Origin of the sequence: Brevundimonas vesicularis (assembly GCF_014204545.1) — a bacterium.
Lineage (GTDB): Bacteria > Pseudomonadota > Alphaproteobacteria > Caulobacterales > Caulobacteraceae > Brevundimonas > Brevundimonas vesicularis_B.
In genome coordinates this window covers 392,008-445,224 of the sequence record NZ_JACHLJ010000002.1, presented here as the reverse complement: position 1 = coordinate 445,224, position 53,217 = coordinate 392,008, and the positions used below count along the sequence as shown (strand labels likewise).

64 protein-coding genes, 1 tRNA gene, 1 pseudogene and 1 riboswitch (2 of these 67 cut by a window edge) are annotated in these 53,217 nt (G+C 67.1%); of the genes and pseudogenes, 30 read left to right on the top strand and 36 right to left on the bottom strand.

Features of this window, described 5'->3' with window-relative positions:
* Positions 1-537 carry the 5' end (the start) of a DNA cytosine methyltransferase gene (locus HNP47_RS10410; RefSeq protein WP_184279498.1) on the bottom strand. It extends 627 nt beyond the left edge of the window, so only the first 537 of its 1,164 coding nucleotides appear in the window; its start codon is at positions 535-537; its stop codon lies beyond the left edge, outside the window.
* Between the two features lie 465 nt (positions 538-1,002).
* Here HNP47_RS10410 and HNP47_RS10405 point away from each other — a divergent pair, with 465 nt between their 5' ends.
* Genes HNP47_RS10405 through HNP47_RS10395 form a run of 3 tightly spaced genes read left to right on the top strand, consistent with a single transcriptional unit; the run spans position 1,003 to position 3,184 of the window.
* Positions 1,003-1,968 carry a PGN_0703 family putative restriction endonuclease gene (locus HNP47_RS10405; RefSeq protein ID WP_184279497.1) on the top strand — a complete coding sequence of 322 codons (966 nt, stop codon included), beginning with the start codon at positions 1,003-1,005 and terminating at the stop codon, positions 1,966-1,968.
* Positions 1,968-2,831 carry a hypothetical protein gene (locus tag HNP47_RS10400; protein WP_184279496.1) on the top strand — a complete coding sequence of 288 codons (864 nt, stop codon included), beginning with the start codon at positions 1,968-1,970 and terminating at the stop codon, positions 2,829-2,831. The genes HNP47_RS10405 and HNP47_RS10400 overlap by 1 nt, the downstream gene beginning before the upstream one ends.
* Entirely contained in the window at positions 2,828-3,184 is a 357-nt protein-coding gene (locus HNP47_RS10395) for a DUF2958 domain-containing protein (RefSeq protein ID WP_409360154.1), read from the top strand. The genes HNP47_RS10400 and HNP47_RS10395 overlap by 4 nt, the downstream gene beginning before the upstream one ends.
* Here HNP47_RS10395 and HNP47_RS10390 read toward each other — a convergent pair.
* Positions 3,181-3,414, bottom strand: a complete 234-nt coding sequence (locus HNP47_RS10390) for a helix-turn-helix domain-containing protein (protein ID WP_184279495.1) — start codon at positions 3,412-3,414, stop codon at positions 3,181-3,183. The genes HNP47_RS10395 and HNP47_RS10390 overlap by 4 nt on opposite strands.
* A 74-nt stretch (positions 3,415-3,488) precedes the next feature.
* Here HNP47_RS10390 and HNP47_RS10385 point away from each other — a divergent pair, with 74 nt between their 5' ends.
* Complete coding sequence (locus HNP47_RS10385; protein ID WP_184279494.1) at positions 3,489-4,142, top strand: hypothetical protein; 654 nt, start codon at positions 3,489-3,491, stop codon at positions 4,140-4,142.
* Between the two features lie 134 nt (positions 4,143-4,276).
* On the opposite strand, the gene HNP47_RS10380 is transcribed toward HNP47_RS10385, so the two are convergent.
* The 6 genes from HNP47_RS10380 to HNP47_RS10355 form a co-directional block, all read right to left on the bottom strand.
* A complete protein-coding gene (locus HNP47_RS10380; protein WP_184279493.1) occupies positions 4,277-5,284 on the bottom strand; it encodes a hypothetical protein in 1,008 nt (335 codons plus the stop codon).
* Positions 5,284-5,457, bottom strand: a complete 174-nt coding sequence (locus tag HNP47_RS10375) for a hypothetical protein (protein ID WP_184279492.1) — start codon at positions 5,455-5,457, stop codon at positions 5,284-5,286. The genes HNP47_RS10380 and HNP47_RS10375 overlap by 1 nt, the downstream gene beginning before the upstream one ends.
* Positions 5,457-5,810, bottom strand: a complete 354-nt coding sequence (locus HNP47_RS10370; protein ID WP_184279491.1) for a hypothetical protein — start codon at positions 5,808-5,810, stop codon at positions 5,457-5,459. The genes HNP47_RS10375 and HNP47_RS10370 overlap by 1 nt, the downstream gene beginning before the upstream one ends.
* Complete coding sequence (locus HNP47_RS10365; RefSeq protein ID WP_184279490.1) at positions 5,810-6,019, bottom strand: AlpA family transcriptional regulator; 210 nt, start codon at positions 6,017-6,019, stop codon at positions 5,810-5,812. The genes HNP47_RS10370 and HNP47_RS10365 overlap by 1 nt, the downstream gene beginning before the upstream one ends.
* A 97-nt stretch (positions 6,020-6,116) precedes the next feature.
* Entirely contained in the window at positions 6,117-6,941 is an 825-nt protein-coding gene (locus HNP47_RS10360) for a hypothetical protein (RefSeq protein ID WP_184279489.1), read from the bottom strand.
* Positions 6,928-8,250: a site-specific integrase gene (locus HNP47_RS10355; protein WP_184279488.1), complete on the bottom strand. Its 1,323-nt coding sequence runs from the start codon at positions 8,248-8,250 to the stop codon at positions 6,928-6,930. The genes HNP47_RS10360 and HNP47_RS10355 overlap by 14 nt, the downstream gene beginning before the upstream one ends.
* Positions 8,251-8,389: 139 nt before the next feature.
* Here HNP47_RS10355 and HNP47_RS10350 point away from each other — a divergent pair.
* A tRNA-OTHER gene (locus HNP47_RS10350) sits at positions 8,390-8,451 on the top strand.
* Between the two features lie 18 nt (positions 8,452-8,469).
* On the opposite strand, the gene HNP47_RS10345 is transcribed toward HNP47_RS10350, so the two are convergent.
* From HNP47_RS10345 to HNP47_RS10295, 11 genes are all read right to left on the bottom strand, one after another.
* The gene (locus HNP47_RS10345) at positions 8,470-9,000 is read right to left on the bottom strand and encodes a 2'-5' RNA ligase family protein (RefSeq protein ID WP_184279487.1); all 531 of its coding nucleotides are present in this window, start codon (positions 8,998-9,000) and stop codon (positions 8,470-8,472) included.
* A gap of 2 nt (positions 9,001-9,002) precedes the next feature.
* On the bottom strand, positions 9,003-9,944 hold the full coding sequence (locus HNP47_RS10340; RefSeq protein WP_184279486.1) for a histone deacetylase: 942 nt from the start codon (positions 9,942-9,944) through the stop codon (positions 9,003-9,005).
* A 74-nt stretch (positions 9,945-10,018) separates the two neighbouring features.
* Complete coding sequence (locus HNP47_RS10335) at positions 10,019-10,708, bottom strand: response regulator (protein ID WP_184279485.1); 690 nt, start codon at positions 10,706-10,708, stop codon at positions 10,019-10,021.
* A complete protein-coding gene (locus HNP47_RS10330; RefSeq protein ID WP_184279484.1) occupies positions 10,708-13,392 on the bottom strand; it encodes a sensor histidine kinase KdpD in 2,685 nt (894 codons plus the stop codon). Before HNP47_RS10330 ends, HNP47_RS10335 begins: the two co-directional genes overlap by 1 nt.
* On the bottom strand, positions 13,393-13,971 hold the full coding sequence (gene kdpC, locus HNP47_RS10325) for a K(+)-transporting ATPase subunit C (protein ID WP_184279483.1): 579 nt from the start codon (positions 13,969-13,971) through the stop codon (positions 13,393-13,395).
* A 10-nt stretch (positions 13,972-13,981) separates the two neighbouring features.
* Positions 13,982-14,698 carry a TorF family putative porin gene (locus HNP47_RS10320; protein WP_184279482.1) on the bottom strand — a complete coding sequence of 239 codons (717 nt, stop codon included), beginning with the start codon at positions 14,696-14,698 and terminating at the stop codon, positions 13,982-13,984.
* On the bottom strand, positions 14,691-14,846 hold the full coding sequence (locus HNP47_RS10315) for a hypothetical protein (protein ID WP_184279481.1): 156 nt from the start codon (positions 14,844-14,846) through the stop codon (positions 14,691-14,693). Before HNP47_RS10315 ends, HNP47_RS10320 begins: the two co-directional genes overlap by 8 nt.
* Positions 14,846-16,912 (bottom strand): potassium-transporting ATPase subunit KdpB, encoded by a 2,067-nt coding sequence (kdpB, locus tag HNP47_RS10310; RefSeq protein ID WP_184279480.1) that lies wholly within the window; start codon positions 16,910-16,912, stop codon positions 14,846-14,848. Before kdpB ends, HNP47_RS10315 begins: the two co-directional genes overlap by 1 nt.
* Before the next feature lie 18 nt (positions 16,913-16,930).
* Complete coding sequence (gene kdpA / locus HNP47_RS10305) at positions 16,931-18,640, bottom strand: potassium-transporting ATPase subunit KdpA (protein WP_184279479.1); 1,710 nt, start codon at positions 18,638-18,640, stop codon at positions 16,931-16,933.
* Positions 18,641-18,658: 18 nt separating this feature from the next.
* The gene (locus HNP47_RS10300) at positions 18,659-18,748 is read right to left on the bottom strand and encodes a potassium-transporting ATPase subunit F (protein WP_184279478.1); all 90 of its coding nucleotides are present in this window, start codon (positions 18,746-18,748) and stop codon (positions 18,659-18,661) included.
* A 350-nt stretch (positions 18,749-19,098) separates the two neighbouring features.
* Positions 19,099-19,464 (bottom strand): hypothetical protein, encoded by a 366-nt coding sequence (locus HNP47_RS10295; protein WP_184279477.1) that lies wholly within the window; start codon positions 19,462-19,464, stop codon positions 19,099-19,101.
* A 228-nt stretch (positions 19,465-19,692) separates the two neighbouring features.
* Here HNP47_RS10295 and HNP47_RS10290 point away from each other — a divergent pair, with 228 nt between their 5' ends.
* From HNP47_RS10290 to HNP47_RS10280, 3 genes are read left to right on the top strand one after another with little or no spacing between them, the layout of a single operon-like run.
* On the top strand, positions 19,693-20,028 hold the full coding sequence (locus tag HNP47_RS10290) for a hypothetical protein (RefSeq protein ID WP_184279476.1): 336 nt from the start codon (positions 19,693-19,695) through the stop codon (positions 20,026-20,028).
* Positions 20,028-20,708, top strand: a complete 681-nt coding sequence (locus HNP47_RS10285) for a response regulator transcription factor (RefSeq protein ID WP_017505887.1) — start codon at positions 20,028-20,030, stop codon at positions 20,706-20,708. Before HNP47_RS10290 ends, HNP47_RS10285 begins: the two co-directional genes overlap by 1 nt.
* Positions 20,705-22,162 (top strand): sensor histidine kinase, encoded by a 1,458-nt coding sequence (locus tag HNP47_RS10280; RefSeq protein ID WP_184279475.1) that lies wholly within the window; start codon positions 20,705-20,707, stop codon positions 22,160-22,162. Before HNP47_RS10285 ends, HNP47_RS10280 begins: the two co-directional genes overlap by 4 nt.
* On the opposite strand, the gene HNP47_RS10275 is transcribed toward HNP47_RS10280, so the two are convergent.
* Positions 22,159-22,857 carry a Crp/Fnr family transcriptional regulator gene (locus HNP47_RS10275; RefSeq protein WP_184279474.1) on the bottom strand — a complete coding sequence of 233 codons (699 nt, stop codon included), beginning with the start codon at positions 22,855-22,857 and terminating at the stop codon, positions 22,159-22,161. The genes HNP47_RS10280 and HNP47_RS10275 overlap by 4 nt on opposite strands.
* Before the next feature lie 122 nt (positions 22,858-22,979).
* The gene (locus tag HNP47_RS10270) at positions 22,980-23,162 is read right to left on the bottom strand and encodes a hypothetical protein (protein WP_184279473.1); all 183 of its coding nucleotides are present in this window, start codon (positions 23,160-23,162) and stop codon (positions 22,980-22,982) included.
* A gap of 130 nt (positions 23,163-23,292) precedes the next feature.
* Between HNP47_RS10270 and HNP47_RS10265 the strand changes: the two genes are divergently transcribed.
* Both HNP47_RS10265 and HNP47_RS10260 read left to right on the top strand, forming a co-directional pair.
* Entirely contained in the window at positions 23,293-24,150 is an 858-nt protein-coding gene (locus tag HNP47_RS10265; protein ID WP_184279472.1) for a DUF1206 domain-containing protein, read from the top strand.
* Between the two features lie 221 nt (positions 24,151-24,371).
* The gene (locus HNP47_RS10260) at positions 24,372-25,052 is read left to right on the top strand and encodes a DsbA family oxidoreductase (protein WP_184279471.1); all 681 of its coding nucleotides are present in this window, start codon (positions 24,372-24,374) and stop codon (positions 25,050-25,052) included.
* Between the two features lie 162 nt (positions 25,053-25,214).
* Here the strand turns inward: HNP47_RS10260 and HNP47_RS10255 are convergent, their stop codons facing one another.
* The 7 genes from HNP47_RS10255 to thiC all read right to left on the bottom strand — a co-directional run bounded on the left by HNP47_RS10255 (position 25,215) and on the right by thiC (position 30,603).
* Positions 25,215-26,078 carry a hypothetical protein gene (locus tag HNP47_RS10255; RefSeq protein ID WP_184279470.1) on the bottom strand — a complete coding sequence of 288 codons (864 nt, stop codon included), beginning with the start codon at positions 26,076-26,078 and terminating at the stop codon, positions 25,215-25,217.
* A 352-nt stretch (positions 26,079-26,430) separates the two neighbouring features.
* Positions 26,431-26,607 carry a hypothetical protein gene (locus tag HNP47_RS10250; protein WP_184279469.1) on the bottom strand — a complete coding sequence of 59 codons (177 nt, stop codon included), beginning with the start codon at positions 26,605-26,607 and terminating at the stop codon, positions 26,431-26,433.
* Positions 26,604-27,113 (bottom strand): AAA family ATPase, encoded by a 510-nt coding sequence (locus HNP47_RS10245; protein ID WP_184279468.1) that lies wholly within the window; start codon positions 27,111-27,113, stop codon positions 26,604-26,606. The genes HNP47_RS10250 and HNP47_RS10245 overlap by 4 nt, the downstream gene beginning before the upstream one ends.
* Complete coding sequence (locus HNP47_RS10240; RefSeq protein ID WP_184279467.1) at positions 27,113-27,448, bottom strand: hypothetical protein; 336 nt, start codon at positions 27,446-27,448, stop codon at positions 27,113-27,115. The genes HNP47_RS10245 and HNP47_RS10240 overlap by 1 nt, the downstream gene beginning before the upstream one ends.
* A gap of 79 nt (positions 27,449-27,527) precedes the next feature.
* Complete coding sequence (locus HNP47_RS10235; protein ID WP_184279466.1) at positions 27,528-28,109, bottom strand: Swt1 family HEPN domain-containing protein; 582 nt, start codon at positions 28,107-28,109, stop codon at positions 27,528-27,530.
* A gap of 137 nt (positions 28,110-28,246) precedes the next feature.
* Positions 28,247-28,726 carry a DUF5343 domain-containing protein gene (locus tag HNP47_RS16585; protein ID WP_409360157.1) on the bottom strand — a complete coding sequence of 160 codons (480 nt, stop codon included), beginning with the start codon at positions 28,724-28,726 and terminating at the stop codon, positions 28,247-28,249.
* Positions 28,727-28,764: 38 nt separating this feature from the next.
* A complete protein-coding gene (thiC, locus tag HNP47_RS10225) occupies positions 28,765-30,603 on the bottom strand; it encodes a phosphomethylpyrimidine synthase ThiC (RefSeq protein WP_184279737.1) in 1,839 nt (612 codons plus the stop codon).
* Between the two features lie 140 nt (positions 30,604-30,743).
* Positions 30,744-30,853: riboswitch (TPP riboswitch) on the bottom strand.
* Positions 30,854-30,986: 133 nt separating this feature from the next.
* Between thiC and HNP47_RS10220 the strand changes: the two genes are divergently transcribed.
* Positions 30,987-31,394 (top strand): BLUF domain-containing protein, encoded by a 408-nt coding sequence (locus HNP47_RS10220; RefSeq protein WP_184279464.1) that lies wholly within the window; start codon positions 30,987-30,989, stop codon positions 31,392-31,394.
* A 7-nt stretch (positions 31,395-31,401) separates the two neighbouring features.
* Here HNP47_RS10220 and HNP47_RS10215 read toward each other — a convergent pair whose 3' ends face one another.
* Positions 31,402-31,779, bottom strand: coding sequence for a hypothetical protein (locus HNP47_RS10215; RefSeq protein ID WP_184279463.1), 378 nt, complete (start codon positions 31,777-31,779; stop codon positions 31,402-31,404).
* A gap of 4 nt (positions 31,780-31,783) precedes the next feature.
* Positions 31,784-32,614 (bottom strand): TIGR02587 family membrane protein, encoded by an 831-nt coding sequence (locus tag HNP47_RS10210; protein WP_184279462.1) that lies wholly within the window; start codon positions 32,612-32,614, stop codon positions 31,784-31,786.
* A 111-nt stretch (positions 32,615-32,725) separates the two neighbouring features.
* Here HNP47_RS10210 and HNP47_RS10205 point away from each other — a divergent pair, with 111 nt between their 5' ends.
* From HNP47_RS10205 to HNP47_RS10175, 7 genes are all read left to right on the top strand, one after another.
* A complete protein-coding gene (locus HNP47_RS10205) occupies positions 32,726-33,256 on the top strand; it encodes a hypothetical protein (protein WP_184279461.1) in 531 nt (176 codons plus the stop codon).
* A 93-nt stretch (positions 33,257-33,349) separates the two neighbouring features.
* Complete coding sequence (locus HNP47_RS10200) at positions 33,350-34,348, top strand: D-cysteine desulfhydrase (RefSeq protein ID WP_184279460.1); 999 nt, start codon at positions 33,350-33,352, stop codon at positions 34,346-34,348.
* Between the two features lie 14 nt (positions 34,349-34,362).
* On the top strand, positions 34,363-34,623 hold the full coding sequence (locus HNP47_RS10195; RefSeq protein ID WP_184279459.1) for a DUF3253 domain-containing protein: 261 nt from the start codon (positions 34,363-34,365) through the stop codon (positions 34,621-34,623).
* A 2-nt stretch (positions 34,624-34,625) separates the two neighbouring features.
* Positions 34,626-35,822, top strand: a complete 1,197-nt coding sequence (gene chrA, locus HNP47_RS10190) for a chromate efflux transporter (RefSeq protein ID WP_311770068.1) — start codon at positions 34,626-34,628, stop codon at positions 35,820-35,822.
* Complete coding sequence (locus HNP47_RS10185; RefSeq protein WP_184279457.1) at positions 35,819-36,493, top strand: aspartate/glutamate racemase family protein; 675 nt, start codon at positions 35,819-35,821, stop codon at positions 36,491-36,493. The genes chrA and HNP47_RS10185 overlap by 4 nt, the downstream gene beginning before the upstream one ends.
* A 49-nt stretch (positions 36,494-36,542) precedes the next feature.
* A complete protein-coding gene (locus HNP47_RS10180; RefSeq protein WP_184279456.1) occupies positions 36,543-37,511 on the top strand; it encodes a nucleoside hydrolase in 969 nt (322 codons plus the stop codon).
* Positions 37,508-38,353: a ribokinase gene (locus HNP47_RS10175; RefSeq protein ID WP_184279455.1), complete on the top strand. Its 846-nt coding sequence runs from the start codon at positions 37,508-37,510 to the stop codon at positions 38,351-38,353. Before HNP47_RS10180 ends, HNP47_RS10175 begins: the two co-directional genes overlap by 4 nt.
* A gap of 28 nt (positions 38,354-38,381) precedes the next feature.
* On the opposite strand, the gene HNP47_RS10170 is transcribed toward HNP47_RS10175, so the two are convergent.
* The gene (locus tag HNP47_RS10170; protein WP_221415068.1) at positions 38,382-39,164 is read right to left on the bottom strand and encodes a hypothetical protein; all 783 of its coding nucleotides are present in this window, start codon (positions 39,162-39,164) and stop codon (positions 38,382-38,384) included.
* A 202-nt stretch (positions 39,165-39,366) separates the two neighbouring features.
* Between HNP47_RS10170 and HNP47_RS10165 the strand changes: the two genes are divergently transcribed.
* The gene (locus tag HNP47_RS10165) at positions 39,367-41,847 is read left to right on the top strand and encodes a prolyl oligopeptidase family serine peptidase (protein ID WP_184279454.1); all 2,481 of its coding nucleotides are present in this window, start codon (positions 39,367-39,369) and stop codon (positions 41,845-41,847) included.
* Positions 41,848-41,862: 15 nt separating this feature from the next.
* Here the strand turns inward: HNP47_RS10165 and HNP47_RS10160 are convergent, their stop codons facing one another.
* Entirely contained in the window at positions 41,863-42,993 is a 1,131-nt protein-coding gene (locus HNP47_RS10160; RefSeq protein ID WP_184279453.1) for a zinc-dependent alcohol dehydrogenase family protein, read from the bottom strand.
* A gap of 133 nt (positions 42,994-43,126) precedes the next feature.
* On the opposite strand from HNP47_RS10160, the gene HNP47_RS10155 reads away from it, so the two are divergent.
* Together HNP47_RS10155 and HNP47_RS10150 are read left to right on the top strand one after the other, a co-directional pair.
* Complete coding sequence (locus HNP47_RS10155; RefSeq protein WP_017506452.1) at positions 43,127-43,561, top strand: thioesterase family protein; 435 nt, start codon at positions 43,127-43,129, stop codon at positions 43,559-43,561.
* Between the two features lie 103 nt (positions 43,562-43,664).
* Complete coding sequence (locus HNP47_RS10150; RefSeq protein ID WP_184279452.1) at positions 43,665-44,138, top strand: MarR family transcriptional regulator; 474 nt, start codon at positions 43,665-43,667, stop codon at positions 44,136-44,138.
* Between the two features lie 22 nt (positions 44,139-44,160).
* On the opposite strand, the gene HNP47_RS10145 is transcribed toward HNP47_RS10150, so the two are convergent.
* The gene (locus HNP47_RS10145; protein ID WP_184279451.1) at positions 44,161-45,069 is read right to left on the bottom strand and encodes a retropepsin-like aspartic protease; all 909 of its coding nucleotides are present in this window, start codon (positions 45,067-45,069) and stop codon (positions 44,161-44,163) included.
* 57 nt (positions 45,070-45,126) lie between these two features.
* On the opposite strand from HNP47_RS10145, the gene HNP47_RS10140 reads away from it, so the two are divergent.
* The gene (locus tag HNP47_RS10140; protein ID WP_184279450.1) at positions 45,127-45,645 is read left to right on the top strand and encodes a PadR family transcriptional regulator; all 519 of its coding nucleotides are present in this window, start codon (positions 45,127-45,129) and stop codon (positions 45,643-45,645) included.
* Positions 45,646-45,660: 15 nt separating this feature from the next.
* On the opposite strand, the gene arsC is transcribed toward HNP47_RS10140, so the two are convergent.
* Positions 45,661-46,065, bottom strand: coding sequence for an arsenate reductase (glutaredoxin) (arsC, locus tag HNP47_RS10135; protein ID WP_184279449.1), 405 nt, complete (start codon positions 46,063-46,065; stop codon positions 45,661-45,663).
* Between the two features lie 5 nt (positions 46,066-46,070).
* Positions 46,071-46,406: a helix-turn-helix transcriptional regulator gene (locus tag HNP47_RS10130; RefSeq protein WP_017506449.1), complete on the bottom strand. Its 336-nt coding sequence runs from the start codon at positions 46,404-46,406 to the stop codon at positions 46,071-46,073.
* 80 nt (positions 46,407-46,486) lie between these two features.
* Between HNP47_RS10130 and HNP47_RS10125 the strand changes: the two genes are divergently transcribed.
* The gene (locus tag HNP47_RS10125; RefSeq protein WP_184279448.1) at positions 46,487-47,770 is read left to right on the top strand and encodes an arsenic transporter; all 1,284 of its coding nucleotides are present in this window, start codon (positions 46,487-46,489) and stop codon (positions 47,768-47,770) included.
* A 4-nt stretch (positions 47,771-47,774) separates the two neighbouring features.
* Here the strand turns inward: HNP47_RS10125 and HNP47_RS10120 are convergent, their stop codons facing one another.
* Positions 47,775-47,975 (bottom strand): hypothetical protein, encoded by a 201-nt coding sequence (locus tag HNP47_RS10120; RefSeq protein ID WP_055753936.1) that lies wholly within the window; start codon positions 47,973-47,975, stop codon positions 47,775-47,777.
* 148 nt (positions 47,976-48,123) lie between these two features.
* On the opposite strand from HNP47_RS10120, the gene HNP47_RS10115 reads away from it, so the two are divergent.
* The 7 genes and pseudogenes from HNP47_RS10115 to HNP47_RS10085 form a co-directional block, all read left to right on the top strand.
* The gene (locus tag HNP47_RS10115) at positions 48,124-48,897 is read left to right on the top strand and encodes a YebC/PmpR family DNA-binding transcriptional regulator (RefSeq protein WP_055753937.1); all 774 of its coding nucleotides are present in this window, start codon (positions 48,124-48,126) and stop codon (positions 48,895-48,897) included.
* Positions 48,898-48,981: 84 nt separating this feature from the next.
* A complete protein-coding gene (locus HNP47_RS10110; RefSeq protein ID WP_184279447.1) occupies positions 48,982-49,500 on the top strand; it encodes a hemerythrin domain-containing protein in 519 nt (172 codons plus the stop codon).
* A gap of 76 nt (positions 49,501-49,576) precedes the next feature.
* Positions 49,577-50,272, top strand: a complete 696-nt coding sequence (locus HNP47_RS10105; RefSeq protein WP_165118331.1) for an MgtC/SapB family protein — start codon at positions 49,577-49,579, stop codon at positions 50,270-50,272.
* A 46-nt stretch (positions 50,273-50,318) separates the two neighbouring features.
* Positions 50,319-50,810, top strand: a pseudogene (gene ruvC / locus HNP47_RS10100) (crossover junction endodeoxyribonuclease RuvC); the annotation flags it as partial.
* A gap of 143 nt (positions 50,811-50,953) precedes the next feature.
* On the top strand, positions 50,954-51,571 hold the full coding sequence (gene ruvA, locus HNP47_RS10095) for a Holliday junction branch migration protein RuvA (RefSeq protein ID WP_055753941.1): 618 nt from the start codon (positions 50,954-50,956) through the stop codon (positions 51,569-51,571).
* A gap of 13 nt (positions 51,572-51,584) precedes the next feature.
* Entirely contained in the window at positions 51,585-52,616 is a 1,032-nt protein-coding gene (gene ruvB, locus HNP47_RS10090) for a Holliday junction branch migration DNA helicase RuvB (protein WP_153923380.1), read from the top strand.
* A gap of 57 nt (positions 52,617-52,673) precedes the next feature.
* On the top strand, positions 52,674-53,217 hold the 5' end (the start) of the coding sequence (locus tag HNP47_RS10085; protein ID WP_184279446.1) for an alpha/beta hydrolase. 923 nt of this gene lie beyond the right edge of the window; only the first 544 of its 1,467 coding nucleotides appear in the window; its start codon is at positions 52,674-52,676; its stop codon lies off the right edge, out of view.

Sequence of the window (53,217 nt, the reverse complement as noted above, 5' to 3'; positions counted from 1 at the left end):
TTCCAAATCTGCGCGCACGCCGATGACAAAGAGCCGGGGGCGGGATTGCGGGACGAAGAGGTCCGCATTGATCACAAGGGCGCCGAACCGATAGCCGGCGTCAGCGTAAGTCTTACAGATCGCCTGGAAGTCCGCTCCGCCATGAGAGGTCAGGGCTCCGCAGACGTTCTCAACAGCGACCATGGCCGGTGCGCGTCCGTCAGCGGCCAGTCCGCGAACAATATCCCAAAAGGCATAGAAGGTGCCTGAACGTTCACCGGCCAGGCCCTTGCCAACGCCTGCTAGTGAAAGATCCTGGCAGGGGAAACTCCCCCAGACCAACCCTGGATACCCAGGGAGTTGCCTCGCTTCCAAGGCGCGAATGTCGCCGACGGTCAGCTCTCCGCCGGTGCCCCAGTTGGCTTGGTAGGCAAAACCCTTCTTCGCATCGAAGTCATTGGCGAATAGGCAGGTCCAGTTCTTGCCCAAGCCCGCACGCGCCATGCCGCCGCCCGCGAAGAATTCATAGAAGGACGGGGCGACGCCGGACGCGGCCATGAAGGTCTCCAACACTTACCAAATTTGAGCGCGCGCAATCGATTGGCGGGCGAGATTCGCACATTTGGGCACGTTGGCGGACTGGCGCCATATCGTCCAGTTCTTTGTTTGTTCGCCTCGGTGCGAGGCTTCGCATGCTGGGGATAGGGCAGGGACTTGGACTTACATCCAAACTTGGCGCCCAGACCCGCTTAAGGCTGGACCAGTCGGCGTCGATTGGACTGAAAAAGCGATGGGCGAAGGACTATTATATAAAAACCCCTTCCGTCTCCTCCTCCTCTTCCTCCTCCTTTCCAATCCTCCCTACCACCCTTTGCAAGGCGTGATGCCTTCCCTTCCCTCCTTCTCTGCCTTACCCTTCTAGGCTTGCCGGCGCGCCGGGGAATATTGGATTGGAAGTGACGGTCATCTAGTTCGCTAGACTAGTGAATCTCTCTGCATCATCCATGCAGCTGAGAGCCTTCCTTGGACCTCTTTCCCGCCGACCGTATCCCCCTGGTGCCTGAAGCGCTTCTCAAGGCGCACAAGGTTCACTTCCCCGCTGACAGCCGCTTCAGGGCCTGCGCCCGCCTCCTTCAGGCGCTTCATCGTGAGGCCGCAGGCTGGACGCTGGGCGCCTACACCTCGACCTCGGGCCGCAAACGAAAGATGGGCCACCTGGTGGGCAGCTACGACGGCGCTGCGGGCGCCAACTTCCTTTCGAAGGAGGTTCATCGTCTGGCGCGGCGAGAGCTCGCCTACCGCGAACCGGGCGCCATGTTCGAGGAGAAGCGCCTCTATGAAAACCTTCTGTCCTCCACGCCCCTGGCGCTGAACCTGCTCGGACCGTTGAAACTCGACCGGGACCTGGCCGAGGCCTTTATCCGCGAGATCGCCCCGGAATATGAAGGTCGCGTCTGCGCGGTGACGTTCGAGCACTCGCCGGGTCGCGGCGATCGGACCTTCACCGACGACGCCACCGCATTCGACGGGTTCATCGTTCTGCGCCTGGAAGACGGCCGCAAGGTCTTCATCGCCATCGAAATCAAATACTCCGAGACCGCCGGCGAGCCGGAGCCTCGCATGCGCGAGCGCTATGACGATCTGTCGGTCACCAGCGAGCTCTTCGTCGACCCGAACAATCCCGCCCTTCGCCGCAATCCTGTGCAGCAGATGTGGCGCCTTCATCTTCTGGCGCAGTCCATGATCGACGCTGGCCTCTATGACGAAGGCAAGGTCGTGGTCATCGCGCCGCGCCTGAACGACCAGGTGCAGCGGGCGCTCAGCCTCTACCAGAAGCAACTCGCGCCGCCGCAGACGGGCAAGGCCGACTTCATCAACCTTCCGCTGGAAGACGCCATCGCCGCCTTGGCGCTGGCCGGCGCCCCAGAGATGGCCCGGCTTCTGACCATCCGCTACGTCGACTTCTCGCCCATCCACGCACTCATCTGATGAGCACTGGCTTCCTGTTCGTCGCCCCCGATCCGATCCTGGATCGGGGTAAGGCGATGATGGTCTGCGCCGAGCTGGCCGCGCGTGAGGCGCGATGCCGCAAGGACGCTCAAAGGGCCTGGCCAACCGCTGAGGCCATCCTGGTTCATCTTGGACGCAGTCTGATCGACCTCGGTGAGTTTGACCGATCGGACCTTCTACGACGCCTGCTGGGCGACTGGGCAGCCCGCGTCGGTCGACCCCGACTGGCGGTGGTCGGCGGGCGCAATGGCGTGGCGCGCGCCATGGTCGAGGCGCCCGCCGAGTGGGTAGCGGGTCTTGCGCCCCTGGCCTTGCTTCATCGTACGGATCGCCGCGCCGCTCAGTTCGACGTCGCCCAAATGGCGCAGCTGTTCAACTGCCCAAGCGACCAGGCTGAAGCCCTAGAAGTCTTCAGCATCTTCCTGCGTCGCGCGCTATCAGGCGAAAGCCGCGATACCGTCTTGCAGCCGTTGGCCTGGGCGGGAGACGCGCGTGTCGCCGCCGTCTGCGACGGTCAGAGTCTGCCGATTGACGACCCACGCGACCTCGTCGCCGCGGTGGGTCAAGCCCGATCGCTTGCGCTGGCCGACATCGCCTTGCCAATCGCATTTGAGGCGCTAAGCGGGGTCCAGGCGAGCCGTCCGGCCTTCATTCTCACCGCCATGCTCATTGCCGCCTTCGACGGGAGCCTGCGACGGCCTGACGTCGGGGCGCAGGCGCAGGGCGCCGTGTGCGCCTCGAGCCCTACCGCCCTTCTGGAGCTGATCGCTCGCCGCCTGCTGCAGCGTCAGAACCAGCGTCACGTTCAGTCCGCCTCGCGACAACCCTCGGAGCCTGCGTGAGCTTGCGCTTCACTGTGCGCCAACTGGCGCGTCTTCATAAGAACTGGGCCGCCATGGAAGCGGCGCGAGAGACAGGCGGGGCGTTTGATCCAGAGCCGGTGGTCAAGGTGTTCACGCCTGACGCTGGGGCGACCTGGCTGATCGCTGCGGCCTGCCCTGAAGGACGGTTGGCTTTCGGCGTTGCGGACCTCGGACAGGGGTTCGTGGAGGTGGGCGACGTTGATCTGCACGAACTGGCGGCGGTTCGGGGACGGCTGGGGCTGCCGGTTGAAATAGACCGATGGTTCCGTGCGGATCGGTCCCTCTGGACCTACCAGCGCCAGGGCGCAGCGACCGGACGGTTGATCACCTAGGCGCCGCCGGCGCGCTCGCCGTCGGGGCGCAACAAGGTCAGCCAATCGCTAAGGCCAAGGGCGATCGCCAGGGCATGCACCGTCTCCACCGTCGGATTACGCCGACCGGCTTCCAGGCTGGAGATGTAGAACTGGCTGGTGTTGGCGCGGTCCGCCAACTCTTCCTGTGTGAGGCCTTGTTCGATCCGCGCGCGGCGGACGTTGCGGCCCACCAAAGCGCGAATATCCATTCGTTGAGCGTGGCGGTCTCGACGGCGGACGGTAACAAACTATAGTTGTTAATCGAGATGGAGGGAGAGCAGTCATGCAGAACGTAAAAGCAGCCGTAGTAAGTGCGCTGGGGGTCAGTCTCATGCTGATCGCGTGCGATGATGCAGCGCCTGCCGCCTATGCGTCTGAGAGCCTGGGTGCGGCCAGTGCAGCGGCTCAACCGCAGGGCGGCGCTTTGCAAATGCCCTCGCCTCAGCAGAAGAGGACCATGGTCGCGCAGTTCAATCCGTATCGTTCGATCCTGACGATGTTTCCAGCGCCGCCAGATGCGTCGGGGCGTGCGACACCGGTGCCTTGGACTCAAGCCGAGGAAATGGAGGCGAAGGGTTTCCTGATCCAGTATCTCGAAAGCCCTGTCGGCAGCGCGGCTGAGAGGCGCGCCTGGAACGGCGTCCAACGCTACTACGCGCTGTATCTTGAGCGGATCGCCGAAAGCCGGGAGGCCATGGACAATCAGGCCGAAGAGCAGGCCGCTGCGATTATGCGCGACGAGCCTGAAGCCCGTCAGATTTGCACGCGCTTTCGGCAGGCGGGCGACGCCTTGCAGCTTGAGGAGGCCCGCCAACTCCACGAGCGTATGGAGCAGCTGAAGATCGCCTATCCCGGTCAGCTGAGCATCTGCGCGACCGAACTTCGCTTCAAGTATCTCGAACTGACGCCGCAGCCTTGCTCAGCAGCGCCCTGCTAGGGTGGGGAAGTCGTTCGGTCAGCGTTCTGGTGGTCGTTGGCGTTAGCCTAAAGAGTTGTTTCCAGTCAGTTGAAAGCGCCTCGCGACGCCTGCCTTTTGAAAGACAGGCGTCGCAGTTTTAAGGCTGCTCGGTTTTAGCCGGCGAGACCAGCGAGGTGGTGAAGCTGGAGGGCCTCGGCATCAAACGTGAAGCCGCGCTGATCGAGCAGATTCTCAGCAGCGCTGCCGCCCAACCGATGTCCGATCCTATGCTTGGCGAAAGCCGAGCGGCCAAGGTTGTGAACCGAGTAGCCGCATCGTTTGCCGATGACGGAACCCTGATCGCGCGGGGAGATTTTCAATGCGCGGTGAAAGTGCTGGCCATGTTGGCGGCCGGCCGACGCAGGCACGACTCCCTGTGGGTCGACACCTTTCATCATGTATCGCATCAGACGGCGTTGAAACCGCAGGGCGGTGGCCTCGGAGGTCGAGCCTGAACGGCGGCTCGGTTCGATCGCCATGAACGTCCTTAAGGTTTCGCCGGAGCCCTTCGCTAACGACCGACCGCTGTAGCTTTCCAGGAATCTGCAGATGACCTTGCCGAGACGTGCGGTCTGAAGCGGGGGGACATGCATCAGAAAATGCGTGTGCAGTCCCAGGCGGGGCCCCCGCTCATGACACCAGATCCAAGCGATCGGCAACGGCGCCCTAGCGCCGGTACCGCCGTCACGTTTGCGCCTCGACCATTCACGGATGCGCGTCATCAAGGCCTGGGTGGCGGCCTGGATCTCGGCATCGTCCCGCAGGCCCAGGGTCGTCCAGGACACGGTGGCGAAATAGGTCAGCGGCATGCCTAGCAAGTTCGCGCGCAGCATCGCCAGGTAGAGTTTCACCGCGTCATCGGCGCTCAGCGCGTTGGTCTGGCGCGTTGCCCGACGGGGGCGGAGGTGACGGCTTCCGAAGCGGACCAGGCGGCAGGTTTCGATCGCCTGGAAGTAGGTCGGTTCCCCGTAGGCAATGACGTGTGCATGCGTCCAACAGCGAAGCCGGTCGCCAACAAAAATGTCGCCCCCGGGAAGGGTCCCGGGGGCGCGTTCGACCTCAATAATGCACCTGTCGAAGTCGACTTCGATGAACGGGGACTTCGTGGTCCGTTCGGCCATCAGTTCAAACCCTCGTCGAGTTCGCGGTGAGCCCAATCGGGCAGCTCGTCGAAGGTGCACTCGGACCAGACCGCATTGTAGCGACGCAGCTGACGATCAAGCTCACGTTCGGCTCGACGCTCGTCGTTACTGCTTTCGATCTGGGCGTCAGTTGCGATCATGCGCGTCTTCATCACCGGCCCTCCCTCGTCGGCGGCACAATCGGATCAGGCGGCGTCAGCCAGTTGGGCTTGAGCTTCCGGCGCGTGCGGCGGCGGGTCACCGGCGCCGGGGAGGTGACTGCAAAGCCCGCGTGCATGTGCCGGACGACAAACGCGGGCACCTTCGGCATGGCGAAGGTCGCCGCCAACCGCTCGTGTTCTTCCAGCGTCATCGGCGTCGACTTAACCAACGTCGACTGGTCCCCGGGGTGCGTGTCGAGCGTCGACTCCAGGGGCGAAGTGGGGGCGACAGCCTCCCTCGAAACGCCGTTGCTGTGTTCAGCCGAGTGGGCCGGCGGTATTTGTTTGGCGTCGATCGCGCGCATTAGCGGCCCTCCTGATCGAGGCCCAGCGCGTCGCTGACCGCGCGCGGATCGTACAGGGTGACGCCGCCGATGCGGACGCCTTGCGGCAGGCGTCCCTTCGCGATCCAGTCATAGGCGGTCGACCGCGAGATGCGCAGCCAGGCCGTCAGGTCCGCGATGCGGAGATAGGGCGTTACGCCCGGCGGGAGGGGGTGAGAGGGGGTAGCCATTGGCGTCTCCGGCTCGTGTTGAGGGGACGCCTAAGAGCCACACTGTCCGGGGGCGTGCGAAAAGTTAGGGCGCGAAATTCATGAGTTTGGGCACAGCCTAAACTCCTGGCTTCCGCCGCGCTTTTGTCAGCGGGTTCGCCTTGCTGGTGTAGAGCTGCTGGGCGTTGGCGATGATTTGGCGGAATTGACCGGGTGGTATTTGCAAGGCCTTCCGGATGACGCTCCTCTGGAACTCATCGCGACCATCGGTGGCGACCGCTTCTCTGAGCTCGAGGTGAATATCGTCTAGGTACGCATCGACAGCCTCGGCGGTGGTCAGGTCCGAACGGGCATAGCTCATCGCGAGGAACATCGTGAAAAGAGCGTTGGCGCTCTTAGATCGGAACTCACCTAAATCCTTACGCGGGACCGCGGCGACTTTCGCGGAGGCTCCAGACCCGCTGCCTGCGGCTAGGTTGCGCCCGATGGTTTCGATTGCATCGGGTAGATCAACAAGGTCGCGAGCCTCGGGCCCCAAAGCCCAGCTTAGCGTTCCGCGGGGATCCACACGAGGCCAGCGAGAGCCACTGATCGGCGGCGATGTCTCCAAGCGGGGGTCCAGAGAGGCCTCGAGAACGGCGGCCAGATTGCTGATACGTCGCCCTTCGATGCCTTCCGAACTTGGCAGGAACTCGCCGATCTTCTCGGAGGCCTGCTCATCCTTGGGACGCCAGCCGCGTAGCACGCAAGCGGCGAAGATAACCGACCAAGACTGATCGAGCGGCAGGTTAGGGCTTGTTACGCCGTTTAAGTCGGAGGCTAGTGAAAGCCTTGGGTCAGGATCGCCCCAGGATGCATAGCCAAGCGACCAGCTAAGATCGTCAGCCCTGCCAAGGTTGAGGTCGTCGCCGAGATCTGCCCAGCCTGCTTTATGCTGCGTCATTTAGGTGCGCCTCCCGATCGATGCCCACAATTTCGAGCAGTCGAGCTTCCCAGGCAGTCAACGCCTTACGTCGCTCGCTGAGATACTCGTTGGTGTCGTAGTGAACCATCGATACGGACGCCCCACCACCGGTGTCCGTCACGTGACCCAAGACTTTGGATCGAATGAACGGGCTCACCCCGAGCCTTTCGCTGGTCAGGGCTGTGGCGCCGGTTCTGCGCAGATCGTGCAGCGTGGCGCCCTGGACGCCGGAGCTCGCTGAAAGGCGGGCCAGGCCGCGTGACAGGCTCATAGGATCGATCGCCGTCTCCGTGTGGCGCGCGTTCGGAAAGACCAGCTTGGCATCCTTGCCGCCAACCTTGCGTGCAAGACCGATCGCCTCCTTGATCAGGATGATGGAGTAGGGCGGTAGAGGCACTGCGTGCGCGCGTCCCCCCTTCATGCGGGCGGCCGGTATGCGCCACACCGCATCTTCCAGATCCACTTCCGCTATCGCCATTCCCGCGATCTCCGAGCGGCGCTGTAGCAGCAGCGCGCACAACATGATCGCAATGCGCAGCTGGCGTCCGACAAAGGTCTTGCGGCCCTGCTGGTCCGTCAGCGCGCCTTCGACGTTGAGCGTTCGCCACAGAGCTTTCAGCTCGTCGTTTGACCAGATCCGTTGCCGGGGCTCCTGATCGGCAAACGGAGCGAACCCAGTAGCCGGATTGATCTGAACAAGGTCCTCCGAAATTCCATAGGCGAACACCTGCCTGATGAGCGCCTGGCATCGGTTGGTTTGCGCGCCGATGCCCTTGGCGATCATGTCCCGGAGCAAGCTCTTGACCATTTGACGGTTGACCGCGTCGAGCGGCAAGGCTCCTAGGATCGGCTTGATGTGGCGCGCCGCAAGCCTCTCTTCGTAATCGAAGGTGACCTCTCGCTTTCGCTTGCCCTTCGGCTTCCATTCGCCGGCGCGGCTGGCCTCGACGTACCGGTCATAAAGCTGCTCGAAGGTGAGCGGGCGTTCGGCTTGCTTCTGCTTAGCATTGCGCTTCGCCGCAGCGGGATCGTGACCACCTTCCACCTCGCTACGAATACGACCCGCTTCGATGCGCGCGGATCGTAATGACATCTGCGGGAAACGGCCGATCTTGAGGCGGGGCTGTCCGCCATCAGCGCTTCGGTATCTCAGGACGAAGGTCTTCAGGCCCCGTTCGGTCACACGCAGACAGAGGCCGGGCGTTTTGAGATCCCATAGCTCGAGACGCTCCCCGGGGCCGGCCTTCGCCCCGGCCACGAGTTTGTCAGTCAGGAGCAGTTTAGCCATCGAAGTCCTCTGTGCCCCACAGCATCTATGGGGCACAAATCGCTCGGGTGTGGCTGGATTCCGATGTAGCGCGCTGGACGGGATCGTCCAGTAAGTTTATGATATAAATAATCTAAATGGACGACCTTGGATCGCCTTGGACCCCGCCGGCAGTATTTCCTAAAGCCGAGGTCGCAGGTTGGAGTCCTGCCGGGGTCGCCATCGCACGGTTGGTGCATTTCAGTCGTCGAGGGTCAGCTTGCCCTCGAATGGAATCCGATCGATCGCCTCCCACGGGCCGCCCAGGTAGCGCCAGACGAGCAAGCCTTCAGCGAGAATGTCGAACGGCTCGAACTCAAGTTGAAGTTGCTCGAGCAGCTGTTTGGCGTCTGCGGGTTCGACCTTGTTCTGGATCGTGATGTGTGGCCGGAACGGGGCCTGATCCTGGCGGGTCAGCCAGGGCGAAAAGGCCTCCGCGAGTTGTCCACGCAGTCGGTCCAGATCGGCGGACGCCAGGCGGTAGGCCACGCCACGCCCCAGGGACCACGGGCCGCGTACATCGAGGCGGATGGGCGCTTGGCGCCGGCAGGCCGACTTCAGCGTCTCCAACACGACGCCTTCCTGCGCCCCGGGGAGTGCGTGGAACAGGGTCAGATGGGCCGAGATGAAGTTCCGGTGGCGGGGAAAGTGCGCCTGGCGCAAGGCGTCAAACCAGTCGAAAGCGCCGTCGTCCAAGGCTGCGGTGATGATGAGCGGCGGCGCGTCTGCCACGATCAAGCCTCCCGCCGGGCCATGCCCCGCCGCCAGGCCTGAGCGGCCGCGCGATGCAGCGTCGCATGGCGTCGCGCCAGACGATCGACATCGTGGTCGTATCCACCGCCGATGACGCCGACGAGCGGTGCGACCGCCAGACAGGTTTCAAGCACATAGGCGTCGCGTTCAGCCAATCCCTCGTCACTCAGCGACAGCCGCCCCAGCCGGTCGCTTTCGTGCGGATCGACGCCGGCGATGTAGAAGACGAGATCGGGCGCAACGCGTTGAAGCAGGTCAGGCAGAACGTCTTTGAGCCGGGCGACATAGGCTGCGTCGCCTGTTCCGTCGGGCAGGTCGATATCCAGATCGCTGGGCCCCCTGCGCACCGGAAAGTTCTTTTCGCCGTGCATTGAGAAGGTGAAGGCGCGGGGCTCGTGCTCGAAGATGAAGGCGGTTCCATCGCCCTGATGGACGTCCAGGTCGACCACCAGGACCTGTCCGACTTCGCCATTATCGATCAGGGCGCGCGCGGCCACGCCGATGTCGTTGAAGACGCAGAAGCCTGCGCCGCCCATCGGGCCGGCATGATGGCTGCCGCCGGCCGTGTTGCAGGCGAGGCCATGGCGAAGGGCGAGGCGGGCTGCGGTCACCGTGCCGCCGACGGCGGCCTGCGTGCGTTCGACGACGCTTCGCGTGATGGGCAGGCCGATGACCCGTTCGACCTTCGGCGGAACGCGGGCGTCCAGGACCTGGCGCACATAGTCGGGATCATGCACGGCGGCGAGCAGCGAGTAATCCGCAGGTTCGGGCTCCCACAGCCCCTCCGGTCCGATCAGCCCTTCCTCTCTCAGCACCTCGATCAGACGCGCATACTTCTGCATCGGAAAGCGATGACCCGATGGCAGTTCGGCGCTGTAGGCCGGGTGATAGACAATCGGGGGGAGGGGGCCTGGTTCAGACATGGGTTCCGAAGACAACGCGCCGACCTTTATGAGGCTGCATCCGGAAAGACAGCCGAACCCTCTTGTCAAAGGGCTCAGTCCGCCAACCGATATCCTACGCCCGGCTCGGTCACGAGCAGGATGGGCTGGGCCGGATCGGCCTCGAGCTTGTGCCGGAGTTGGCCGACGACGACGCGCAGATACTGTACGTCGTCGGCGTGGCCGGCGCCCCAGATGGTCTTGAGCAGGTCGGCGTGACCCAGAACCTTGCCGGCGTTGCGGGCGAGGTAGGCCAGGACGTCGTATTCCTTCGGACGAAGCTTCACCCGCTCGCCGGCGCGGGTGACGATGCGGCGGTCCAGGTCGATGATGACATCGCCGGCCGTGACCACTCCGCCCGCGACCGGCGTCAGCGCGCCCTGACGCAGACCCGCCCGGATGCGGGCCAGCAGCTCGCCGACGCCGAACGGCTTTTCCACATAGTCGTTGGCGCCCAGGTCCAGGGCCGTGATCTTTTCGGCCTCGCGGTCGCGGGCGGACAGGACGATGATCGGTCCCTGATAGAAGTCGCGCGCTCGCGTCAGAACGTCCTTGCCGTCCATGTCGGGCAGGCCGAGGTCCAAAACCACGGCGTCGGGGCTCCATAGGGCGATGGCGCGCAGGCCCTCCTGACCGCTGTCGGCGCGGCGCGGTTCATAGCCGGCGGCGTCCAGGGCGGGCGCCAGGAAGCGGTGGATTTGCGGCTCGTCGTCGATGACCAGAACCTGGGGGCGAACGGCGGACATCACAGCAGATCCGGGTGGGTGGCGATGGACTTGGGCAGGCTGATCAGGATGCGGGCGCCGCGTTTGCCGTCGGCGTCGTCCTGGATCGGGCTGGCGGCGGCGATGCGGCCGCGCATGGCCTCGACGAAGCCCTTGGCGATGGCGAGACCAAGACCTGCCCCCTTGGCGCGGTCGGTGGACTCCTCCATGCGGCGGAACTTGTCGAACACCCGTTCCAGCTCCGCGGTCGGGATGCCGCGTCCCTCGTCTTCGATGGAGATGACGACGGCGCCGCGATCCTCATAGGCGGCCAGTTCGATGGTCGTGCCGTCGGGACTGTAGGCGATGGCGTTTTCCAGGATGTTGACCACCGCCTGTTCCAGCAGGCCTGGATCGGCCTCGACCATACTGAGCTGAGCCGGAAAATCGCGCGTGACCTTGCGCTGGCCGAGGCGGCGCGACACCCGGTCGGCGGCGGTGTTCAGGATGTCGCGCACATCGGTCCAGTCGGTGCGCACGTTCAGGCCGCCGCCCTCCAGCCGGGTCATGTCCAGGAGGTCGCCGACATAGCGCGACAGGCGTTCGGCCTCTTCGCGGATGCTGAGCAGCAGGTCGTCGCGGACCTCGGGCTTCAGGGTCGCGCCATAGTCGATCAGGGTCGTCGCCGAACCCAGGACGGTGGACAAGGGCGTGCGCAGGTCGTGGCTGACCGAGTTCATCAAGGCGGCGCGGAAACGGTCGGCGCGGCGCAGGGTCTCGGTCTCCAGCGCCTGACCGGCCAGATCGGCGCGCTCCAGCGCCACGGCGCCTTGGTCCAGCAGGGCCATGGCTAGGCGTTCCTCGTCCGAGCCCGCCGCCACGGCCGAGGCGTCGATGCCTGCCACCCCGGCACGGCCGCGCACGCCCTGCAGGGGCTGAAACCGCCAGTGGGTCTGCGGCAGGGTGCCGGTGCCGTGGCCCGTCACCTCGCCGTGGGTCCAGGCCCAGCGGGCGGCGGCCATGGCGTCGGGGGCCAGGGTCACGCCCTCGGGACTGGCGGCGGTCAGGACGATATCCTCGCCGTCTGGCAGCAGGACGACGGCGCCCGCGCCGGCGGCGGCCGAGGCCTGTTCGGCCAAGCTGCGTGCCGTGGTCGCGCGATCCTGGCCCGCCGACAGGGTCTGGCTGGCGGCCAGCAGGGCCGAGACGGCGGCGGCGCGGCGCTGGGCGGCTCTGGCCTGTTCGCGCACCCGCCCCGCCAGGGCGCCTGTGCCCAGGGCCACGCCCCAAAACAGGAGCAGCGTCAGGAAATCGGTCGGCGAACCGATCAGAAAGCTGTAGCGCGGCTGCAGGAACAGGAAGTTGTAGGTCAGAAAGGCCAGGGTCGCCGCCGCCAGCGCAGGCCGCAGCCCGTTCAGCACCCCGGCCGCCACCACCGCCGCCAGATAGATGACGCCCAGATCGACGCGCTCGAACCGGGTGTCCAGCAACAGGGCCGCGCCCGTCGCCGCCAGCACGAACCCCGCCCCGGCCGGATAGCCGCGCCAGTCCAGCGCCGCCATGACGCCCGACTTCGACGACGGTTCGGGCGCGGCCAGGTCGCCCTCGGTCACGACGTGGACGGCGACGCCCTGGGCCTTTCGCAGCAGTTCGGTCGCCAGGGCTCGGCCGGTCCATTCGGCGAACCGCCCGCCGCGCGTCTTGCCGATGACGATCTGGGTGACGTTGTTGCGGTGGGCGTGGTCCAGCACGGCGCGCACAACGTCGTCGCCGCTGATCGTCACGGGCCGTCCGCCCAGCTGCTCGGCCAGTTTGAAGGCTTCCGACAGCCGACCTGCCGAGCGGGCGTCCGCGCGCGATCCGCTCGGCCGCTCGACGTGGGCCACCGACCAGGGGGCGTCCATCATCATGTCCGACATCCGCCGACCGGTCCGCACCAGAGAGGTGGTCATGGCGTCGCCGCCGACCAGAACCAGGATCCGCTCGTTCGCCGCCCACGGCCCCGAAACGCCCCGCTCGCGCAGGTGGGTCAGAAGCTGATCGTCCACCGTCTGGGCCGCGCGCCGTAGGGCCAGTTCGCGCAGCGCCGTCAGGTTTTCGATTTTGAAGAAGTTCTCGGACGCCACCCGCGCCGTTTCGGGCACATAGACCTTGCCCTCAGCCAGACGCGTCCTCAGGTCTTCGGGCGTGATGTCGATGACCTCGATGTCGTCGGCGCCGGTCAGGGCGCTGTCGGGCACCGCCTCGCGCTGGCGCACGCCGGTTATGCGCAAGATGACGTCGGACAGGCTTTCCAGATGCTGGATGTTCAGCGTCGTCCAGACGTCGATGCCGGCGTCGCGTAGTTCCTCCACATCCTGCCACCGCTTGGGATGGCGCGAGCCGGGCGCGTTGGAATGGGCATATTCGTCGACCAGCAGCAGTTCGGGCCGTCGCGCCAGGGCTCCGTCCAGGTCGAACTCCATCAGGGCGCGGTCGCGGTGTTCGATGGGCGCGCGCGGCATGACGTCCAGCCCGCGCAGCAGGCTCATCGTCTCCTTGCGCCCGTGGGTCTCGACCACGCCGACGACGACGTCCAGCCCCTCTGCCTTTCGACGGCGCGCGGCGCGCAGCATTTCATAGGTCTTGCCCACGCCGGGCGACATGCCCAGAAACACCTTCAGCCGCCCGCGCTTGCGGCGCGGAACGGCTGAAGTCGCGGGCGTTGCGGGCGCCGTTTCGGGCAATCAGCCCTCCGCCCCGAAGCGGGCGTCCAGCGCGCGGTTGGTCAGCAGGACATTGACGTGCGGCTGGCCTATGAAGCCCAGGAAGCCCCCCTCGATATGCGCGTCGATTATGCTCTGGACCTGTTGCACGCGAACGCCTCTGGCGCGGGCGATCCGCGCGGCCTGAAGCCGAGCGTAGGCCGGGGACACGTCCGGGTCGAGGCCCGAACCCGAGGTCGTCACCGCATCGGCCGGGATGACGCCGGGGCCGTCCTCGGCGCGGATCGTCTGGGCGCTTTCGGCGACGCGAGCGATCAGGTCCGGGTTCAGCGGCCCCATGTTGGAGCCGGACGAGGCGGCGGCGTCATAGCCGTCGCCCGCCGCCGACGGACGCGGATGCAGGTAGGTGGCGCCGACGAAAGGCTGGCCGATCAGGGACGAGCCGACGACCCGCCCGCCGGCGTCGCGCACCAGGCTGCCGTTGGCCTGGCCCGGGAAGGCGACCTGGGCGATGCCGGTGACGGCCAGCGGATAGGCCAGGCCCAGCAGCAGGGTGAACAGGGCCGTCATGACGAGGGCCGGGCGAAGTTGGTTGACCATGGTCGTCGCCTCAGAAGGTCGCCTTCAGCGTGGCTACGGCGCGTGCGCCGTAGATGTCGCCGAAGTCGTGTTGATCGGTGTCGTGATAACGCAGGTCCAGCGCCAGATTGTCGGTCAGCTGATAGGCCGCGCCCAGGTTCCAGGTGGTGTAGTCCAGGTCCGACGACACCCACTGACGCCCGACGGCGCCCGAGACGGTCCATTTGTCGGCAGGGCTGACCGCGCCGTTAACCTCGGCATAGGTCGCCTCGTCCTCGGCCGCGCCGAAGAAGTCGGGCGAATAATAGACGGCGGCGCCCAGGGTGGCCGGACCCACGGCGCGCGAAGCGGCGGCTTTGAGCTCGACATAGTCATAGTCGGCGCCGTCCGGCTGCCCGGCGTAGAGATAGCCGATAACGCCGAAGTCCAGCGCATAGCCGGCGACCTCGAGCCGATAGCCGGCATACAGATCGACCTCGGCGTCCGTGTCGTCGCCGAAATCGACACTGGAGGCCCAGCCGCCGGCGTAAAAGCCGTTTCTCGTCAGATCAACGCCGGCCGAGAGCGCGGGGTTTTCCTGTGTCTGGCTGACCCCGCGGAAGACGTAGTCGGAGGTGACGGCGACGTTCGCCGACACGTCCTGGGCCTTGGCCTCGCTGCACAGGCCCAGGCCGGCGATGCCGACGATGCAGGCGGCGGCGAACCAGGCGTCGTTGCGGCCCGAGGCCTTGGAGAAGGATTTACGCATTGGATTTCTCTATTCGAACAGGATGGATGGCCATGGGATTGGAGCGGGTGCGCGGATCGGTCTGCTGCAGCGTCGCCACGCCCCACATCACGGCGATGACCAGCACCGCCACGACGAGTTGCAGGATGCGAGAGACCTCCGGACGCATCACGCCAGACCCAGGCCGGAGATGAGCAGGTCGATCAGCTTGATGCCGACGAACGGGGCGATCAGGCCGCCCAGGCCGTAGATCAGCAGGTTGCGACCCAGAAGCGCGCCGGCGCCGATAGCGCGGTATTTGACGCCCTTCAGCGCCAGCGGGATCAGGGCGACGATGACCAGGGCGTTGAAGATCACCGCCGACAGGATGGCGCTCTCAGGGCTGTGCAGACGCATGACGTTCAGCGCGCCGAGCGATGGCAGGGCCACTACGAACATCGCCGGGATGATGGCGAAATATTTGGCCACGTCGTTGGCGACCGAGAAGGTCGTCAGGGCGCCGCGCGTGATCAGCAGTTGCTTGCCGACCTCGACGATCTCGATGACCTTGGTCGGGTCGCTGTCCAGATCGACCATGTTGCCGGCCTCGCGCGCGGCCTGGGCGCCGGTCTGCATGGCCACGCCGACATCGGCCTGGGCCAGGGCCGGGGCGTCGTTGGCCCCGTCGCCGCACATGGCGACCAGACGGCCCTTGGCCTGTTCGGCCTTGATCAGGCGCATCTTGTCCTCGGGCGTGGCCTCGGCGAGGTAGTCGTCCACCCCGGCTTCCGAAGCGATGGCTGCGGCCGTCACTGGATTGTCGCCGGTGATCATGACGGTGCGCAGGCCCATGCGGCGCAGGTCGGCGAAGCGCGCCTTCACGCCCGGCTTGACCACGTCCTTCAGGTGGATGACGCCGACCAGGACGCCGTTCTGGGTCACGGCCAGGGGGGTGCCGCCCGAGCGAGCGATCCGGTCCACGGCCTGGCGGAACTCGGCAGGTGCCGAACCGTCGGTCAGGTTCAGATCCTTCAACACGGCATCGACCGCGCCCTTCCTCCAACTGTCCTTGCCGATGTCCAGGCCCGACTGGCGGGTGACGGCGGTGAAGGGAATGGCGACGGCGCCGCCCGGCTGTTCGACCGAGACGCCGGCGTTGCGGCCCAGCTCGACGATGGAGCGGCCCTCCGGCGTCTCGTCGGCGAGCGACGCCATGACGGCAGCGGCCAAGGCGGCCTCGGGGCGCACGCCCGGAACCGGGATGACTTCGGTCGCCATACGGTTCCCGAAGGTGATGGTGCCGGTCTTATCGAGCAGCAGAGTGTCGACGTCGCCTGCCGCCTCCACCGCACGGCCCGAGGTGGCCAGCACGTTCACCTTCAACAACCGGTCCATGCCGGCGATGCCGACGGCGGACAGCAGACCCCCGATCGTGGTCGGGATCAGGGTGATGAACAGGGCGCCAAGAACCATCGGATCCAGATCGACGCCGGAATAGGCGCCCAGGCCCACCAGGGTCACGACCGCGATCAGGAAGATCAGGGTCAGGCCGGCCAGCAGCACGGCCAGGGCCAGTTCGTTGGGCGTCTTCCTGCGGTCCGCCCCCTCGACCATGGCGATCATGCGGTCGAGGAAGGTCGAGCCCGGCTTGGCGGTGATGCGCACCTTGATCCAGTCCGAGACGACGGTGGTGCCGCCGGTCACGGCCGAACGGTCGCCGCCGCTTTCGCGGATCACCGGGGCGCTCTCGCCGGTGATGGCGGCCTCGTTGACTGAGGCGACGCCCTCGACGATCTCGCCGTCCGAGGCGATCACGTCGCCGGCCTCGACCAGGATGATCGACCCGACTTCAAGCTCCGAAGCATTGGTGGGGACCACGCTGCCGGTCTTCGGATCGACGATCAGCTTGGCCTTGGTCGTGACGCGGGTGGCGCGCAGGCTGTCAGCCGCCGCCTTGCCCCGCCCTTCGGCGATGCTTTCTGCGACATTGGCGAACAGGACCGTGGCCCACAGCCACAGCGCCAGCTGCACCGCAAAGCCCGCCGACTGACCGCCGGCGATGGCCGCCGCCGCCGAGATCGTGGACAGAAGCGCCACGATCCAGGTGGTGAAGATGACCGGATTGTTGATCAACTTGACGGGGTTCAGCTTGACGAAGGCGTCGCCCACGGCGCGTCCGATCATCTGTCCCGAGAGGCCGCCCGCGAGAGGCGACGCACGGCCGCCCTTGCGCGGATCCAGAGTTACTTGTGTCATGTCAGGATGTCCGAAGGATCAGGCGCCGGCGACCGCCACGAGCACCTGGAAGTGCTCGACGATCGGTCCCAGGGCGAGGGCGGGCAGGAACTGCAGGCCGCCGAGGATGAGGATCACGCCGATCAGCAGGCCGATGAACAAGCCGTTGTCGGTCGGCAGGGTGCCGGGGCTGGGCGCCAGCTTGGGCTTGACCACCAGACTGCCGGCGATGGCCAGGACGGCGACGGCCGGAATGAACCGCCCGAACAGCATGCCCAGACCCAGGGTCGTGTTCCACCAGGGGGCATTGGCGGTCAGGCCCGCAAAGGCCGAGCCGTTGTTCGCCGCCGCCGAGGTGTAGGCGTAGAGGATCTCCGACAGGCCGTGCGGCCCCTTGTTCAGCAGGCCCGCAAGCGCCGTCGGGAAGATGGCCGACACGGCGGTGAAGCCCAGGACCACCAGCGGCAGGATCAGCACCGCGATCATGGCGAACTGGATCTCGCGCGCCTCGATCTTCTTGCCCAGATACTCCGGGGTGCGGCCGACCATCAGGCCGGCGACGAAGACCGACAGCAGGGCCATGACCACCATGATGGCGATGCCCGAACCGACGCCGCCGGGCAGGATCTCGCCCAGTTGCATCAGAAACATCTGCAACCCGCCACCCAACGGCATGAAGCTGGCGTGCATCGAGTTGACCGAGCCGTTCGAGGCGCCGGTCGTGACCACCGACCAGACGGTCGAGGCGGGGGCGCCGAAGCGGACCTCCTTGCCCTCCATGTTGACCGAACTGTCGACCTGGGCCGCGACCAAGGCCGGGGCCGGCTGGGTCTCGATCACATACATGGCCGCGCTGGCGGCGCTCAGCAGGATCAGGGCGGCCGCCGCCAGGGCGCGAATGTCGCGTCCTGCCATGGCCGTGCGGCCGAACGCGAAGAAGGCCGCCCAGCCCATGACGTTGATCGCCACGGCGGTCAGCAGATTGGTGATGGCGTTCGGGTTCTCGAACGGATGGGCGCCGTTGACGTTGAAGACGCCGCCGCCGTTGATGCCCAGCTGTTTGATCGCCACCTGGCTGGCGGCCGGGAACAGCGGCAAGGTCTGGGACCCGCCCTCGACGCCGGTCGCCGTCACATGGGCCGCAAGGCTCTGGACGATGCCGAGACCCGACAGCGCCACGGCCAGGATCAGGGCGGCGGGCAGCAGGACATAAAGGGTCGTGCGCGTCAGATCGGCCCAGAAGTTGCCGACGCCCTCGCCGCGATTGGCGACGAAGGCCCGCGCCAAGGCCGCCGCGATCGTCGCGCCCGTCGCCGCCGAGACGAAGTTCTGCACCGTCAGGCCGACCATCTGGGTGAAGGTCGACAGGGTCGCCTCCCCGCCATAGCTCTGCCAGTTGGTATTGGTCACGAAGCTGACGGCGGTGTTGAAGGCCAGATGCGGCGACACGCCCGCGAATCCTTGCGGGTTCAGCGGCAGCACGCCCTGCAGACGCAGGATCGCATAGAGCAGGACAAAGCCCGCCAGGTTGAAGGCCAACAGGGCGCCGGCGTATCCCAGCCAGCCCTGGCTGCGTTTCGGATCGACGCCGGCCGCGCCATAGAAGACGGCCTCGACCGGCTTCAGCACCGGATCCAGCCAGGTCCGCTCGCCATTCCAGACGCGCGACATATAAACGCCAATGGGCCAGCCGAGCATTACGGCCAGCCCAAGGGTCAGGGCGATCTCGCCCCATCCTTGCATGTTCATGAAATCCGTCCCGGTCCCTCAGAACCGCTCGGGCCGCAGCAGGGCCGCGACCATGTAAGCGGCGACGACCAGCGCCCCCGCCCCCCAGAGCATGGCGATCATCGTCATACCCGTTTCAACGCTGTGGCCAGCAGGGCGAAGACGGCGAACGCCCCCGCACCCACCGCCAGAAAGATCATATCGGCCAATCCGGCCTCCTCGCTCAAGTTCGAGCGGGAACAGACCACCGGGCGGCATAATGGCGCGATGCGAGTCCGGGCCGCGGACCTAAAGGATCCATAAAACTTATGAGCCGGGTCGGTCGCAGCGCTGGCGACATCTGAGGCGCCCGCCGGCCGACCTTCTTACGCAAGGGTGCGCTTGATGATGCGCAACGCAACGCCCGGCCGTGCGGCTTAAGACCAAATAAGAAAAGCGCGGCCTTGCGGCCGCGCTTCCAAGTGTTTCTGTCGAGATGATTAGCCGCGACGATTGTCGTGGTCGCGGCGTTCGTAGCGGGTCTGGGCCGAGAGGCGGTCGAAGCGACGGTCAAGGTCCTGGCGCTCCCAGGCGGTCAGGCCGCCGCGGCGGTAGTTGGCTTCCAGGCGCAGCAGGCTGTTGAACTCTCCGCGCAGGCGGGTGGCTTCGCGGCGGCTCAGTTGACCGTTGCGAACGCCCTGATCGATGCGGCGATCCAGGTTGGCCTGGCGGGCGTTGATCGACTGCCACGAGCCATAGCTGGCGTGATGGGGCGGGGCCGGGCGGTTATGGTAGGATTGGGCGAAGGACGGCGCGGCGACCGAGGCGGCGGCTAGGGCGATGGCGGGGACGATGAGCTTGCGCATGGCGATCTCCTCAAATGTTCTGCCGGTCGGGGTGACCAGCGATGAGGCGATTTGAGCACCCGGCGACTGAGCCGGTTCTGAACAGGATCGATCAGGTTCGGTTCATCTGGATGAAAAAGGCGTCACGACGCTGTCGTCACGTCTGGCAGTCGGTTTGGAGCAGCGTTCGCTTTAAACTATACGAGGTATTCAGCGCCCGTTCAGATGATCGGGACTAGATCGGTCGCCATGTTTCGTAAACCCGCCCCTCACCTGATCGCCCCTCCGGCCCTGGCCCTGGCTCTTGGTCTGGCCTTTGCGCCCATCATGACGACGGCGGCGCAGGCCCAGTCGCGCGACCAGGATCAACGCTCGCAGGACCGTGGTCCGCGCGTCAGTCCCGACGAGGCCCGCCGTCGTGGCGGCGAGGCCGGCGGCGGTCGCCCCATCGACACCCAACCCCGCCGCGACGGCAACTATTCCGTCCTGGTCGAACGCGACGGACGCGTGCGTGAGGTCGTCGTCGACGGCCAGACCGGACAGGCGCGCCCGGACAACAACAATCAACGTCGCAGGCCGAACTGATGCGCGTGCTTCTGGTCGAGGACGACGCGGATCTGTCGCGTCAGCTTAAGGCGGCGCTGGGCGACGCGGGCTATGCCGTGGACCATGCGCCGGATGGCGAGGAAGCCCATTATCTGGGCGAGAACGAGCCTTATGACGTCATCGTCCTGGACCTGGGTTTGCCCAAGATCGACGGCGTGTCGGTGCTGGAGCGCTGGCGGCGCGAGGGCAAGACGACGCCGGTCCTGATCCTGACGGCGCGCGGCGCCTGGTCGGACAAGGTGGCGGGCTTCGACGCCGGCGCCGACGACTACCTGACCAAGCCCTTCCATACCGAAGAGCTGCTGGCGCGTCTGCGGGCGCTGCTGCGCCGCTCGGCGGGCATCGCCTCGGCGACCTTGTCGTGCGGCGGCTTGCGGCTTGATCCCCGCGCGGCGCGGGCCAGTGTCAATGGCGAGCCCCTGCGCCTGACCTCGCTGGAATACCGGCTGCTGCACTACATGATGATGCATCAGGGCCGCGTCATCAGTCGCACCGAACTGGTCGAACACCTCTACGATCAAGACTTCGACCGTGATTCCAACACCATCGAGGTCTTCATCGGCCGGGTGCGCAAGAAGGTCGGATCGGACCGGATCGAGACCGTGCGCGGCCTCGGCTATCGGCTGACGCCGCTGGCGGGCGAATCCGACCCGGCGTGACCGAGGCGGCAGCTTCGAAACCTAACGCCGACGCGCTCCACGACTGGGGGCGCTGGTTCGGTCGCCCCGGTCGCTCCCTGACGCGTCGGCTGATCTGGCTGGCCTCGGCCTGGATCTTGGTCGCTCTGGTCATTTCAGCGCTGGTGCTGACCCAGGCCTTTCAGGAATCCGCCCTGCGGCGTCTGGGCGCCATGCTGAATGAGACGATCGACGAGATTGTGGTTGGCGCCAGTCGCACGCCGCAAGGCGAAGCCATTCCGCAGATCCAGGACGCCAGAACTCTGCGGCTGTTGTCGGGCAAATACTGGCAGATCATGGAGGTTCGCCCCGACGGGCGGCTGGTCAGCCTGGCGCGATCGACCTCGCTGTGGCGCTATGACCTGGCCCTGCCCGCCGACCTGCCCGCGCGTCTGGATGCGGCCTTCGGCGACGTCATCACCTTCAACACTACCGGGCCCAAGGACGACGCCGAGACGCGCGAGCCGCTGCGCGTCGCCGCCAGCATGAAGTCCATCCCCCGGCACGAACATCCGGTCATCTTCATCGCCGCGCTGGATCGTTCCGACGTCGACGCCGACACGCGCCAGTTCGCGCGCGTGACCTGGATCGCCTTCCTGATCCTGGGGCTGGGACTGGTATCGGCGGTCTTCATCCAGGTACGCATCGGCCTGCGCCCGCTTTTCGACCTGCGCAACGAGATCGCGGACGTGCGCAAGGGCAGGTCGGCGCGGATCGGCCGCTCCTATCCGCAGGAAATCCAGCCGCTGGCCGAGCAGGTGAACCGCCTGCTGGATCACAATCAGGAGGTCGTGGATCGCCAGCGCACCCACGTCGGCAACCTGGCCCATGCGTTGAAGACGCCGATCTCCGTCATGCTGGCCGAGGCGGGGACGAGCGAGGGCGATCTGCCCGAACTGGTGCGACGCCAGACCAAGATCATGCAGGGCCAGGTCGATCACCACCTGCGCCGCGCCCGCGCCGCCGCCCGCGCCGCCCACGGTCTGGGCGAGACGACGCCCGTCGCCGAGGTGCTGGACGAACTGGCGGTCATGATCGAACAGGTTTTCCGCGACAAGAACGTCGAGATCGACTGGCGCGCGCCAGACAGCCTGTCCTTTCTGGGAGAGCGTCAGGATTTGCAGGAAATCCTGGGCAATCTGATCGAGAACGCCGCCAAATTCTCCAGGCGCCGAGTGCGCGTCTCGGCGGGCGGCAGCGGCCTGGGCCAGATGATCCTGGTAGTCGAAGACGACGGCGCGGGCCTGCCGGCGAATCAGCGCGACACGGTCATGCAGCGCGGCGCGCGGCTGGACGAGAGCGCGCCGGGGTCGGGCTTGGGCCTGTCGATCGTGGACGACCTGACGCGCGCCTACGGTGGGCGGCTGATGCTGTCGGACAGCGACATGGGCGGGCTGAAGGCGGTGCTCGAACTGCCTGCTGCCCAGGTCGACTAGGGCTGCCGGTCTCCGCCCCGGCGATAGCATTCGCAGGCCGCCCTTTCCAAGGCGGCGCGATCCAGCACCGTGATCCGGCCGCGCGAATAGGCGATGGCCCCCGCCTTCTGAAGCCCCTGCGCCGCCTCGTTCACCGTAGTCCGCTGCGAGCCCAGCATGGAGGCCAGATACTCTTGCGTCAGATTCAGGGTGTCGCCCTCGACACGGTCGTGGCAGCGCAGCAGCCATTTGGCAAACCGCTGCCCGGCGTGGTGCAGGGCGTTGCAGGCGGCCGACTGCTCCAACTCACCCTGAAGCCGCGCCATGTAGTCGGCGACGGCATCGCGAACGCCAGGTCGCTGAGCCGAGAGGGCGCGGAACTTGGCGGCGTCCACCCGGCGCGCCGTCCCGGCGACCTGGGCCACGCTGCGGGTGTGGGCATGGTGCGGCACGGCCGAGGCGACGACGCCCAGCACGCCCTCGCGCCCGATCATCACGGTCTCCACGGTCCGGCCGTCTTCCAGCACCGCGACCGAGGAGCAGAAGCCGCTGTCGATGAAATGCAGGTGCTCGATGGCGTCGTCAGGTTCGCAGAAGACCTGGCCGGGCGCGAAGTCCACCGGCGTGGCGATGGCGAGGAGCGCGTCGCGATCGTCGGGGTTCAGCCCTTGGATCAATCGGTTGCCAGGCGAAAGGCGGTTCATAAGTTCGCGCATAAGGCGATCTGAGCGCGGCGTCTGTCGAAACTCGACACAGCGTTGCTATATGTCACGCGGCTTTCTGGGGAAAAGTCGTGGCTTTACTGCGCTGTGTACGCGATCGGGCAAAGAGCGAGGGCTCAGCGAGTGACGCGGCCGACCAGACGCCCGGCTTCCAACACTTCGACGCCCGCACAGGAGGCATGGCGCGACAGTTGAAACCGCGCGGCTTCCAGCGCCGCCGCATCGTCAGCGCCGTCGAAAAAGTCGAGCAGCGGACGGCGATCCGCCTCGTCGAAGAAGTGAAACTCGTAGATGTTCAAGCGAACGGTTCCCAAGGAGGAGAACCGTAGCGGCATACGCCCGCCGGTGTCTGTCGGATGTCGACACAGGGTCGAAGCGGAGCCTTTGCCTTGGCCGGCGCGTTGAGGGCGTCCTGACGTGGGAGACATCATGAACGCCGCCAAGACCCTTCGCCTGCCGCCGCTGGCGACCCTGATCGAATGGGCGGCCCGCGTCGGCTATGGGGCGCGAGGCTTCGTTTACCTGTCGGCGGGGGCGCTGACCCTGCTGGCGGCGACGGACCGGATCGGCGATGCGGTGGGGACTAGCGGGGCGGCGGGCTGGCTGGCCGAGCAGCCGTTCGGCAAGGTCTGGCTGGTGCTGCTGGGGCTGGGCCTGTGGGCCTTCGTCGGCTGGCGGGTGTTGCAGGCGGTGTTCGACGCGGATCATGAGGGGACGGACCTGAAGGGCTGGACGACGCGGGCGGGCCAAGCGGTCAGCGGCCTGTTCTACGGTGTGCTGGCGTCCGGCGTGTTCGAATATCTGGACGAGTTCGGCGAGGCGACGAACGCCTCGACGGCCCAGGCCGAGAGCGTGGCCGAGAACCAGGAGAAGGCGGCCATGCTGCTGGGGATGCCGTTCGGCGAGCTGCTGCTGATCGGGGCTGGGCTGGTGGTGCTGGGGGTCGGCGTGGGCAACATCGTCAGGGCCATCCGCGACGACTTCGACGACGCCCTGGCCTGTCCCAAGGCCTTCTGTGGCGCGGCGACGGCGCTGGCGCGGGCGGGCTATGCGGCGCGAGGGTTCGCCTATCTGCCCTTGGGCGTGTTCGTGGTTCTGGCGGGGCTGCACGCACGTTCAGGCGAGGTGACGACGACGGCGGCGGCGCTGGATGCGCTGGAGGCCCAGCCGGGCGGACCGTGGATCCTGGGGCTGACGGCGGCGGGGCTGATGGCCTTCGGCGCCTTCGCCTTCGTGGAGGCGCGCTGGCGCCGGATCCGCCCGCCGCGGGATCTGAAGATCGGCTGAGGCTTCCGTCTCCTCCCCATTCCTTGGGGAGGTGGCGCGGCGCGTCTTCGCGCCGTGACGGAGGGGTTCTGCACCGCATCCCCGATGTCGGTGGGATGTCAAAGAGCCCCTCCACCCCTTCGGGGTCCCCCTCCCCACAAAGTGGGGAGGAGACGGTCTGGCGTTCGTGGTCATGCTTCCCATATCCTTATGCAACACACGCTGTTCCAGAAGGCCGCGCCATGAACGCTCCGCTCAAGACCCTGAAGATCGACTTCGTCTCCGACGTCGTCTGCCCCTGGTGCGTCGTGGGGCTGGGCGGGCTGGACACGGCCCTGGACGCGCTGAAGGACGAGGGGATCGCCGCCGACATCGCCTTTCAGCCGTTCGAGCTGAACCCCCAGATCGCGCCCGAGGGCGAGAACATCGTCGAACACATCGGCCGCAAATACGGCGCGAGCCCTGAGCAGTCCGCCGCCAACCGCGCCATGATCCGCGAGCGAGCGGGCGAGGTGGGCTTCGACATGCGCATGACCGACGACAGCCGCATCTGGAACACCTTCGACGCCCACCGGCTGCTGCACTGGGCGCGCGAGACGGGGCCCGGCCAAGGAATCAAAGATGCTCAGAAGGCCCTGAAACAGGCGCTGTTCACCGCCCACTTCACCGAGAACCGCAACCTGACCGACGCCGGCGTCCTGACCACCGCCGCCGAAAAGGCCGGGCTGGACCGGGCCGAGGCGGGCGAGGTGCTGGCCTCGGGCCGCTACGCCCAGGCCGTGCGTCAGGCCGAAGACCTGTGGCGCGCACGCGGCATCACCTCGGTCCCGGCCGTGGTGGTCGAGGGCAAATATCTGATCTCGGGCGGCCAGCCGGCCTCGGTGTTCGAAGAGGCCCTGCGCAAGATCGCGTCGGAGGTCTAGGCCGTCTCCTCCCTGCGCAGCGGGGAGGTGGCGCGGCGCCGCTTGGCGCCGTGACGGAGGGGTTCCTTCTGTAAAATCGACGTCTGGAGGCCTCAAGAGCCCCTCCACCCCGCCCGAAGGGCGCGGTCCCCCTCCCCATCGCAGGCGATGGGGAGGAGACGGTCAGTCCGGCGGTCGGGGGACAAAAACACCGTCTATTTCGTCTAATTCGTCTGATCTCGGGGCCGGTTTCAGGTCGTCAAGCGCCTCGAGGCGGGCCATCAGGGCGTTGCGGCCGGCGTAATCGCCGCGTTTGAGGGCGCAGGCTTCGCGAGCGATCTGGCCGACCTGTTCGGCGACGGCGGCGGCGCGCTCGCCCAGGTCGGGTTCCTTCGGTTGGGCCGGCGGCTTGGGCGGGGGCGGAGACGAAGGTGCGGGCGGGGCGGCCGCCATCCGGGTCAGGTCGGCGTGCAGCCGCACCCAGCGCGCGGCCTCCAGCGCGCGCCCGGCCTGAAGCGCCCGGTTCAGCCGCACCAGGGCGTGGGCCGCCATGGCCCCATAGTCGGGCAAACCCTCAGCCGTCTCGGCCTCCAGGTCGATCTGCTCACGAAGCGGATCGGGCTGATCCTCGCGCCGCCAGCCCTCGTCCCTGGCGCGGGCGCGAAAGGTGCTGACCGCCATGCCATAGACGGCGCTGACCTCCTCGGCCGTGGATCCCGCCAGATAGGCCGTGCCCGCCGCCTCCCACGCCTCTTTCGACAGGCGGCGATAGCCCCGGTTCTGCACCCGGTCGGCCGCGCGCGCGGCGGGGTCCGAGGCAGCCAGATCGGGCAGCCGCAACAGATGCATCGGCAGGCCGTGCGCGCGCCAGAAGGCCGCCTCGGCCTCGGGCGAGGAATCATGATGCAGGGCGTCGCGATACGTCTGCTCCAGACCCGCCTCGCGCAGGATGCGGATCTGATCCAGCGCCTGCTGGGTCATCGCATCGTAAAACGGATCGCGCGGCCCCTCGAACCCGCCGTCGTCATAGCTGTGGTCGTCGTCCATCCCATCCCCGGCCTGTCGCCCGCGCCCGACACAGGACGCGCCGCCAGTCTAAGGCCGGCCGACATCGTGATAGGGTAGAGGGCGTCGATTTCGCGAAAGGCGAGGGATTTCAACGGCCGGGGCAGGGACGTCGTGCATAGGTAGCGGGGCTAGCTGTGCATTCCCTCTCCCGTTGGGAGAGGGCCTGAGGCTCGCAGAGCGCAGCGATGCGCTAGCCGACCCGAAGGGCGGCGCGAAGCAGCCAAAGGGTGAGGGTTGTGTGTCTGCGGCGAGGGCCGACCCTCACCCTTTCGCGTTTCCAATCGCTTCGCTCTTGGACGCTCAAGCCCTCTCCCAACGGGAGAGGGAAAGCTTAGGCCTGTTTTTTCGGCGCAGGCGCGGCGTCGGCGGCGGTGACCAGATGCCCCTTCCAGCCGGGAGGCGGCAGGAACTTGCCGGACTGCTCCTCGCGCGTGCCATGCTTCGCCATCTCGGCGGCGCGGCGCGCGGCCTTCAGCGCGGTCTCGTGATCGATCAGCATCTTGTTCATCGCGGTCCCCAATCTAGCAGATCGAGACCGTCGTCGCCATTGGCGTAGATTTTCCAGGCATCGACGGCAGGCTTGTAGGTCGTTTCGAGATACTCGGCGCTGAGCAGGAAGCGGCGGCGCAGGGTCTCCTCGGGAATGCCGTGTCCCCCGCGCGCAACCCGGCGCGCGACGCGCGCAACCGAATAGTCGGCGCTGGGCAGGCGCAGATAGACCAGTTCCACCCGATAGCCGAGCGCCCGCCAATGCCGAATGCGAACGGCATGCGAGCGCGTCGCCAGAGTGGTTTCAAGAATCACATCCGCCCCGGCGCGCGTCAGCACGTCCAGCCGCTCCAAAACCAGACGCCCGGCCGCGAGATCGCGCGCCGGGCCGTCGCCGGTCAGGCCACGGGCAACTTCATCCGGATTGACGAACTGAAACGTCTCCGTGCGCTCCCGCAGGAAGCCGTTGATGAAGGTGGTCTTGCCGGCGCCGTTCGGTCCGGCGAGGAGGACGAGGGTGGGCATCACTCCGGCCTGAAGACGTGCTTAAACTCCGCTAACTTGATCACGTCTGGCCACTTGACGCCGTGATGGCCGATGGTCCGATGCTCGAATAGAGGTTTGATCGGGCAGACAAAGAGCCCAACTCGACCGTCCCCGAAATCATGGAACATCATGATCCGATCCCGGGCATGCCAATCGCTTGTGCCGAAGACGTTGTCGTCGCGATTTGGCGTCGAAATCATCGCGCCAAGAGGATCGGTGTAGGCCGCGAAGTGACAGGTTCCGTAGGGCGGAAAGCCGACCGTCCGCTCGTCGAGAGGCGTGACGTCCGGCAACATCTCGGCCACGAACGCCATGGCCTTTCGGCGATTGGCGACTTGATGGCCGTTTCCCTTCTGGAGAAACCATCTCTCGACAGGCATATATCACCGCCCTCTACAAACCGATGACCCGATTCCAATCAGAAATGTACATGTAAAGCCGTGCGAATTCGCTCGGCAACAACATCCTGTTGTGGGCGACGAAGTGCCGTGCCTTCTCAATTTCGTCCATACGCTGCGAAAGCCAGTGTTGAGACGGAACCACGTCCTTGAAACAATCCCATTTGGCGACGATGATTTGGCCCAATTGCCCGAAATCCACGAAGCCTAGAATGTCCGTTTTCTGTCCTTCGAGCCACGAATCTTTTAATGCGGTAGCTTTCCGGCCTTCAGCAAACTGGATGATTTTGTTCGGTAAAGTGGACTGCCAGTCGTCGCCGTCGGCTTCCTGAAGTCTTTCGCGAATGAAATCCCGGATTTCGTTCTCGAAGCAAAAAAGCAAGGCATACAGCCGAGCCATATCCAACGCGGCGTTACGTCTCTGGACGCTGAAAGGCGCGAGCGACTGTTCGAGGAGCGATTCCGCCTCAGCGGCTTCGCTTGCACCGATCTGGATTCCGGCCCGTTGAAAAATTGCTGCTTCAGACTCGAATAGGAGCCCTCGGAAGAGATAGGATCTCAGCTGATCATTATTCAACGAAGTGTTCTTTCAGAGACTTGAATATCGAGTTGTAGACCTCGACATCTTTGGTCGCTGGCAGATGGATCTGAATGTTATAGTGAAGTCCTATTCCAGGCATGCTGACCGTATGGACCGGAGCGGCGCTAGGCGCGCTAGGTTCTGGGGCTGATCCTTCTGGTTCCTGTGGCGCGGGCGCGGAGCCCGTTGCTGTCCCATTGAGGTCGGCCAGAGCTAACAACGCAAAAAAACGTCTTAGCCATGCGTTGGGCCACGTCATCGCTAGCGTTGTGATAGCTCTTAAACTTCCCCGTAATAGCCGCTTGATCGCTTTTGGTCGGATGCGCCTTGATGAGAAAGAGGTCATGGTACGCCTCCTTCAATGCTTCGCCCATAATGGCTTGTGATCGGGAATGATCTCGGTAGTCGTGGTATCTCTGAGTTGGTTGGCCGGTAGGCGTTAGGAAGCCCAACGACTTGAGGAGAGGCAAGAAGGCTCGATCGGCAGAGGACGAAAAACCCCAATCTTTCAGAAGCTGATTTGTGACTTGAGCAGGTGCTTGCCCGTCTCGGATTTTGCCGAAAACTTCGGGGATGCGGTTGGCCGCCCCCACCCAAGAACTCGTTAGCGCCATCGAAAATTCCTCCCAGGGCAAGCTATGCTGCTCGCCTCCTAGTTGTCGAGACGTCTTACCTCAATCTGCCCGCCGCCGGCCCTGAACTTCGCGCTCATTTCGGCCATGCCGGCTTCGGCTTCCGACAGGGAGGCGCCGGCGTCGTTCTGGGCCTTGGCGGCGTCGCGGATGTCCTGGCTGATCTTCATCGAGCAGAACTTGGGTCCGCACATGGAGCAGAAGTGGGCGGTCTTGTGGGCTTCCTTGGGAAGGGTGGCGTCGTGGTATTTGCGGGCGGTTTCGGGGTCCAGCCCCAGGTTGAACTGATCCTCCCAGCGGAACTCGAACCGGGCGCGTGACAGGGCGTCGTCGTGCAGGCGGGCGGCGGGGTGGCCCTTGGCCAGGTCGGCGGCGTGGGCGGCGATCTTGTAGGTGATGACGCCGTCCTTGACGTCCTGACGATCCGGCAGGCCCAGATGCTCCTTGGGCGTGACGTAGCAGAGCATGGCCGTGCCGAACCAGCCGATCATGGCCGCGCCGATCGCGGAGGTGATGTGGTCATAGCCCGGCGCGATGTCGGTGGTCAGGGGGCCAAGCGTATAGAAGGGCGCCTCGTGGCAGTGCTTCAGCTGCTCGTCCATATTCTGTTTGATCTTGTGCATCGGCACATGGCCGGGGCCCTCGATCATGACCTGGCAGCCCTTGGCCCAGGCGATCTTGGTCAGTTCGCCAAGGGTGCGCAACTCGGCGAACTGGGCCTCGTCATTGGCGTCGGCGATCGAGCCGGGGCGCAGGCCGTCGCCCAGGCTGAATGACACGTCATAGGCGCGCATGATGTCGCAGATGTCCTCGAAATGCTCGTAGAGGAAGCTCTCCTTGTGGTGGGCCAGGCACCATTTGGCCATGATGGAGCCGCCGCGCGAGACGATGCCCGTCACCCGCTTGGCCGTCATCGGCACGAAGGGCAGGCGCACGCCCGCGTGGATGGTGAAATAGTCCACGCCCTGTTCGGCCTGTTCGATCAGGGTGTCGCGGAACACCTCCCACGTCAGGTCCTCGGCTATGCCGTTCACCTTCTCCAGCGCCTGATAGATGGGGACGGTGCCGATGGGGACGGACGAGTTGCGGATGATCCAGTCGCGGATGTTGTGGATGTTGCGGCCCGTCGACAGGTCCATGACGTTGTCGGCGCCCCAGCGGGTGGCCCAGACCAGCTTGTCGACCTCATCGTCCACGGAGGACAGGACGGCGGAGTTGCCGATGTTGGCGTTGATCTTCACCAGGAAGTTGCGGCCGATGATCATCGGCTCGACTTCGGGGTGGTTGATGTTGTGCGGGATGATGGCGCGGCCGCGGGCGATCTCCTGCCGCACGAACTCGGGCGTCACGAAGTCGGGGATGGCGGCGCCGAAATCCTCGCCGTCGCGAATGCAGGGGCTGTTCTGCTCGCGGCGCAGGTTCTCGCGGATGGCGACATATTCCATCTCGGGCGTGATGACGCCGGCCTTCGCATATTCGTACTGGGTGACCGGGCGGCCCTCGACGCCCTTGAAGACGCGGTGGTTGGACGTGTCGAAGCGCGGCGCCAGGTGGCGGCCCGACGCATGGCCGTTGTCCTCGGGCTTGACCTCGCGCGGATTGGCGACCGGGGCGATGTCGCCGCGATCCCGCTGCCAGCTGGATTTGACGTGGGGCAGGCCGCGCTTGATGTCGATAGTCACGGTCGGGTCGGTATAGGGGCCCGATGAGTCATAGATGGTCACCGGCGGCTCGTTGGCGCTCGGGTGGACGGCGACCTCGCGGAAGGGGACGCGGATGTCGGGATAGAGTTCGCCGGCGACATAGACCTTGCGGCTGCCGGCCCGTTCGCCGGTGGGGATGGTCCCGGTCTCGCGCATGACCTCCTCGCGCGCGTCTTTCAGAGCCAACTCGACATTGGGCTCTTCGGGCGGGGCGGGCGGGGTGACTTGGATGTTCATGGCGGCCTCAAACGGTTTGAGGTCCGCCGACGTCGGGCGCGAGGGTCCTGTGGCGTGAGGACCGATAGCGTTACTCATCCCTTCGCCGGCATGACCCGGATCAGGTTCGACGGGTCAGAGGAGAAACCTCTATCTCAGCCGCTCGATTGCGACCCCCCGGAGAACGCCTGCAGGCTAACCCGCGTCGCAGCGGATGTCGAGTTGTCCGAAAACGCACATAAGTCCTTGTAGGCACGTCGGATTTATTGGGCTATGCGCAAAGCTTGAGCCGGGCGCCGGCGTCGCGTGAGTGAAACGAGGATATGAGCCTGAACCTGGAACGCGTCCTCTACACCAGCCGCGCGCGGGGCAATTCGGACAGCCTGATGATGCAGGTGGACATCCTGGCCACGTCGCAGCGGAACAATGCGCGCGACGACCTGACCGGGGCGCTGCTGATCCACGACGGACGGTTCCTGCAGGTGCTGGAAGGCGCGGCGCAAGATCTGGACCGGCTGATGACGCGGCTGGCGGGCGATCCGCGCCATGACGAGGTGGTGGTGATCGAACGTAAGCCGATCCCAACGCGCGGCTTTTCCGGCTGGACCATGGCCAGCGTGCGCGTGACCCCGGCGCTGGAGGAGACGCTGCGGGCCACGGTGGACGGCGCCGGCGCGCCTCAGCAGACGATCGAGCGGATGCAGGACGCGGTTCTGGCCCAGGCGGCCTGAACGCCCTCTAGGGCGCCGACCAGCCCTTGACCGAGACGGCCGCCGCGCGCGGATCGGCGTCGAAGCGGAGGTAGGCCTTGGCGTGGCCGTGGCCCGGGACGTAGTCCAGGCTGGCGGTCGCGGTCTGGTCGCCCAGAACCCCTTCGATATCCACGGCGGCGGCGGTGTCGTCGCCGTCGTTCTGGACCCGGACGGTCGCGACCTGGCCTGCGGCGGTGACGTCCACGGCGACGATACGGGCGCTGAGCGCGGGCGGCGCCGTGGGCTGCAGCGCCTCCCACACCACGATGCCGATGGCGGTTAGGGTGATGACGGCGCCGAGCAAGGCCATGCCCCATTGCAACAGGGGGCGAGGCGATGCGGCGGGCTTCTTCTTCGTGGGCATGGGGTCAGACCAACAGACGGGCGGCGGCGGCGCCGATGGCGGCGGGGAAGCCCAGGACGACCATGGTCTGGACCACGCCGGCGACGGCATGGCCGTCGGTGCGGCCGAACAGGAACAGGGTGAACAGGCTGACGGCCAGGGCGATGGCGTAGCCGGGCAGGGTGAAATGCAGGAAGGCCTTGATCGGATGATCGGCCTCTTCCTGACCGGCGAAGCCGGCCTTGAAGACGATCAGGTGCAGCAGGAGAATGGAGACGGCGATCAGGGCCAGGATGTGGGCGGGCGTCGCCTTGTAGGCGATCAGGATCATCTCTTCGGTCGGGGCGACGTTCAGGGCGAAGAACAGGGCGCCGGCCGCCATCAGGAACAGTTCGCCGAAATAGGAGGCTTGATCCTCGTCGGTGTCGCCTCCGCCGTCCCCGCTGAGCTGACGCCGGGCCAGAAGCGCGCCCATGGCGCCGGGAATGGCCTGAAGCGCGACCATGCCCAGGCCCTCGCGCGGCGGCGCGTCCCATTCGACGACACCGAACAGGATCAGCAGCACCGAGGCGGTGATGAAGCCGACGGCCAGGGCCACGGCGGTGTCCAGCACATCGTTGACGGGGCCGCGCCGTTTCGAGAATCCGGCGTAATAGGCCAGGCCGTAAAGCAGCGGCAGGCCGGCGACGATGAAGGTCAGCAGCCGCCAGCGGTCCATGATCACGCCCTGCGCCCACATCTCCATCGTCATCAACAGCGGGATGTTGAACACCAGGGCGCCGGCGAAGGCGCGGCCCAGATCGCGGACATAGGCGCGCTCGCGTTGCAGATCCAAAGGGAGCGCGGCGGTGGTCATGCGGCGGCAACGCTTGGACTCCGGCTTTGGCTCCGGCCCGCTTGTCGAACGGCGTTCAGGCGGTGTTCATTCACAGCCAAGCTTAGTCGCGTCATCGAGGGAGAGGGAACGATGAAACAGATCAAGACGACCGCCATTTTGGCGGTCATGGCGTGCGCGGGATTGACGGCCTGCGCCTCGGTGGATGTCGGCGGCGCGCCGATGGCCCTGTCGCCCGCCATGGCCGAGCAGGCGCGGATCGGCAGCGTCACGACCACGACCGGCTGGCTGGACGCCGAGGACGACTTCGCCGACACCTTCAACGAAGAGGTGTTGAACGAAATGGGGCTGTGCGCCGGCGGCCGGCATCGGCTGAACCTGAACATCCATGTAGAGGCGCTGAGCCGGGCGCCGCGCCTGGCCATTCTGGCCGGCGATCGCGCCGAACACCGGATGCGGGCGACCGCCGAATTGCGCGATCCGGCGCAGGGCGGTCAGGTGGTCGGGCGTTATCCGCTGGTCGTGACGGTCGATGCGGGGGCCGGGGTGCTGGACGCCCTGATGGACCGGCAGGCGGTCACGTCCCACGCCTTCGCCCAGGCCCTGTGCGACGCCGCCTTCGTCGCGCCGACGCGTGTGGCCGAGGCCGGCGCGCCGGGCTGAGGTCGAGGGCGAACGAAGGGCGAGCGGCCTGGGTCCGGCGCTTTTGAATGTCACGGGCGCGGGCTATCAAGACGGCGAACAGGAAACCGTCCCATGCATCTCGCCCGTTTCGCCCGCATCCGCCTGGCCCATCTGCCGACGCCGCTGGAGCCGCTGCCCCGCCTGTCGGAGGAGTTGGGTCTGGATCTGTGGATCAAGCGCGACGACTGCACCGGCCTGGCCGGCGGCGGCAACAAGACCCGCAAGCTAGAGTTCCTGCTGGGCGCGGCGTTCGAAGAGGACGCCGACACCCTGGTGACGCAAGGAGCGGTGCAATCAAACCATGTGCGCCAGACGGCGGCGGCGGCCGCCGCGCACGGCCTGGCCTGCGAGATCATTCTGGAAGAGCGGACGGGGTCCAGGGCGACGGACTATGTCGGCAACGGCAATGTGCTGCTGGACCGGCTGTTCGGCGCGACCCTGCGCACCGTGCCGGGCGGGACGGACATGGTCGCCGAGCTGGAGAAGACGGCGGCCGAGGTGCGGGCGCGGGGCGGCAAGCCCTATGTCATTCCGGGCGGCGGATCGAACCCTATGGGGGCTTTGGGCTATGTCGATTGCGCGCGCGAGATCGTGGTCCAGGCCGATGAGATGGATCTGGAGGTCCACCGCATCGTGACGGCGACGGGCAGCGCGGGCACCCATGCGGGCCTGGTCGCCGGGTTGGCGGTCATGGGGGCGGATATTCCCGTGCTGGGCATCGGGGTGCGGGCGCCCAAGGACCGGCAGGAGGCGAACGTCTTCAAACTGGCCGAAGAGACGGCCGCCCTGCTGGGCCAGCCGGGCCGGGTGACGCGCGACATGGTCGTCGCCGACTGCGACTATGTCGGCGAGGGCTATGGCCTGATCGACCAGGGGGTGATCGACGCCCTGACCCTGGCCGCGCGTCTGGACGGAATCGTGTTGGACCCGGTCTATTCCGGCAAGGCGATGAAGGGGCTGATCGCCCTGGCGCGGGCGGGGCAGTTCAAGGGCGAGACGGTGGTGTTCCTGCACACCGGCGGGGCGCAGGGGCTGTTCGGCTATCAGACCGAGATCGAAGGGGCGCTGTAGGCGCGCCGGCCGTCATGGACCCGCGCGAGGCGACGCTGGCGCTGCTGGCCGCCAGGGCCGGGGACGCCACCGTCTGCCCCAGCGAGGTCGCGCGGGCGGTCGCGGGCGAAGACGGCGCGTGGCGCGAGGCGATGCCGCAGGTTCACGCCGCGGTGGACGCCTTGGTGGACGCGGGCGCGGTGCGACTGAGCTGGAAGGGGCGGCCGCTGGCGCTGCGCGCGGGGCCCTATCGGATCGCGCGGGCTCGAGGCGGTGAAGACGGGGGCGGCGGGTGACGGTGCGCGAGATCGAACCTGTCCCGCCGGCGCTGTCTTTGGCGGCGGTGTTTCTGCGGTTCCTGCGGTTCGGGCTGCTGGCGTTCGGCGGGCCGGTGGCGCAGATCGCGATGATCCGGCGCGAGCTGGTCGATCAGGATCGGTGGATGTCCAGCGCGCGGTTCAACCGGCTGCTGGCGGTATTGCAGGTCCTGCCGGGGCCGGAGGCGCACGAGCTGTGCGTGCATATGGGCATGCGGGCGCGGGGGCGGATCGGCGGTCTGCTGGCGGGCCTGGGGTTCATGCTGCCGGGGCTGATCCTGATGCTGGGGATCGGCTGGGCCTATGTGGCGCTGTCGCCGGTCGTGAGCCTGCTGGCCGGGGCGTTCCTGGGGGTTCAGGCGGCGGTGGTCGCGGTGATCGTGCGCGCCGTCTGCAAGATCGGCTCGCATATTCTGGAGGATCGCTGGCTGTGGGCCGTCGCCGTCGTCGGCTTTGCGGCGACCCTGGCCGGGGCGGCGTTCTGGATCGTGCTGGCGGCGGGCGGGGCGGTCTATGTGCTGGTTCGGGCCGGGCGGGTCGGCCTGGCGGGCGGGGTCGTGGCGCTGGCGGTTCTCGCAGCCTTTGCGGTGCACGGGCTGGGGGACGGCGGGCCGGTGTTTGGACAGACGGCGGGGCCGGCGGGCGACGTCGGCTGGGTCGCGATGTTCTGGATGGGGCTGAGGGCGGGGCTGCTGACGTTCGGCGGCGCCTATACCGCCATTCCCTATGTGCGAGCCGATACGGTGGGGCGCGGGCTGATCGACGATGGGGCGTTTCTGGACGGGATCGCCTTTGCGGGGGTGATCCCGGCGCCGCTGGTGATCTTTTGCACCTTCGTCGGCTTCGTGGTCGCTGGCTGGGGCGGGGCGCTGGCGATGACGGCGGGGGTGTTCGCGCCCGCCTTCGCCTTTTCGATGATCTTCTATGAGCGGCTGGAGGCGGTGGTCGAGGACCGGCGGCTGCATGACGTTCTGGCCGGGGTCGCCGCCGCCGTGGTTGGCATCATAGCGGCGACCAGCGTGGAGTTGGGCTGGTCGACCTTGCAGCGGGCGCCGTCGATGGCGGCGGTGGCGATCTTTGCGGTCGCCCTGGCGGTGGCGTGGGCCTGGAAGAGCCGCTACGCCGTGCCGGCAGTTCTGGCCGCCGCTGCGGTCGTGGGATGGGGCGTGATGCGATGAGCAAGATCCTGGGCGTGATCGGCGGCATGGGACCGGCGGCGACGGTGGCGTTTCTGGCGCGGGTGCAGGCGCTGACGCCGGCGGAAGGCGACGCCGATCACATCCGGGTGGTCATGGACCTGAACCCCCAGGTGCCCGATCGTAACACGCGGCCGGGCGAGGCCGAGGTGGTGCTGGGACAGATGACCGAGGGGCTGGCGGCGGCGGGGGCCGAGGTGATCGCCATGCCGTGCAACACCGCCCACGCCCAGGCGGGCGGGATCCGCGCGGCGTGCGAGGCGAGGGGCTTGGGCTTCATCGACATGATCGCGGCGACGGCGGATGCGGCGGCCTCTGGAGTTAAGCGGATCGGGGTGCTGGCGACGCCGGGGGGCGAGCGGCTTTACACGCAGGCGCTGGCGGCGCGCGGGGTCGAGACGGTGCTGCTGGAGGGCGCGGACCGCGAGGTCTTCATGGGCCTGGTCTACGGGGTCAAGCGCGGCGATGTCGGCGAGACGGCGCGGGCGTGGATGTTGCGGCTGGCTCAAGCTCTGGCGGATGCGGGCGCGCACGGGCTGATCGCGGGCTGCACCGAGGTGCCGCTGCTGCTGAGCGCCGAAGACGCCGCCTTGCCCCTGACCGATTCGGCCGAGGTGCTGGCCCGGGCATGCGTGGAGGCGTGTCGGGTGTGAGGCGCGGTTGCGGCTTGCTCCGCGCGGCCGGCCTGCCTAGTCATGGGCGGTGTCTATTCAGTCCCTGATCATCGATTGCGACCCCGGCGTGGACGACGCCGTGGCGCTGTTTCTGGCCTTCGCCGCGCCCGAGCTGGAGCTGCTGGCCATAACCACGGTCGGGGGCAATGTCCCCGGCGCCAAGACCCAGCGCAATGCGCGCATTATCCGCCAGATCGCCGGGCGTGAGGAGGTGCCGGTGTTCGGCGGGGCGGAGCGGCCGCTGAAACGTCCGCCGGCCGGGGCGGGCGAGTTTCACGGCGTCGAGGGTCTGGGCGATCTGGAGCCGTTCGAACCGACGGGGATCGTCGGCGACGGGCCGGCCGCCAACGCCATCGTCGATTTGGTGATGAGCCGGCCTGAAGGCTCGGTCGCCATCGCCGTCCTGGGGCCGATGACCAATCTGGCGCTGGCGATGCGGCGTGAGCGGCGGCTGGCCGCACGACTGGGGCCGGTGGCGGTCATGGGCGGGGCGCGGTCGGAAGGCGGCAATGTCACCGCGTCGGCCGAGTTCAACATCTGGGCCGATCCGGATGCGGCGGCGGTGGTGTTCGGATCGGGGTGTCAGGTCGTCGCCTTCGGCCTGGACGCGACCCATCAGGTGCGCGCGACCGAGGACCGGATCGCGGCGATAGAGGCCATCGACAGCGAGGCCGCGCGGGCGGCGGCGTCGACGCTGCGGTTCTCGCAGCGGGTGGAGCGCGAAATCGTGGGGTGGGATGCAGCCCCCTTGCATGACCCCTGTCCCATCGCCTGGCTGATCCAGCCAGAGCTGTTTGAAACCAAGCCGTGCCGGATCGAGGTGGAGACGGGCTCGGACCTGACGCGCGGGCATACGGCGGTGGAGTTCCGGATCGATCCGACGACGGCGCGGCATCGCTGGGCGATCGCGGTGGACGCGCAAGGGGTGTTCGACCTGATCGTCGCCAAGCTGAAGGCTCAGGCTCTGAAGGCTCAGGCGCTGGAGGCCGGCGCATGAGGATCACCGTCGTCGGCTCGATCAACCTGGATCTGGTGGCCACTGCGCCCCAACTGCCGGCGCCGGGCGAGACGGTGACCGGGGCGACCCTGGCGCGCCATCCCGGCGGCAAGGGCGCCAATCAGGCCCTGGCGGCCGAGAAGCTGGGGGCCGAGGTCAGCCTGATCGGGCGGGTCGGCAACGACGCCATGGCCGGCGAGGCCCTGGCCCTGATGGAGGACCTGGGCGTCGATCTGGCGGGGGTGGAGGTGGATGTGGCGGCCCCGACGGGGGTGGCTCTGATCGCCGTCGATCCGACCGGCGAGAACCAGATCGTGGTCGCGGCCGGCGCCAACCATATGGTCACCCCTGAACAGCTGCCGCAGCGGATCGAAGGCGCGCTGATCGTACAGCTGGAGCTGCCGATCGAGACGGTCGAGGCGGCGGTGGGCCGGGCGACGGGCTTCGTCTGCGCCAATCTGGCGCCCGCCGCGCCGGTGTCGGAACTGCTGCTGCGCCGCGCCGACCTGATCGTCGTCAACGAGACCGAGGCGGCCTTCTATGGCGACGGCCTGCACCGGGGCGGGGGACGGGTCGTCGTCACCAAGGGCGCCCGAGGCGCGGCCATGTATCAGCGCGGCGTCGAAATGGCCTGGGCGACCCCGCCGGCCGTAGAGGCGGTTGATGCGACAGGCGCAGGCGACGCCTTCGTCGCCGCCATCACCGTCGCCCTGCTGGAAGGCATGGACCCGGCCGAGGCGCTGCGCTTCGCCTGCGCCGCCGGAGCCTTCGCCGCGACCCGCCCGGGCGCGCAGCCCTCAGCGCCGGAGCGCGATCAGGTCGAGGCGCTGCTGGCGGGGTAGGGACGCGGTCTGCGCCTCATCGTCGTGCTCAGACCCCTGGCGGCGGACCGGGGGGCGTGGGGAAGGCGAGCGGCGCGACGGTCGCGCCGGGAGAACCGGCCGTGACGGTCTGGTAAAGCTGAAGACCGAGCGGCGACCAGGTGAGGGCCTCGATCGCCGCGATCATGGCGATCTGAACCCCCAGACCCCAGAACCAGGCGGGGTGGATCCGGCGGGTCTTCGCCAGATCGATGATCATGCCGATGACTGGAAACGCCAGGGTGACGAGCGTGGTCGCCTCCCAGGCCCAGGGGATCAGCAAGGGCATGGGCAAAAGCCGACCGACCGCCGGCCCCAGCAGGATCGCCATGGCGGAATAGTGCAGGCGGCGGTGCCAGTCCGTTGACCGACGAAGCCACACCGCCGCGACGGTGAGGCCGACGAAGGTCGCGAGCGACACGGGGTCGAAGACCAGAAACTGCAAGGGCCGGAAGAAGAAGGGCGCGTCGCCCCGACGCACCATGGCCTCGGTGACCAGCCAGCCCAGGATCAGCATGGGCGCCAGCCATGCAGCCGCCAGCCAGCCCAGCGGTCGGTGCCAACGCAGCCGGCCCGTGGCGATCAACAGGTTCTGAACCAGGAAGATGACGACCCAGCCCATGAAGACCACGGCGTGGGCGTGCACCAGCAGCGGAGCCTTAAAGCTGGAGCGGCCCATGGCTAGCTGAAGCGAAAAGCCCGCCACGACGACAAGCGCCATGACGACGGCCAGCCCCGGAAAGACGCGGTCCGGCGTACGGTCGGCCCCACCCATCCTGTTCGCAGTCGCCATGACACACCCCCCGATGTTTCCAGCGAAACTTAACGCCGAAGCCCAAAATCGGCAATCTGAAATATCAGCGGTATGTCGAGGATCAATTGGGCCAGGCGTGGGCGTCGCCGCGCCAATGTGACACTGTAACGCCAAAACGGGTTGGCGCCGGCGTGCGGGCGGGGGTAGGTCTGGGGTTCGGGATTTGTGGGGACTTCAGACGATGATGATGCGTGGACGTGGGGTTGGGCTGCTTCTGGCGGCGGTGTTGCTGAGCGGCGTTGCGGGTGGGGCGTTAGCCCAAAACGCGGGGGTCCAGAACGCGGCGCCGGCTGCAGGACCGATGGTCTATCAGCAGCCGCCGGCGCCGATCGCGGACATCCTGGACGCCAAGCCGACGCCGTCGTCGATGCTGAGCCCGGATCGGCGGACGCTGGTGCTGATGGATCGGTCGAACCTGCCCAGCATCAAGGCCCTGGCCGAGCCGATGCTGCGGCTGGCGGGGACGCGGATCAATCCGAGGAACAATGGCGCGGCCGAAAGCCGGGTGGCGTGGCTGACGGGTCTGAGCCTGCAGGCGGTGGATGGCGGGCAACCTCGCGTCGTGGCCCTGCCCGACGGCGCGCGGTTCACGGCGCCGCGGTTCTCGCCGGACGCCAAGTCGCTGGCCTTCGTGCTGGACCGGCCGACGGGGCTGGAGCTGTGGGTCGTGGATGTGGCCTCGGCGCGGGCGAGGAAGCTGACCGATCCGGTGGTCAATATGACGGGCGGAACGGGCTATGAATGGCTGCCCGACAGTTCGGGTCTGCTGGTCGAGGCGGTGCCGGCGGGACGCGGTCCGGCGCCGGACGTGACGGCGGCGCCCACGGGGCCGAACATCGAGGAGACGGCAGGGCGGGTCGCGCCGGTGCGGACCTATCAGGACCTGTTGTCGAACCCCGGCGACGAGGCCCTGTTCGACCATTATTTCACCAGTCAGCTGACGCTGGTTCCGCTGAAAGGCCGTGCACGGACGATCGGGGCGCCGGCGGTCTATCTGGACGCGTCGGTGTCGCCGGACGGCAAATACATCCTGCATGAGATCGCCAAGCGGCCCTATTCCTATGCGGTGCCGGACGACCTGTTCCCGACCGAGATCGTGGTGACGGATCTGAACGGTCGCGTGGTGCGCACGGTCGCCGACCTGCCGCTGAGGGACGATGTGCCGACCGCCTTCGACGCCGTGGCGCCGGGGCCGCGCTCGGTCGCGTGGCGGGCCGATGCGCCGGCGACCCTGACCTGGGTCGAGGCGCTGGACGGTGGGGACATCCGGCGCGAGGCCGAGTTCCGGGACCGGGTCTTCATGCAGGCCGCGCCGTTCACGGCCGAGCCCGTGAAGCTGATCGACCTGAAGGAACGGTACGGCGGCGTCGTCTGGGGCCGGGACGACCTGGCGATCGTCAACAGCCGCTGGTTCAACACCCGGCATGAGACGCGCTTCGTGGTGGATCCGTCCAATCCCGGCGAGGGCCGGGTATTGCTGGAGCGGAACTATCAGGCGCGCTACGACAATCCGGGCCAGCCGGTGACCCAGCCGAATGCTCAAGGACGGTCGGTGATCCGCTTCGATCCGCAGGGGCGCATCCTGATGTCGGGGGCGGGCGCGACGCCCCAGGGCGAGTTCCCCTTCCTGGCCGCGATGGACCCGGCGACGGGACGCAGCGAACGGCTGTGGACCTCGGCCAACACGGATTACGAGGCGGTGGTCGGCTTCCTGGATGCGGACGGCAAGCGGGTGGTGACGCAGCGCGAGACGCGGCTGGATCCGCCCAACCTGCAGATCCGCGATCTGACGACGGGCCAGACCACGCGGCTGACCAACTTCCCCGATCCGGCGCCGCAGCTGGCCGAGGCGACGCGGCAACTGGTGACCTATGAGCGGGCCGACGGGGTCAAGCTGTCGGGGACGCTGTATCTGCCGGCCGGTTATGACAAGCACCGCGACGGGCCGCTGCCGATGCTGATGTGGGCCTATCCGGCCGAGTTCACCGATGCGGCGGTGGCGGGCCAGACGGTGGACGTGCAGAACCGGTTCGTACGGCCCGGCGGGTCCAGCCATCTGTTCCTGCTGACCCAGGGCTATGCGATCTTCGACAACCCCTCCATGCCCATCATCGGCAAGGATGGGGCCGAGCCGAACGACACCTATGTCGAGCAGCTGGTCGCCGACGCAAAGGCCGCGGTCGATGCGGTGGTCGGCATGGGCGTGGCGGACCGCGACCGGATCGCAGTCGGCGGCCACAGCTACGGCGCCTTCATGACCGCGAACCTGCTGGCGCACAGCGATCTGTTCCGCACCAGGATCGCGCGGTCGGGGGCTTATAATCGGACGCTGACGCCGTTCGGCTTCCAGTCCGAGCAGCGCAACTATTGGGAGGCGACCGAGGTCTATGCCGAGATGTCGCCCTTCACCTATGCGAACAAGCTGAACGAGCCGATCCTGCTGATCCACGGCGAGGCGGACGACAACTCGGGCACCTTCCCGGTGCAGTCCGAGCGCTTCTATGCGGCGCTGAAGGGGCTGGGGGCGACGGCGCGTTACGTCACCCTGCCGCTGGAGGCGCACGGATACCGCGCGCGGGAATCGGTCGGCCACACCCTGTGGGAGATGACCCGCTGGCTGGACCAGTATGTGAAGAACGCCCCGCCGAAGCCGGCGGAGTGAGTTCGGGGCTGGTGGTCAGGGCCTGACCACCAGCCGCACCACCTCGCCGGCGTGCAGACGGTCGAAGCCGGCGTTGATGTCGTCGAGCGGGATGACGCCGCTCATCAGCCGGTCCACCGGCAGGCGGCCCTGACGATACAGGGCGACATAGCGGGGGATGTCGCGGCTGGGGACGCAGGTGCCGATGTAGGAGCCCCTCAGGGTGCGCTCTTCACCGACCAGGGAGACGATGTTGACGGCCAGGGCCGCGTCGGGTGGGGGCAGGCCGGCGGTGACGGTGGTCCCGCCGCGCCGGGTCATCTTCCAGGCGGCGTCGAGGGCGCGGGCCGAGCCGGCCATTTCGAAGGCGAAGTCGGCGCCGCCGTTCGTCAGGGCGCGGACCTGATCCACCGCATCGGGGTCGGCGCCGTTGACAGTGTGGACGGGTCCAAGGGTGCGGGCGAGGGCCAGCTTGTCTTCGGACAGATCGACGGCGACGACCGGCGAGGCGCCGGAGGCCAGGGCGCCCAGGACGCTGGACAGGCCGACGCCGCCCAGGCCGATGACGACGACGCTCTGGCCCGCCTTGACGCCAGCGGTGTTCACCACGGCGCCGACGCCGGTCAGGACGGCGCAGCCGAACAGGGCCGCCTCTTCGAACGGCAGGTCTGGATCGATCTTGACCAAGGAGCGGCGCGAGACGACGGCGCGCTCGGCGAAGGCGGAGCAACCCAGGTGGTGGTTGACCGGCTCGCCCTCGCGGAAAATGCGGCGGGCGCCGGACAGAAGCTCACCCCGGCCGTTGGCGGCGGCGCCCGGCTCACACAGGGCGGGACGACCGCCGGCGCACGGGTTGCAGTGGCCGCAAGACGGCATGAAGACCATGACGACGTGATCGCCGATGGCGAGATCGGTGACGCCGTCCCCCAGCGCCTCGACCACGCCCGCCGCCTCGTGCCCCAGGGCCATGGGCAGAGGGCGGGGGCGGTCGCCGTTGATGACCGAAAGGTCCGAATGGCACAGGCCCGCCGCCTTGATCGCGACCAAGACCTCGCCGGGGCCGGGCGGGTCCAGCGTGACGGTCTGGACGGACAAGGGGCGGCTGTCGGCGTAGGGGCGGGCGGCGCCCATGTCAGACAGGACGGCGGCGCGGGTCGTGAGGGTCATCGGAACTCCCTTTGGCGCGCTGCGGCCAGCGCGTTCGTGATCAGGCGTGTACCGATAGGCGCTTGACCTAAGGTCGTCCAAGCTAGAGCGTCGAGATCGAGAGCGACGGTTCGCGTCGCCGAGGGAGACGACGATGCCGAAACGAGACGAGGGCGCGCTGGCGCAACGGGCGACCTACAAGGCCTTTCACATGGTCTCCACCCGCTGGGCCGACAACGACCAGTACGGCCATATCAACAACGCCAAATTCTACGAGTTCGTGGACTCGGCGGTGAACGCCCATCTGCTGATCGCCAATGCGCTGACGGAATCGATCGGCCTGGTGGTGGATTCGGGCTGTCGCTACACCTCGTCGCTGAAGTTTCCCGATGTGATCGAGGTCGGGATCAAGGTCGATGCGATCGGCACCTCCAGCGTCACCTATGGCTTTGCGGTCTTCAAGCGCAGCGTCGACGTTCCGGCCGCCATCGGCCATTTCGTCCACGTCTATGTGGACGCCGAAACCCGCCGGCCCAAGCCGCTGCCGGCGCGACTGAGAAGCGTGGTGGAGAATCTACGCGCGGGGTAGGTTTGTCCTCTTTTTCCCCGTTCGACGTGCAGTTTTGGTTCTGATGTCTTCCCACCCCGCCGATCTTGACGACGCCTTTTATTTGAACGCTTCAGAGGGGGATGTGGCGACGATCGGGGAGGATGCGCGAGCAGGCCTGGAACGGGTTGTCTCCATGCGCATCGCCTTTGTGGCCCGCGCGTGGATCACGCGAGCCAATGTGCTGTTTCGCGGTCGAGGCTATACGGCGGCCCAGCGGGCGCACCTGTATGTTCTGGCGTCCAAGCCCAAGGGGCTGACGCAGGCGGAGTTGGCGGCGATCCTGCGGATATCGGAGGCCTCGCTGTCACGCCGCATCAAGCTGTCGATCGAAGAGGGGCTGGTGTCGCGTCATCCGTTTTGCGGCGACGGACGCGCCAACCTGATCCAGCTGGAGCCCAAGGGGCTGGATGCGCTGAACGCCTCCGATCGCGTCGCGCGTGAGGATCGCACCCGACTGCTGGCGGGCGTCACCGACGAGGAGCTGGCGATCACCGCCAAGGTGCTGAAGCTGCTGACGGATCGTATCCCGCAGCCGCCTGAACGGTCCGACGCCTGACGGCATCGGACCGCCCTGAACGTCAGTCGCCCGCCAGGACCCAGGTGCGTTCGTTGGTGGGGTCGAAGACGAACCGGAACTTGCGCATCATGGGCAGGCCGATATTGGGGGTTCCGCCCTCGATGAAGCGCAGCTTGGGGCTGTCGACCACGACGCCGCCGACCTTGACCGGGCCGTCGGCCTGGGCCTCGTACACCGGCTGGGTTCCGGCGGCCGAGGTCGCGATGCCGATCTTGCGCGGCTCGCCCTTCAGCTTGATCTGGCTGACTAGAGACAGCGGCAACAAGAAGGCGCTGTCGTTGCCGGTGTCCAGGGTCGCCTCGACCGAGGCGCCCGGCAGGTCCAATGCTACGACCGGCAGCCGTTCGTCGTCGGAATAGGCGTGTCCGGGGCCTTCGGGACGCTGGGGCGCATCGGGCGCCATGATGCGCAGCTCGCCTTTCGCCAGGTTCATCTCGACCAGTTTCCCGGGGAAGCTGTTGGGACCGAAGATGCCGACTTCGTCCTCGTCCCTGAACTCGAAGACGGTGGCGGGGCCCTCGGTGATCGCATAGCCGCCCAGGGTCACGCCCTTCAGACTGGTCGTATAGCCGGGCACCATCAGGCCCGTGCTGCCGTCTCTGGATTGGGACGGTCCCACATTCGGCATGCCGATGTCGTCGGCGTAGGATTTGTAGATCAGATTGCCGTTGGTGCCGGTGTCGAAGACGACGGGCGCAGGATGGCCGCCGTTGATCCGCATCATCAGAAGCGCCCGGCCGTCCGAGACATAGAGCGGGATGCGGGCCACAGCGGCCGCCGGCGCCGGAGAGGTCGCCTGAGGGGTCGCTTGAGCGACGGGTGCGGCTTGCGCCGCAGCAAGGCCAGCCGATAGGCTGGCCCCGGCCAGGCAGGACGCCGCCATGGCGCGTTTGAACAGGGACCGGATCATGCATTCCTCCATGGACGTCGATAGTCCGATTAGGACTATCGAGTCGGATCGGGTCAAATGAACAATCGGCAAGGAAGCCTGACGGAGCTGGAAGGCGCCATCCTGTCGGAAATCCATCATCGCGGGGCCACGACCGCCTTCAAGGTGCGCAAGGCGTTCCAGGAGTCGATGTCTCTGGAATGGAGGGGCAGCGCGGGCACCGTCTATCCGGCCATTCGACGATTGACGGATCGTGGCGTGATCGACGCGGCTGAGACGGGTTCGGGCCGGGGCACGGTTCTTCTGTCCCTGACGCCGCAGGGAGTCGCGGTGATGGAAGACTGGATTTGCGACGCCGAGCGCGCCGCCAGCGTCGGTCTGGATCCCTTCCGCCTGCGCTCAGGCATGTGGGAGCGCCTGCCGCCTGTCCGAAAGGCTGAGGCCATGGCGGCCCTGAGGCGCACGGTGGAGGCGGAAATCGCCGCCTTGCGTCAGTATGTGGTGTCGCTGGACCCGATCGAGCGTCCCCGCATCGAACTGGCGATCAACCTGCAGCTCAGCCGTCTGGACTGGCTGGACGGGCAACGCGCGTCATAAACCTCGCGCCCGCCCCTAGGCGTCGAGAATGACCTGGCCGTCTTCCTTGACGAAGGGCTTGGCGAGAGGGTCGGGCAGCAGGTCCAGAACCGTCTCGGACGGGCGGCACAGTTTGACGCCCAGGGGCGAGACGACGATGGGGCGGTTCATCAGGATCGGGTGCGCCGCGATGGCGTCCAGCAGCTGGTCGTCCGACAGGTTTGTGTCGCCTAGGCCGAGGTCGGCGTAGGGCGTGCCCTTTTCGCGCAGGATATCGCGCACCGATCCACCCATCCGCCCGACCAATTGGGCCAACAGCGCGCGGCTGGGCGGGGTCTTCAGATACTCGATCACATGCGGTTCGATCCCGACGTGGCGGATCAGGGCAAGGGTGTTGCGCGACGTGCCGCAGGCGGGGTTGTGATAGATGACGACGTCCATTGGCCTCAGTCGCAGCAGGGGGCCAGTTCGGCCAGCAAGGGTTGGCAAAGTTCGGCGCGGCCCTGGCAGCAGTCCTTGAGCAGGAACAGCACGACCTCGCCCAGTCGATCCAGATCGGCCCGGTAGATGATCGACCGGCTGCGCCTCTGGGACGCGATCAGTCCGGCGCGCGACAGCACGCCCAGATGCGCCGACATCGTATTCGTCGGAACGGCGAGCCGGTCGGCGATCTCTCCAGCCGGCAGGCCGTCGGGCGCATGGCGGACCAGCAGCCGAAAGGCGTCCAGTCGCGTGGATTGCGCCAAGGCGGCGAGCGCGAGAATGGCCGGTTCGGATTCCATTATTCCAAGATACTGGAAATATGGTGTCGTGCAAGCTAGAGGGGCGCTGCGGTCGTCGGTCGGCCGGGATGGAGCCGCCCATGATCGTCGCCTTTCTGATCTTCGCGGTCACCATCACCCTGGTGATCTGGCAGCCGAAGGGCCTGCAGATCGGCTGGAGCGCGATGGGCGGCGCGGCGGCGGCGCTGTTGCTGGGCGTCGTCACCCTGGCCGACATCCCCGTGGTCTGGGACATCGTCTGGAACGCCACGGCGACCTTCGTCGCGATCATCATCATCAGCCTGCTGCTGGACGAGGCCGGCTTCTTCGAATGGGCGGCGCTGCATGTCGGACGATGGGGCGGCGGCCATGGGCGCAGGCTGTTCGTCCTGTTCGTCCTGCTGGGCGCGGCGGTTTCTGCGGTCTTCGCCAACGACGGGGCGGCGCTGATCCTGACGCCGATCGTCATCGCCATGCTGCTGGCGCTCGGCTATGGCCCTAAGGCGACGCTGGCCTTCGTGATGGCGGCGGGCTTCATCGCCGACGCCGCCAGTCTGCCGCTGGTGGTGTCCAACCTGGTCAATATCGTCTCGGCCGACTTCTTCGACATCGGCTTCGACCGCTATGCGGCGGTCATGGCGCCGGTGAACCTGGCGAGCATCGCTGCGACGCTGATGGTGCTGTTTGTCGTCTTCGGGCGCGATATTCCCAAGGCCTATGACGTCGAGCGCCTGGCCGCGCCGTCCAGCGCGATCAAGGACCGGGCGACCTTCCTTTGGGGCTGGATCATCCTGGCGTTTCTGCTGATCGGCTTCTTCGTGCTGGAGCCGCGAGGGGTGCCGGTGTCCGCCGTCGCCGCGACGGGGGCGGTCGTCCTGCTGGTCGTGGCGGGGCGCGGCGCGGTCATCAGCACGACGAAGGTGCTGCGCGAGGCGCCGTGGCAGGTCGTGATCTTCTCACTGGGGATGTATCTGGTCGTCTATGGGCTGGGCAACGCCGGGCTAACACGGCAGATCGCGGGCCTGCTGGACGGCTTCGCGCAGGGCGGGGTCTGGGGCGCGGCCTTCGGAACCGGGTTCCTGACCGCCTTCCTGTCGGCCATCGCCAACAATATGCCGACAGTCCTGATTGGCGCCCTGTCGATCGACGCCTCGGGCGCGACCGGCGCGGCGAGGGAGGCGATGATCTACGCCAATGTCATCGGCAGCGACCTGGGGCCGAAGATGACGCCCATCGGTTCATTGGCCACATTACTGTGGCTGCACGTCCTGGCGCGAAAGGGCGTGAAGATCGGGTGGAGCTACTATTTCAAGGTGGGCGTGGTGCTCACCCTGCCGGTCCTGGGCGTCGCCCTGGCGGCCCTGGCCTTACGCCTGAGCGTCTAGAGCCTTAGTCGTCCAGTCGGCCGATCAGGAACAGGGCGCCGACGGCGGTCAGGGCGCCCAGGGTGAAGGCGGTGACGATGGCGCCGGTGGCGACGGCGGTGGAGACGGTGACCGGGCGGGCTTCGTACCACTCGACAATGTCGGCCTCGTGCAGGTCTTCGTCCATATAGCCTTCGGCTTCATAGATGGTGTCGTCTGCGGTCATGGCTTTACGCTCCGTCTGTCTTGCCCGGATCAATACGCCCAAACGGTCGAGGTTCCACCCCTGTCGCCCCCGATCGGCGTATCGTGACAGGATGACGCTCTTCGTTTAGGACCGCCCGCTCAGGTTTAGAACGCTCAAAGACGATCCCATGGCCGGCCACTCGAAATTCAAGAACATCATGCACCGCAAGGGGCGCGCCGATGCGCAGCGCTCCAAGCTGTTCTCCAAACTGTCGCGCGACATCACCGTGGCGGCCAAGTCGGGCCTGCCGGATCCGGCGGCGAACCCGCGCCTGCGCCTGGCGGTCAACAACGCCAAGGCCGAAAGCCTGCCCAAGGACGTGATCCAGCGCGCCATCAATAAGGCCGCCGGCGGCGACGTCGATACGATGGAAGAGGTCCGCTACGAGGGCCGGGGACCGGGCGGCGTGGGCATCATCGTCGAGGCCCTGACCGACAACCGCAATCGGGCGGCGTCCAACATCGGCGCGGCCTTCAAGAAGAACGGCGGCGCCCTGAGCGAGATGAACTCGGTCGCCTTCATGTGGGACAAGGTGGGCAAGATCACCTACGCCGCCGAGGCCGGTTCGGAAGACGCCGTCATGGAGGCCGCCATCGAGGCCGGCGCCCAGGACGTCGAGAGCGATCTGGTCAAGCCCGACATCTACGAGGACGCGCCGGGCCACACGATCTGGACCGCCTTCGAGGACCTGAACGACGTCGCCGAGGCCATGTCCAAGGTGCTGGGCGATCCCAAGTCCACCGCCATCGTCTGGAAGCCGCAGTCCGAAGTGCCGGTGACCGGCGAGGCCGTCGGCACCCTGTTCAAGCTGCTGGACGCGCTGGACGCCGAGGACGACGTGTCGGCGGTCTATTCCAACGAGGACATCTCCGACGAGGACGCGGCCAAGTACGCGGGCTGATCCCGAAAGGCCGCGAGTCGTTCGCACGGAACCGGGTCGTGCGCCGGGCGTAACGAGGCTTCACCGTTACGCCTGGAGCCCCCTATGGACATCACCCAGCTGATCCTCGACGACCATGCCGAACAGCGTCGACTGTTTGCGATCATCGAACAGATCGACCCCAAGGACACAGATGCGCTGAGCGCCGTCTGGTCGCGCTTGTCGGCGTTCTTGGATGTGCACGCCGAGGCCGAGGAACGGTTCTTCTATCCCGAGCTGCTGAAGCAGGGCGAGGGCGCCAATGACGCCGAGGACGGCACGGTCGAGGGCGAGACCGAAGACGCCATTGAGGACCACAACAAGCTGCGCGACGCGGTCAAGGCGGTCGAAAAGCACAAGGTCGGCACCAAGGCCTGGTTCGACGCCGTGGGCGAAGCGAACGTCGTCAACTCCAAACACATGGGCGAGGAAGAGCGGCAGGGGCTGACCGACTTCCGCATGAACGCCGACGTCGAGACGCGCCATGAGCTGGCGGTCAAGTTCGCCGCCTTCGAGGCCGAGTACATCACCGGCGTCAAGCCGGTGAACAAGGACCCCGAGACCTATATCGAAAAGCACAGCTGAAGCGGTCGCTGCGACCACGATGTCGCAGCATCGTCCGTCCAAGGAACATCCGCGCTCAGCCGCTCGTTGAGCGCGGATGAATCTGGGTAGTCTGGAAGGCGCCGTCCTGCCGATCCTCGGCGCGGTGATCGCGGGCGGGGTCATCGGCTTCGAGCGCGAATGGCGGGGTCGGGCGGCGGGCCTTAGGACACATATCCTGGTCAGCCTGGCGTCGGCCCTGCTGATGCTGGCGGCCATGTCGCAGGCGGACTGGGCTTTCCGCGCCCTGCCGGACGAGAACATCGTCACCGATCCGACGCGGATGGCGCACGGCGTGCTGACGGGGATCGGGTTCCTGTGCGCAGGCGTGATCTTCCGCACCGGATTTTCGATCCACGGGCTGACCACGGCGGCGTCGCTGTGGATCACATCGGCGATCGGCATTCTGTTCGGGGCAGGCCTCTATGCGCTGGGGACGGCGGCGACGGTGGTCACGGCGCTGATCCTGATTGGGCTCAGGCTGATCAACGGGCGTTTGCCCGCGCGCACGGTGGTGGACGCCGAAGTGTGCTGGGAACGGCGCGAGGCGTCGCCGGAGCCGGCGATCGAGGCGGCGCTGAAAGCCATCGATGCGGACGCGCGACACGACCGGTTCGAGCTGATCGATGGACAGACCGTTCGACGGACCTGGCGATTGAAGGCTGCCGAGGAAAGCCAGCTGAAGCGGCTGGCGGAACAGCTGTGCGCCATACCAGGCGTGGTCGCCTACAGCCTGGACCCGCGCGACGACTGAAACCGTTCATTGCCCGATAACCCTCTTTGCGGCATGAGGGGAACGGATGGCGAACGAACCTGTCAGAATCATCGGCCTGGACCCCGGTCTGCGACGCACCGGCTGGGGGGTCGTCGTGTCGGATGGCGCGCGCATGAGGTGGGTGGCGCACGGGGTGGTGGCCCCGCCCGAGAGCGCGCCGTTCAGCGAGCGGCTGCTGCATCTGTTCGAGGCGCTGGGGACGATCTGCGCCGACCACGGTTGCGAGGAGGCGGCGGTGGAAGAGGTGTTCGTCAATGTGAACCCGTCCTCGACGCTGAAGCTGGGTCATGCGCGGGCGGCGGTGATGCTGGCGCCGGCCAAGGCGGGTCTGACGGTGGCGGAATATTCGCCGAACCTGATCAAGAAGGCGGTGGTGGGCGCGGGCCATGCGGACAAGAGCCAGATCGCCTTCATGGTCAAACGGCTGCTGCCGACCGCAGGCGACGTGAAGGCGGATGCGGCCGACGCCCTGGCCGTCGCGATCACCCATGCGCAACTCAGGAAGCATCGGATCCTCACCCGCATGGCGGGGGAGGGGGACCGCGAAGCGGTGGAGGGGGCGAACCCACGCACCGTGTCTGAGGTCGCCCCCTCCACCACGACGCAAGGACGTCGCGGTCCCCCTCCCCCGTACCGCTTCGCTTCACGGGGGAGGATCGCGTGATCGGGCGGTTGAGAGGCGTGCTGGCTGAGGTCGGCGAGGCGGAATGCCTGATCGACTGCGCCGGCGTGGGCTATGTCGTGTCGTGCGGGGCGCGGACGCTGGGGCGGCTGCCGGCGCCGGGCGACGAGGCGACGGTGCATGTCCATTCGCAGTGGAGCGAGGATGCGGGGCCGCGCCTGTATGGATTTCTGACGCGCGATGAGCGGCGGGCGTTCACGACCCTGCTGGCTATTCAGGGCGTGGGGCCCAAGGCGGCGCTGGCGGTGCTGGACGTCCTGCCGCCCGGCGAACTGGCGTCGGCGGTGGCGCGCGAGGACAAGGCGGCGGTGGCGCGGGCCAACGGCGTAGGGCCGAAGCTGGCGCTGCGGATCGTGACCGAGCTGAAGGGCAAGCCCTTGGGCGACGTCAGTTTTGCGCCTGTCGCACCCGGCATGCACGTGGAGATCGCGCCGCCGGTTCCGTCCATCACCGGCGAGGCCGTGTCCGCTCTGCTTGGGCTGGGCGTCGCCGAGGTCAATGCGCGCCGGGCCGTGGATCAGGCGTTGATCCGTCTGGGCGAAGAGGCGGAGCTGTCGGCGGTGATCCGCGCGGCGCTGCAGGAGTTGGGCCGATGAGAGCCGCATCGACATGACCCGCGTCATCTCCCCCGAGGCCGAGACCGGCGAATCCTTCGATCGCGCGCTGCGGCCGCAGACGTTGTCGGAGTTCGTCGGCCAGTCGCAGGCCAAGGGCAATCTGAAGGTCTTCATCGATGCGGCGCGCGGGCGGGCCGAGGCGCTGGACCATGTGCTGCTGTTCGGCCCGCCGGGACTGGGCAAGACGACGCTGGCGCAGATCGTGTCGCGCGAGCTGGGCGTGGGGTTCCGGGCGACCTCGGGGCCGATCCTGGCCAAGGCGGGCGATCTGGCGGCCATCCTGACCAACCTTGAGCCGCGCGACGTCCTGTTCATCGACGAGATCCACCGCTTGAGCCCTCAGGTCGAGGAGATCCTGTATCCGGCCATGGAGGATCATGTGCTGGACCTGATCATCGGCGAGGGGCCGTCGGCGCGCTCGGTGCGGATCGACCTGGCGCCGTTCACGCTGGTGGGGGCGACGACGCGGGCGGGCCTGCTGGCCACGCCGTTGCGCGACCGGTTCGGCATTCCGCTGCGACTGGAGTTCTACACCCCCGACGAACTGACGGCGGTGGTGCGCGGCACGGCGCGCAAAATGGGCGCGGCCATAGACGAGGCCGGCGCGCGAGAGATCGCGTCGCGGGCGCGCGGCACGCCGCGCATCGCCGGGCGTCTGCTGCGCCGGGTGCGGGATTTCGCCTCGGCGGAAGGGGCCGAGACGATCTCGAAACTGGTGGCGGCGCGGGCGTTGGCGCGGCTGGAGGTGGACGAGGCCGGGCTGGACAGCCTGGACCGGCGGTTCCTGAAGGCGTTGATCGAGAACTATGGCGGCGGGCCGGTCGGGATGGACACCTTGGCGGCCGCCATCGCCGAGGCGCGCGATGCGGTCGAGGACGTGATCGAACCCTATCTGCTGCAACAGGGCTTCATCATGCGTACGCCGCGCGGCCGCATGGCCTGCGCCAAGGCCTATGCACATCTGGGCCTCAGCGCGCCGGCGCAACCCTCCGCCGGACCCGTGCCCGGCGACCTGTTCGAATAGGCGTTGCCAAGCGGGGCGGGCGGGGGTTTGCTGGGGGCGAACCGGAGCCGTCGTCCCATGATCCTGCGCACCCTGGCCGTGATGGCGTTTGCGGCCGGCCTGACCAGTCTGGCGCCGCCTGCGCGAGCAGAGGCCCCCGTCTTCACCGACAAGGCCTGTCCCAGTGATTGGCCGACGGGCCTGCGCGAGGTGCGGTGCGGGACCCTGACCGTGGACGAGGCGCGCGACGGCTCGGTCAGCGACCGGCGCATCGATATCGCGGTGGTTATCTTCAAGGCCAGCGCGCCCTACAAGAACGCCGCAGGCCAGGCGCTGCCGCCGATAGTGATGTTCCACGGCGGACCGGGCGGGGCTCTGACGCCGGGGGCGGGGCGGATGCTGGCGGCGCTTCGTCGCAATCCGGAGGCCTTTGCGGTGGATCAGGACGTGATCCTGTTCGACCAGCGGGGCGGCGGGGCGAGCAACCCGTCGATGGACTGTCCGGGCGTCGAACTGACCGATGCGGGGCCGCCGTCCGACAAGGATCGCGACGGGCTGATCGCCTGTCTGAAGGGCTATCAGGCGCAAGGGATCGACCTGAACCAGTACAACGCCGCCGCCA

Bases quoted from the DNA above. Each gene is read 5' to 3' on its own strand.
- HNP47_RS10285 (WP_017505887.1), top strand. From the start codon at position 20,028: ATGCGCGTGCTTCTGGTCGAGGACGACGCGGATCTGTCGCGTCAGCTT.
- HNP47_RS10390 (WP_184279495.1), bottom strand. From the start codon at position 3,414: ATGGATATTCGCGCTTTGGTGGGCCGCAACGTCCGCCGCGCGCGGATC.
- HNP47_RS10115 (WP_055753937.1), top strand. From the start codon at position 48,124: ATGGCCGGCCACTCGAAATTCAAGAACATCATGCACCGCAAGGGGCGC.
- HNP47_RS10375 (WP_184279492.1), bottom strand. From the start codon at position 5,457: ATGAAGACGCGCATGATCGCAACTGACGCCCAGATCGAAAGCAGTAAC.
- HNP47_RS10120 (WP_055753936.1), bottom strand. From the start codon at position 47,975: ATGACCGCAGACGACACCATCTATGAAGCCGAAGGCTATATGGACGAA.
- HNP47_RS10110 (WP_184279447.1), top strand. From the start codon at position 48,982: ATGGACATCACCCAGCTGATCCTCGACGACCATGCCGAACAGCGTCGA.
- HNP47_RS10335 (WP_184279485.1), bottom strand. From the start codon at position 10,708: ATGTCCGCCGTTCGCCCCCAGGTTCTGGTCATCGACGACGAGCCGCAA.
- ruvB (WP_153923380.1), top strand. From the start codon at position 51,585: ATGACCCGCGTCATCTCCCCCGAGGCCGAGACCGGCGAATCCTTCGAT.
- HNP47_RS10175 (WP_184279455.1), top strand. From the start codon at position 37,508: ATGAGGATCACCGTCGTCGGCTCGATCAACCTGGATCTGGTGGCCACT.
- HNP47_RS10245 (WP_184279468.1), bottom strand. From the start codon at position 27,113: ATGCCCACCCTCGTCCTCCTCGCCGGACCGAACGGCGCCGGCAAGACC.
- HNP47_RS10295 (WP_184279477.1), bottom strand. From the start codon at position 19,464: ATGCGCAAGCTCATCGTCCCCGCCATCGCCCTAGCCGCCGCCTCGGTC.
- HNP47_RS10130 (WP_017506449.1), bottom strand. From the start codon at position 46,406: ATGGAATCCGAACCGGCCATTCTCGCGCTCGCCGCCTTGGCGCAATCC.
- HNP47_RS10160 (WP_184279453.1), bottom strand. From the start codon at position 42,993: ATGACCCTCACGACCCGCGCCGCCGTCCTGTCTGACATGGGCGCCGCC.
- HNP47_RS10250 (WP_184279469.1), bottom strand. From the start codon at position 26,607: ATGAACAAGATGCTGATCGATCACGAGACCGCGCTGAAGGCCGCGCGC.
- HNP47_RS10185 (WP_184279457.1), top strand. From the start codon at position 35,819: ATGAGCAAGATCCTGGGCGTGATCGGCGGCATGGGACCGGCGGCGACG.
- kdpB (WP_184279480.1), bottom strand. From the start codon at position 16,912: ATGACACAAGTAACTCTGGATCCGCGCAAGGGCGGCCGTGCGTCGCCT.
- HNP47_RS10240 (WP_184279467.1), bottom strand. From the start codon at position 27,448: ATGGCGTTCGTGGCCGAGATGTTGCCGGACGTCACGCCTCTCGACGAG.
- HNP47_RS10145 (WP_184279451.1), bottom strand. From the start codon at position 45,069: ATGATCCGGTCCCTGTTCAAACGCGCCATGGCGGCGTCCTGCCTGGCC.
- HNP47_RS10290 (WP_184279476.1), top strand. From the start codon at position 19,693: ATGTTTCGTAAACCCGCCCCTCACCTGATCGCCCCTCCGGCCCTGGCC.
- HNP47_RS10260 (WP_184279471.1), top strand. From the start codon at position 24,372: ATGAACGCTCCGCTCAAGACCCTGAAGATCGACTTCGTCTCCGACGTC.
- HNP47_RS10340 (WP_184279486.1), bottom strand. From the start codon at position 9,944: ATGTCTGAACCAGGCCCCCTCCCCCCGATTGTCTATCACCCGGCCTAC.
- HNP47_RS10265 (WP_184279472.1), top strand. From the start codon at position 23,293: ATGAACGCCGCCAAGACCCTTCGCCTGCCGCCGCTGGCGACCCTGATC.
- HNP47_RS10355 (WP_184279488.1), bottom strand. From the start codon at position 8,250: ATGGCTAAACTGCTCCTGACTGACAAACTCGTGGCCGGGGCGAAGGCC.
- HNP47_RS10315 (WP_184279481.1), bottom strand. From the start codon at position 14,846: ATGCGTCCGGAGGTCTCTCGCATCCTGCAACTCGTCGTGGCGGTGCTG.
- HNP47_RS10125 (WP_184279448.1), top strand. From the start codon at position 46,487: ATGATCGTCGCCTTTCTGATCTTCGCGGTCACCATCACCCTGGTGATC.
- HNP47_RS10385 (WP_184279494.1), top strand. From the start codon at position 3,489: ATGCAGAACGTAAAAGCAGCCGTAGTAAGTGCGCTGGGGGTCAGTCTC.
- thiC (WP_184279737.1), bottom strand. From the start codon at position 30,603: ATGCGCGAGACCGGGACCATCCCCACCGGCGAACGGGCCGGCAGCCGC.
- HNP47_RS10380 (WP_184279493.1), bottom strand. From the start codon at position 5,284: ATGGCCGAACGGACCACGAAGTCCCCGTTCATCGAAGTCGACTTCGAC.
- HNP47_RS10215 (WP_184279463.1), bottom strand. From the start codon at position 31,779: ATGCCCACGAAGAAGAAGCCCGCCGCATCGCCTCGCCCCCTGTTGCAA.
- HNP47_RS10105 (WP_165118331.1), top strand. From the start codon at position 49,577: ATGAATCTGGGTAGTCTGGAAGGCGCCGTCCTGCCGATCCTCGGCGCG.
- HNP47_RS10170 (WP_221415068.1), bottom strand. From the start codon at position 39,164: ATGGCGACTGCGAACAGGATGGGTGGGGCCGACCGTACGCCGGACCGC.
- HNP47_RS10200 (WP_184279460.1), top strand. From the start codon at position 33,350: ATGCATCTCGCCCGTTTCGCCCGCATCCGCCTGGCCCATCTGCCGACG.
- HNP47_RS10210 (WP_184279462.1), bottom strand. From the start codon at position 32,614: ATGACCACCGCCGCGCTCCCTTTGGATCTGCAACGCGAGCGCGCCTAT.
- HNP47_RS10140 (WP_184279450.1), top strand. From the start codon at position 45,127: ATGAACAATCGGCAAGGAAGCCTGACGGAGCTGGAAGGCGCCATCCTG.
- HNP47_RS10165 (WP_184279454.1), top strand. From the start codon at position 39,367: ATGATGATGCGTGGACGTGGGGTTGGGCTGCTTCTGGCGGCGGTGTTG.
- HNP47_RS10360 (WP_184279489.1), bottom strand. From the start codon at position 6,941: ATGACGCAGCATAAAGCAGGCTGGGCAGATCTCGGCGACGACCTCAAC.
- kdpC (WP_184279483.1), bottom strand. From the start codon at position 13,971: ATGGTCAACCAACTTCGCCCGGCCCTCGTCATGACGGCCCTGTTCACC.
- HNP47_RS10400 (WP_184279496.1), top strand. From the start codon at position 1,968: ATGAGCACTGGCTTCCTGTTCGTCGCCCCCGATCCGATCCTGGATCGG.
- HNP47_RS10155 (WP_017506452.1), top strand. From the start codon at position 43,127: ATGCCGAAACGAGACGAGGGCGCGCTGGCGCAACGGGCGACCTACAAG.
- HNP47_RS10255 (WP_184279470.1), bottom strand. From the start codon at position 26,078: ATGGACGACGACCACAGCTATGACGACGGCGGGTTCGAGGGGCCGCGC.
- HNP47_RS10275 (WP_184279474.1), bottom strand. From the start codon at position 22,857: ATGCGCGAACTTATGAACCGCCTTTCGCCTGGCAACCGATTGATCCAA.
- arsC (WP_184279449.1), bottom strand. From the start codon at position 46,065: ATGGACGTCGTCATCTATCACAACCCCGCCTGCGGCACGTCGCGCAAC.
- HNP47_RS10220 (WP_184279464.1), top strand. From the start codon at position 30,987: ATGAGCCTGAACCTGGAACGCGTCCTCTACACCAGCCGCGCGCGGGGC.
- HNP47_RS10365 (WP_184279490.1), bottom strand. From the start codon at position 6,019: ATGGCTACCCCCTCTCACCCCCTCCCGCCGGGCGTAACGCCCTATCTC.
- HNP47_RS10370 (WP_184279491.1), bottom strand. From the start codon at position 5,810: ATGCGCGCGATCGACGCCAAACAAATACCGCCGGCCCACTCGGCTGAA.
- HNP47_RS16585 (WP_409360157.1), bottom strand. From the start codon at position 28,726: ATGGCGCTAACGAGTTCTTGGGTGGGGGCGGCCAACCGCATCCCCGAA.
- kdpA (WP_184279479.1), bottom strand. From the start codon at position 18,640: ATGAACATGCAAGGATGGGGCGAGATCGCCCTGACCCTTGGGCTGGCC.
- HNP47_RS10300 (WP_184279478.1), bottom strand. From the start codon at position 18,748: ATGACGATGATCGCCATGCTCTGGGGGGCGGGGGCGCTGGTCGTCGCC.
- HNP47_RS10320 (WP_184279482.1), bottom strand. From the start codon at position 14,698: ATGCGTAAATCCTTCTCCAAGGCCTCGGGCCGCAACGACGCCTGGTTC.
- HNP47_RS10195 (WP_184279459.1), top strand. From the start codon at position 34,363: ATGGACCCGCGCGAGGCGACGCTGGCGCTGCTGGCCGCCAGGGCCGGG.
- HNP47_RS10205 (WP_184279461.1), top strand. From the start codon at position 32,726: ATGAAACAGATCAAGACGACCGCCATTTTGGCGGTCATGGCGTGCGCG.